77 protein-coding genes (1 of these 77 cut by a window edge) are annotated in these 55,329 nt (G+C 71.8%); 68 read left to right on the top strand and 9 right to left on the bottom strand.

Features of this window, described 5'->3' with window-relative positions:
• A protein-coding gene (locus tag BBK14_RS06410) for a DUF6461 domain-containing protein (RefSeq protein WP_241831200.1) crosses the window boundary here: on the top strand, positions 1-1,051 show its 3' portion. Its footprint begins 962 nt before the window's first position; only the last 1,051 of its 2,013 coding nucleotides appear in the window; its start codon lies off the left edge, out of view; it ends in the stop codon at positions 1,049-1,051.
• A gap of 15 nt (positions 1,052-1,066) precedes the next feature.
• On the opposite strand, the gene BBK14_RS06405 is transcribed toward BBK14_RS06410, so the two are convergent.
• Both BBK14_RS06405 and BBK14_RS06400 read right to left on the bottom strand, forming a co-directional pair.
• Entirely contained in the window at positions 1,067-3,496 is a 2,430-nt protein-coding gene (locus BBK14_RS06405; RefSeq protein WP_071060256.1) for an ABC transporter permease, read from the bottom strand.
• The gene (locus BBK14_RS06400; RefSeq protein ID WP_071060255.1) at positions 3,493-4,281 is read right to left on the bottom strand and encodes an ABC transporter ATP-binding protein; all 789 of its coding nucleotides are present in this window, start codon (positions 4,279-4,281) and stop codon (positions 3,493-3,495) included. Before BBK14_RS06400 ends, BBK14_RS06405 begins: the two co-directional genes overlap by 4 nt.
• A gap of 311 nt (positions 4,282-4,592) precedes the next feature.
• Here BBK14_RS06400 and BBK14_RS06395 point away from each other — a divergent pair, with 311 nt between their 5' ends.
• Entirely contained in the window at positions 4,593-5,453 is an 861-nt protein-coding gene (locus BBK14_RS06395; RefSeq protein ID WP_241831198.1) for a DUF7134 domain-containing protein, read from the top strand.
• Between the two features lie 165 nt (positions 5,454-5,618).
• On the top strand, positions 5,619-6,128 hold the full coding sequence (locus tag BBK14_RS06390; protein ID WP_071060254.1) for a hypothetical protein: 510 nt from the start codon (positions 5,619-5,621) through the stop codon (positions 6,126-6,128).
• Here the strand turns inward: BBK14_RS06390 and BBK14_RS06385 are convergent.
• Entirely contained in the window at positions 6,125-7,312 is a 1,188-nt protein-coding gene (locus tag BBK14_RS06385) for a tyrosine-type recombinase/integrase (RefSeq protein ID WP_131802181.1), read from the bottom strand. The genes BBK14_RS06390 and BBK14_RS06385 overlap by 4 nt on opposite strands.
• Positions 7,313-7,878: 566 nt before the next feature.
• Here BBK14_RS06385 and BBK14_RS41190 point away from each other — a divergent pair.
• From BBK14_RS41190 to BBK14_RS06070, 65 genes are all read left to right on the top strand, one after another.
• Positions 7,879-8,001 carry a hypothetical protein gene (locus BBK14_RS41190; protein ID WP_275078449.1) on the top strand — a complete coding sequence of 41 codons (123 nt, stop codon included), beginning with the start codon at positions 7,879-7,881 and terminating at the stop codon, positions 7,999-8,001.
• A 169-nt stretch (positions 8,002-8,170) separates the two neighbouring features.
• Complete coding sequence (locus BBK14_RS06375) at positions 8,171-8,467, top strand: helix-turn-helix transcriptional regulator (RefSeq protein WP_071060251.1); 297 nt, start codon at positions 8,171-8,173, stop codon at positions 8,465-8,467.
• Positions 8,468-8,544: 77 nt separating this feature from the next.
• Positions 8,545-8,733 carry a hypothetical protein gene (locus BBK14_RS06370; RefSeq protein WP_071060250.1) on the top strand — a complete coding sequence of 63 codons (189 nt, stop codon included), beginning with the start codon at positions 8,545-8,547 and terminating at the stop codon, positions 8,731-8,733.
• 1 nt (position 8,734) lies between these two features.
• Positions 8,735-9,046: a hypothetical protein gene (locus BBK14_RS06365; RefSeq protein WP_071060249.1), complete on the top strand. Its 312-nt coding sequence runs from the start codon at positions 8,735-8,737 to the stop codon at positions 9,044-9,046.
• Positions 9,043-9,375, top strand: coding sequence for a hypothetical protein (locus BBK14_RS06360; RefSeq protein WP_071060248.1), 333 nt, complete (start codon positions 9,043-9,045; stop codon positions 9,373-9,375). The genes BBK14_RS06365 and BBK14_RS06360 overlap by 4 nt, the downstream gene beginning before the upstream one ends.
• The gene (locus BBK14_RS06355) at positions 9,372-10,133 is read left to right on the top strand and encodes a hypothetical protein (RefSeq protein WP_083390754.1); all 762 of its coding nucleotides are present in this window, start codon (positions 9,372-9,374) and stop codon (positions 10,131-10,133) included. The genes BBK14_RS06360 and BBK14_RS06355 overlap by 4 nt, the downstream gene beginning before the upstream one ends.
• The gene (locus BBK14_RS06350; RefSeq protein WP_071060247.1) at positions 10,130-10,957 is read left to right on the top strand and encodes an ERF family protein; all 828 of its coding nucleotides are present in this window, start codon (positions 10,130-10,132) and stop codon (positions 10,955-10,957) included. The genes BBK14_RS06355 and BBK14_RS06350 overlap by 4 nt, the downstream gene beginning before the upstream one ends.
• Positions 10,954-11,232, top strand: coding sequence for a hypothetical protein (locus tag BBK14_RS06345; protein WP_071060246.1), 279 nt, complete (start codon positions 10,954-10,956; stop codon positions 11,230-11,232). Before BBK14_RS06350 ends, BBK14_RS06345 begins: the two co-directional genes overlap by 4 nt.
• A complete protein-coding gene (locus BBK14_RS06340; protein ID WP_071060245.1) occupies positions 11,232-11,624 on the top strand; it encodes a hypothetical protein in 393 nt (130 codons plus the stop codon). Before BBK14_RS06345 ends, BBK14_RS06340 begins: the two co-directional genes overlap by 1 nt.
• The gene (locus BBK14_RS06335) at positions 11,621-12,145 is read left to right on the top strand and encodes a hypothetical protein (RefSeq protein WP_071060244.1); all 525 of its coding nucleotides are present in this window, start codon (positions 11,621-11,623) and stop codon (positions 12,143-12,145) included. Before BBK14_RS06340 ends, BBK14_RS06335 begins: the two co-directional genes overlap by 4 nt.
• Entirely contained in the window at positions 12,142-12,480 is a 339-nt protein-coding gene (locus BBK14_RS06330) for a WhiB family transcriptional regulator (RefSeq protein ID WP_071060243.1), read from the top strand. The genes BBK14_RS06335 and BBK14_RS06330 overlap by 4 nt, the downstream gene beginning before the upstream one ends.
• Before the next feature lie 127 nt (positions 12,481-12,607).
• Complete coding sequence (locus tag BBK14_RS06325) at positions 12,608-12,937, top strand: hypothetical protein (protein WP_071060242.1); 330 nt, start codon at positions 12,608-12,610, stop codon at positions 12,935-12,937.
• A 168-nt stretch (positions 12,938-13,105) separates the two neighbouring features.
• Positions 13,106-13,711, top strand: a complete 606-nt coding sequence (locus tag BBK14_RS06320) for a hypothetical protein (protein ID WP_071060241.1) — start codon at positions 13,106-13,108, stop codon at positions 13,709-13,711.
• Positions 13,708-14,100 (top strand): hypothetical protein, encoded by a 393-nt coding sequence (locus BBK14_RS36700; RefSeq protein WP_071060240.1) that lies wholly within the window; start codon positions 13,708-13,710, stop codon positions 14,098-14,100. The genes BBK14_RS06320 and BBK14_RS36700 overlap by 4 nt, the downstream gene beginning before the upstream one ends.
• A complete protein-coding gene (locus BBK14_RS36695) occupies positions 14,088-14,861 on the top strand; it encodes a hypothetical protein (protein WP_131802180.1) in 774 nt (257 codons plus the stop codon). Before BBK14_RS36700 ends, BBK14_RS36695 begins: the two co-directional genes overlap by 13 nt.
• Positions 14,858-15,157: a hypothetical protein gene (locus BBK14_RS06305; RefSeq protein ID WP_071060238.1), complete on the top strand. Its 300-nt coding sequence runs from the start codon at positions 14,858-14,860 to the stop codon at positions 15,155-15,157. The genes BBK14_RS36695 and BBK14_RS06305 overlap by 4 nt, the downstream gene beginning before the upstream one ends.
• Positions 15,154-15,813: a DNA cytosine methyltransferase gene (locus tag BBK14_RS06300; RefSeq protein ID WP_071060237.1), complete on the top strand. Its 660-nt coding sequence runs from the start codon at positions 15,154-15,156 to the stop codon at positions 15,811-15,813. Before BBK14_RS06305 ends, BBK14_RS06300 begins: the two co-directional genes overlap by 4 nt.
• On the top strand, positions 15,810-16,043 hold the full coding sequence (locus tag BBK14_RS06295) for a hypothetical protein (protein WP_071060236.1): 234 nt from the start codon (positions 15,810-15,812) through the stop codon (positions 16,041-16,043). Before BBK14_RS06300 ends, BBK14_RS06295 begins: the two co-directional genes overlap by 4 nt.
• Before the next feature lie 406 nt (positions 16,044-16,449).
• The gene (locus BBK14_RS06290) at positions 16,450-17,481 is read left to right on the top strand and encodes a helix-turn-helix domain-containing protein (RefSeq protein ID WP_071060235.1); all 1,032 of its coding nucleotides are present in this window, start codon (positions 16,450-16,452) and stop codon (positions 17,479-17,481) included.
• Positions 17,478-18,212, top strand: a complete 735-nt coding sequence (locus tag BBK14_RS06285; protein WP_071060234.1) for an ATP-binding protein — start codon at positions 17,478-17,480, stop codon at positions 18,210-18,212. The genes BBK14_RS06290 and BBK14_RS06285 overlap by 4 nt, the downstream gene beginning before the upstream one ends.
• The gene (locus BBK14_RS06280) at positions 18,209-18,838 is read left to right on the top strand and encodes a hypothetical protein (protein ID WP_071060233.1); all 630 of its coding nucleotides are present in this window, start codon (positions 18,209-18,211) and stop codon (positions 18,836-18,838) included. Before BBK14_RS06285 ends, BBK14_RS06280 begins: the two co-directional genes overlap by 4 nt.
• On the top strand, positions 18,835-20,163 hold the full coding sequence (tas, locus tag BBK14_RS38755) for a TIGR-Tas system RNA-guided endonuclease (protein ID WP_198541186.1): 1,329 nt from the start codon (positions 18,835-18,837) through the stop codon (positions 20,161-20,163). The genes BBK14_RS06280 and tas overlap by 4 nt, the downstream gene beginning before the upstream one ends.
• On the top strand, positions 20,160-20,552 hold the full coding sequence (locus BBK14_RS06265) for a hypothetical protein (protein ID WP_071060230.1): 393 nt from the start codon (positions 20,160-20,162) through the stop codon (positions 20,550-20,552). The genes tas and BBK14_RS06265 overlap by 4 nt, the downstream gene beginning before the upstream one ends.
• A 52-nt stretch (positions 20,553-20,604) precedes the next feature.
• Positions 20,605-20,757: a hypothetical protein gene (locus tag BBK14_RS38110; RefSeq protein WP_157904218.1), complete on the top strand. Its 153-nt coding sequence runs from the start codon at positions 20,605-20,607 to the stop codon at positions 20,755-20,757.
• On the top strand, positions 20,750-21,034 hold the full coding sequence (locus BBK14_RS06260; RefSeq protein ID WP_071060229.1) for a hypothetical protein: 285 nt from the start codon (positions 20,750-20,752) through the stop codon (positions 21,032-21,034). Before BBK14_RS38110 ends, BBK14_RS06260 begins: the two co-directional genes overlap by 8 nt.
• Entirely contained in the window at positions 21,027-21,365 is a 339-nt protein-coding gene (locus BBK14_RS06255) for a hypothetical protein (RefSeq protein WP_071060228.1), read from the top strand. Before BBK14_RS06260 ends, BBK14_RS06255 begins: the two co-directional genes overlap by 8 nt.
• On the top strand, positions 21,358-22,170 hold the full coding sequence (locus BBK14_RS06250; RefSeq protein ID WP_071060227.1) for a deazapurine DNA modification protein DpdA family protein: 813 nt from the start codon (positions 21,358-21,360) through the stop codon (positions 22,168-22,170). The genes BBK14_RS06255 and BBK14_RS06250 overlap by 8 nt, the downstream gene beginning before the upstream one ends.
• Complete coding sequence (locus tag BBK14_RS06245) at positions 22,167-22,493, top strand: hypothetical protein (protein WP_071060226.1); 327 nt, start codon at positions 22,167-22,169, stop codon at positions 22,491-22,493. Before BBK14_RS06250 ends, BBK14_RS06245 begins: the two co-directional genes overlap by 4 nt.
• Positions 22,490-22,684 carry a hypothetical protein gene (locus BBK14_RS36690; RefSeq protein ID WP_071060225.1) on the top strand — a complete coding sequence of 65 codons (195 nt, stop codon included), beginning with the start codon at positions 22,490-22,492 and terminating at the stop codon, positions 22,682-22,684. The genes BBK14_RS06245 and BBK14_RS36690 overlap by 4 nt, the downstream gene beginning before the upstream one ends.
• On the top strand, positions 22,674-22,931 hold the full coding sequence (locus BBK14_RS36685; protein WP_071060224.1) for a hypothetical protein: 258 nt from the start codon (positions 22,674-22,676) through the stop codon (positions 22,929-22,931). The genes BBK14_RS36690 and BBK14_RS36685 overlap by 11 nt, the downstream gene beginning before the upstream one ends.
• On the top strand, positions 22,921-23,235 hold the full coding sequence (locus BBK14_RS06230) for a hypothetical protein (RefSeq protein ID WP_131802179.1): 315 nt from the start codon (positions 22,921-22,923) through the stop codon (positions 23,233-23,235). The genes BBK14_RS36685 and BBK14_RS06230 overlap by 11 nt, the downstream gene beginning before the upstream one ends.
• Positions 23,225-24,304: a coiled-coil domain-containing protein gene (locus tag BBK14_RS06225; protein WP_131802178.1), complete on the top strand. Its 1,080-nt coding sequence runs from the start codon at positions 23,225-23,227 to the stop codon at positions 24,302-24,304. The genes BBK14_RS06230 and BBK14_RS06225 overlap by 11 nt, the downstream gene beginning before the upstream one ends.
• 163 nt (positions 24,305-24,467) lie before the next feature.
• Entirely contained in the window at positions 24,468-24,656 is a 189-nt protein-coding gene (locus tag BBK14_RS06220) for a MerR family transcriptional regulator (RefSeq protein WP_131802177.1), read from the top strand.
• Between the two features lie 78 nt (positions 24,657-24,734).
• A complete protein-coding gene (locus BBK14_RS06215; RefSeq protein WP_071060220.1) occupies positions 24,735-25,538 on the top strand; it encodes a hypothetical protein in 804 nt (267 codons plus the stop codon).
• A gap of 777 nt (positions 25,539-26,315) precedes the next feature.
• Positions 26,316-26,756, top strand: coding sequence for a phage terminase small subunit (locus tag BBK14_RS06210; protein WP_131802176.1), 441 nt, complete (start codon positions 26,316-26,318; stop codon positions 26,754-26,756).
• A complete protein-coding gene (locus tag BBK14_RS06205; protein WP_071060218.1) occupies positions 26,746-28,428 on the top strand; it encodes a Terminase in 1,683 nt (560 codons plus the stop codon). The genes BBK14_RS06210 and BBK14_RS06205 overlap by 11 nt, the downstream gene beginning before the upstream one ends.
• Before the next feature lie 22 nt (positions 28,429-28,450).
• Entirely contained in the window at positions 28,451-29,776 is a 1,326-nt protein-coding gene (locus BBK14_RS06200) for a phage portal protein (RefSeq protein ID WP_241831197.1), read from the top strand.
• Positions 29,777-29,779: 3 nt separating this feature from the next.
• The gene (locus BBK14_RS06195; protein WP_071060217.1) at positions 29,780-30,529 is read left to right on the top strand and encodes a VG15 protein; all 750 of its coding nucleotides are present in this window, start codon (positions 29,780-29,782) and stop codon (positions 30,527-30,529) included.
• Positions 30,530-30,619: 90 nt separating this feature from the next.
• Entirely contained in the window at positions 30,620-31,165 is a 546-nt protein-coding gene (locus tag BBK14_RS06190) for a hypothetical protein (RefSeq protein ID WP_071060216.1), read from the top strand.
• Positions 31,166-31,210: 45 nt separating this feature from the next.
• Entirely contained in the window at positions 31,211-32,107 is an 897-nt protein-coding gene (locus BBK14_RS06185; RefSeq protein ID WP_071060215.1) for a phage capsid protein, read from the top strand.
• A gap of 3 nt (positions 32,108-32,110) precedes the next feature.
• Positions 32,111-32,545 carry a hypothetical protein gene (locus BBK14_RS06180; protein WP_071060214.1) on the top strand — a complete coding sequence of 145 codons (435 nt, stop codon included), beginning with the start codon at positions 32,111-32,113 and terminating at the stop codon, positions 32,543-32,545.
• Between the two features lie 8 nt (positions 32,546-32,553).
• On the top strand, positions 32,554-32,916 hold the full coding sequence (locus BBK14_RS06175; RefSeq protein ID WP_071060213.1) for a head-tail adaptor protein: 363 nt from the start codon (positions 32,554-32,556) through the stop codon (positions 32,914-32,916).
• A complete protein-coding gene (locus BBK14_RS06170; protein ID WP_071060212.1) occupies positions 32,913-33,584 on the top strand; it encodes a glycosyltransferase family A protein in 672 nt (223 codons plus the stop codon). The genes BBK14_RS06175 and BBK14_RS06170 overlap by 4 nt, the downstream gene beginning before the upstream one ends.
• Positions 33,575-34,186, top strand: coding sequence for a glycosyltransferase family 2 protein (locus tag BBK14_RS06165; RefSeq protein ID WP_071060211.1), 612 nt, complete (start codon positions 33,575-33,577; stop codon positions 34,184-34,186). Before BBK14_RS06170 ends, BBK14_RS06165 begins: the two co-directional genes overlap by 10 nt.
• Positions 34,187-34,203: 17 nt before the next feature.
• Entirely contained in the window at positions 34,204-34,881 is a 678-nt protein-coding gene (locus tag BBK14_RS06160; protein ID WP_241831196.1) for a hypothetical protein, read from the top strand.
• A complete protein-coding gene (locus BBK14_RS38750) occupies positions 34,882-35,034 on the top strand; it encodes a hypothetical protein (protein ID WP_198541185.1) in 153 nt (50 codons plus the stop codon).
• Entirely contained in the window at positions 35,031-35,816 is a 786-nt protein-coding gene (locus BBK14_RS06155; protein WP_071060209.1) for a glycosyltransferase family 2 protein, read from the top strand. Before BBK14_RS38750 ends, BBK14_RS06155 begins: the two co-directional genes overlap by 4 nt.
• Positions 35,817-35,818: 2 nt before the next feature.
• On the top strand, positions 35,819-36,031 hold the full coding sequence (locus BBK14_RS06150; RefSeq protein WP_131802175.1) for a hypothetical protein: 213 nt from the start codon (positions 35,819-35,821) through the stop codon (positions 36,029-36,031).
• Positions 36,016-36,711 carry a galactosyltransferase-related protein gene (locus BBK14_RS06145; protein ID WP_241831195.1) on the top strand — a complete coding sequence of 232 codons (696 nt, stop codon included), beginning with the start codon at positions 36,016-36,018 and terminating at the stop codon, positions 36,709-36,711. The genes BBK14_RS06150 and BBK14_RS06145 overlap by 16 nt, the downstream gene beginning before the upstream one ends.
• A complete protein-coding gene (locus BBK14_RS06140; protein WP_071060207.1) occupies positions 36,711-37,076 on the top strand; it encodes an HK97-gp10 family putative phage morphogenesis protein in 366 nt (121 codons plus the stop codon). The genes BBK14_RS06145 and BBK14_RS06140 overlap by 1 nt, the downstream gene beginning before the upstream one ends.
• Entirely contained in the window at positions 37,073-37,312 is a 240-nt protein-coding gene (locus BBK14_RS06135; RefSeq protein WP_071060206.1) for a hypothetical protein, read from the top strand. Before BBK14_RS06140 ends, BBK14_RS06135 begins: the two co-directional genes overlap by 4 nt.
• On the top strand, positions 37,305-37,571 hold the full coding sequence (locus BBK14_RS06130) for a hypothetical protein (protein ID WP_071060205.1): 267 nt from the start codon (positions 37,305-37,307) through the stop codon (positions 37,569-37,571). Before BBK14_RS06135 ends, BBK14_RS06130 begins: the two co-directional genes overlap by 8 nt.
• Positions 37,572-37,574: 3 nt before the next feature.
• A complete protein-coding gene (locus BBK14_RS06125) occupies positions 37,575-38,060 on the top strand; it encodes a hypothetical protein (RefSeq protein ID WP_071060204.1) in 486 nt (161 codons plus the stop codon).
• A 56-nt stretch (positions 38,061-38,116) separates the two neighbouring features.
• Complete coding sequence (locus tag BBK14_RS39650) at positions 38,117-41,092, top strand: hypothetical protein (RefSeq protein WP_071060203.1); 2,976 nt, start codon at positions 38,117-38,119, stop codon at positions 41,090-41,092.
• A complete protein-coding gene (locus tag BBK14_RS06115; protein ID WP_071060202.1) occupies positions 41,089-41,418 on the top strand; it encodes a DUF3168 domain-containing protein in 330 nt (109 codons plus the stop codon). Before BBK14_RS39650 ends, BBK14_RS06115 begins: the two co-directional genes overlap by 4 nt.
• A 3-nt stretch (positions 41,419-41,421) precedes the next feature.
• Positions 41,422-41,850, top strand: coding sequence for a phage tail tube protein (locus tag BBK14_RS06110; protein ID WP_071060201.1), 429 nt, complete (start codon positions 41,422-41,424; stop codon positions 41,848-41,850).
• Between the two features lie 7 nt (positions 41,851-41,857).
• A complete protein-coding gene (locus tag BBK14_RS06105) occupies positions 41,858-42,256 on the top strand; it encodes a hypothetical protein (RefSeq protein WP_071060200.1) in 399 nt (132 codons plus the stop codon).
• A gap of 17 nt (positions 42,257-42,273) precedes the next feature.
• Positions 42,274-42,684 carry a phage tail assembly protein T gene (locus tag BBK14_RS39645; RefSeq protein ID WP_083390751.1) on the top strand — a complete coding sequence of 137 codons (411 nt, stop codon included), beginning with the start codon at positions 42,274-42,276 and terminating at the stop codon, positions 42,682-42,684.
• The gene (locus BBK14_RS06100; protein ID WP_241831217.1) at positions 42,572-44,620 is read left to right on the top strand and encodes a phage tail tape measure protein; all 2,049 of its coding nucleotides are present in this window, start codon (positions 42,572-42,574) and stop codon (positions 44,618-44,620) included. The genes BBK14_RS39645 and BBK14_RS06100 overlap by 113 nt, the downstream gene beginning before the upstream one ends.
• A gap of 3 nt (positions 44,621-44,623) precedes the next feature.
• Entirely contained in the window at positions 44,624-48,025 is a 3,402-nt protein-coding gene (locus tag BBK14_RS06095) for an RHS repeat domain-containing protein (RefSeq protein ID WP_071060198.1), read from the top strand.
• A gap of 9 nt (positions 48,026-48,034) precedes the next feature.
• Complete coding sequence (locus tag BBK14_RS06090) at positions 48,035-48,472, top strand: hypothetical protein (protein ID WP_071060197.1); 438 nt, start codon at positions 48,035-48,037, stop codon at positions 48,470-48,472.
• A gap of 222 nt (positions 48,473-48,694) precedes the next feature.
• Positions 48,695-48,988, top strand: coding sequence for a hypothetical protein (locus BBK14_RS06085; RefSeq protein ID WP_071060196.1), 294 nt, complete (start codon positions 48,695-48,697; stop codon positions 48,986-48,988).
• On the top strand, positions 48,988-49,203 hold the full coding sequence (locus tag BBK14_RS06080) for a hypothetical protein (protein ID WP_071060195.1): 216 nt from the start codon (positions 48,988-48,990) through the stop codon (positions 49,201-49,203). Before BBK14_RS06085 ends, BBK14_RS06080 begins: the two co-directional genes overlap by 1 nt.
• Positions 49,200-50,054, top strand: coding sequence for a peptidoglycan recognition protein family protein (locus BBK14_RS06075; RefSeq protein WP_083390758.1), 855 nt, complete (start codon positions 49,200-49,202; stop codon positions 50,052-50,054). The genes BBK14_RS06080 and BBK14_RS06075 overlap by 4 nt, the downstream gene beginning before the upstream one ends.
• Before the next feature lie 112 nt (positions 50,055-50,166).
• The gene (locus BBK14_RS06070; protein WP_071060193.1) at positions 50,167-50,361 is read left to right on the top strand and encodes a hypothetical protein; all 195 of its coding nucleotides are present in this window, start codon (positions 50,167-50,169) and stop codon (positions 50,359-50,361) included.
• Positions 50,362-50,773: 412 nt separating this feature from the next.
• On the opposite strand, the gene BBK14_RS06060 is transcribed toward BBK14_RS06070, so the two are convergent.
• The 6 genes from BBK14_RS06060 to BBK14_RS06035 form a co-directional block, all read right to left on the bottom strand.
• Complete coding sequence (locus tag BBK14_RS06060; protein WP_071060191.1) at positions 50,774-51,025, bottom strand: hypothetical protein; 252 nt, start codon at positions 51,023-51,025, stop codon at positions 50,774-50,776.
• A gap of 128 nt (positions 51,026-51,153) precedes the next feature.
• Positions 51,154-52,107, bottom strand: coding sequence for a hypothetical protein (locus tag BBK14_RS06055; protein ID WP_071060190.1), 954 nt, complete (start codon positions 52,105-52,107; stop codon positions 51,154-51,156).
• A 192-nt stretch (positions 52,108-52,299) separates the two neighbouring features.
• A complete protein-coding gene (locus BBK14_RS06050) occupies positions 52,300-52,629 on the bottom strand; it encodes a hypothetical protein (protein ID WP_071060189.1) in 330 nt (109 codons plus the stop codon).
• Entirely contained in the window at positions 52,629-52,847 is a 219-nt protein-coding gene (locus tag BBK14_RS06045; protein ID WP_071060188.1) for a hypothetical protein, read from the bottom strand. The genes BBK14_RS06050 and BBK14_RS06045 overlap by 1 nt, the downstream gene beginning before the upstream one ends.
• 4 nt (positions 52,848-52,851) lie before the next feature.
• Positions 52,852-53,046 carry a hypothetical protein gene (locus BBK14_RS06040; RefSeq protein WP_071060187.1) on the bottom strand — a complete coding sequence of 65 codons (195 nt, stop codon included), beginning with the start codon at positions 53,044-53,046 and terminating at the stop codon, positions 52,852-52,854.
• Between the two features lie 157 nt (positions 53,047-53,203).
• Positions 53,204-55,210 carry a hypothetical protein gene (locus BBK14_RS06035; protein ID WP_071060186.1) on the bottom strand — a complete coding sequence of 669 codons (2,007 nt, stop codon included), beginning with the start codon at positions 55,208-55,210 and terminating at the stop codon, positions 53,204-53,206.
• Positions 55,211-55,329: the final 119 nt, after the last annotated feature.

The raw sequence follows: 55,329 nt of genomic DNA, 5'->3' as shown, positions 1-55,329 counted from the left end.
GCTGGTGGAGGGCGAGCTGCCGAATCCGCCGAGCTTCGCCCGCAACGGCCTGGTGGAGGCCGTCTCCGGCGGTGTCCTCGTCCGGACCGGCATGGGCACGGGCCGGGTACGGGTGTCGCTGCGGGTGCTGGCGACACCGCCGGCCCCGCCGGTCCCCGCCGACGCCGTCCGCTGGGACGAGATCGTCGACGTGAGCTGGACGGCCGCGAACGGCGCCGCCGCGGTGGCCGGCGCCGGAGCGAGCGCCGCCGGCGGCACCACGACAACGGGCGTCGGCGCCGGGGCCGGCTCGGCCGCCGACCTCGGCCACCTGACGACACCGCCCTGGCCCGGGGACTACCGGCTGCGGGTTTACGCCCACGGCCGGGACGGCGCCGGCGAGGACGAGACCTACGAGCTGGTGGTGTGGAGCGCCCCGGCCGCGCCCGAGACCGTCCACCGGCGCACCGACCAGCTGGGGCACCGGCTGCGCGGCGAGGAGCTTCCGCCGGTCGTGACGGTGCCGGAGACCCGCTACCGGTGGGTGCGCCGGCGCAGCGCCTTCCGCGAGGCCGCCACGTTCACCATCGTGGTCGGCGCCTCGCCCGAGGACGTCGTGCGCTGCTTCGACGCCGATCCCGGCGCGCCGTGCTCGCTGTCCCGGCTGCGCGCCGACCAGCGCACCGACCCGTACGTGCTGGTCCTGCCGCTCGACGGCGACGACCGCGCGGTGCTCGCCGTCGAGGACAACGGCTTCCAGGGCTCCCGGCACCCGGTGCTGTCCGCGGTCTCCCGGCACGGCCTGGCGGCGAGCATGTTCTGGAACATCAACGCGCTCACCCGGCTCTCGCTCGCCCGGGACGGCGAGGTGCTCGCCGCGTTCGAACCGGGGCCGGACGCCGTCCCCGACGCGGTCGTGCCACTCCTGCGGGACGTCGACCTGGCCGGCGCGACGGACCGGGTCGCCAAGGGCCTCGTCGTCGTCGAACGGTTCACCGGGCATCCGGTCCTCTCCGAGCACCTGGACCGGATCATCGAGAACGACGTGGCGTACCTGATCAACCAGCACTGACCGGGCGGATCCACGTCATTCGGCCCGCAGCGCGGTCGTGGCCCTGGTCCCGGCCGCCCAGCCGGCCGGGACCAGGGCGCCGAGCACCGCGATCAGCAGGCCGCCGAGGACCAGCAGGGCGGCGGCCACCGGGCCGTACACGTCGATGTACGCCCGTGGCATGCCGGTCCTGGCGGCCGTGCCCATCAGCGGGACGACGCGGTGGTGCAGCGCGACGCCGGCCGGCACCCCCATCGCCGCGGCGCAGACGCCGATGCCCCCGGCCGAGGTCAGCACCATCGCGAGGACCTGCCGCGGCGTCATGCCCACCGCCTTGACGACACCGAGGTCGTGGACACGCTCCCGGGTGTCCAGGACGACGGTGTTGAGCACGCCGAGGCCCGCGACGACCACCAGGAGCAGCGTGAGCGAGGCGATCAGCGCGTCCATGACCGCGATCACCTCGGAGCCCTCCTCGAGGTTCGCCCGCACCACCGCCGGGTGGGAGGCGAGCGCGTCCTGCAGGGTGTCGACGTAGCGCACCAGGTCGGTCCCCGGCCGGAGATCGATGTTGAAACTGTCGACGGCCAGGCCTAGATCGAGACCGCGCAGCGAGGTCTCGTCGGTGGCGAGGTCGACAGTGTCGTCATCGAGATCGAAGACCTCGCCGACGATCCGCAGGGCCACCGACACCCCGTGGTCGGTGACGGTCACGGTGTCGCCGATCCCCGCACCGGTCTCGTCCAGGAACCGCGTGTCGGCGACCGCCTCGCCCGGCCCCCGGAACCAGTCACCGGAGATCATCGGACGTGCGCCCCAGGATGAGTCGCCGGTGTGGGCGGTGACCGTCACCGGCCCGACGATCCCGAGCGCGTACACCTCGGCGTGCGCGCTGGTGAAGAAGCGGGCGGTACCCGGCTGCGCCGCGATCACCTTGGCCACGTCCGCGGCATCGCCCGCGTCCGCCACCTCACCCGCCGCGACCGGTGCCTGTGCCGGGCCCGGTGCCGCGGCTCCCGACTTCGGGCCATGCGCCACCCGGACGTGGGTGCTCACGACGACCTCTCCGGCCTCGTCCCGGCTGTTGTCCGCCGCGATGGAGTCGAGTGTCGTGGCCAGGCCGACCGCGAACGAGACCCCCAGCGCCCCGAAGCCCACCGCGACGGCGAGCACGCCCGAGCGGGCGGGACGGGCGAACGGATGGGCGAGCCCCAGGCTCAACGGCCGTGGCAGCGGCAGCCGGGCGGCGAGCCGGCCCGCCCACCGACCGCGGCCCGGTCGGGGCACGCGCCCGAGCCGCATCGCGTCGACGGGGCTGCGTCGCCCGGCGTGCAGGGCGGGCAGCAGCGCGGCGACGGCGACGAGCGCGAGCGCGCCCGCGCCGACGGCCGCGTCGACCCAGAGCGGCACGGACGGCGCGACGGCGCCGTAGGCGGCCGCCGACCCGTCGAAGACCACCATGGCGAGCAGGTTGCCGCACAGGATGCCGAGGCCGACACCGCCCGTGGCCGGGACGAGCACCTGGGCGACGTGTGCCCCGGCCGCCTGGGCCGGGGTGAGCCCCAGCGATCTCAGCACCCCGGTGCGCCAGATCGTCGCGCCGACGCCACCCGCGACGACGGTGCCGACGATCAGCACGGACATGGCCAGGCCGAGCACGCCGAACGCGGCCACGAACGGCGTGAACACCGCGGTCCGGACGAGCGCGCCCGCCCGGACGTCCAGGTAGGACCTGGTCCCGGTCACCGCGCCGGCGGGCATCCCCGCCGAGATCGCCGCCCGGCCGGAGTCGATCGCGTTCTCGGTGCCGGCGGCGGTGAGCCGGTAGAGCATCTGGAGGCCCGCCGGGACGTCCCGCGAGACGAACGCCGCCAGGGCGTCCGGCGCGACCCAGGCCCGGGCGCTGCCACCTGCCGAGTGAGCGAGACCCACCACGGTCAGCACGGGGGCTCCGGGCAGGTCGGGCAGCTGGAGGCGGGCGCCGAGCAGCGAGGGTGGCAGGGAGTCCGGGTCGAGAACGATCTCTCCTCGGTTGGTGGCCCATCGGCCCTCGATGACAGCGACCTGGTCGATCGAATCGGGGCCGCTGTCCGGCTGGTTCCGACCGACCACGGTCAGGGATGGCAGTCCGAGCCCGACGGGCAGTCCCGGCGGGCCGCCGACGATCCGGGGCCGCAGCTCGGCGACGGGGAACGGGCCGGCAGCCTGCGCCACCGGCGCCGCCGACCCGGTGGCGGCGAGCCGCGCGGCCGTCACCTTCGTCGCGTCGAACTGGACCGTGAGGTGCGCGCCGTGCTGGGCTGCGAACGCGCGGTCGAACGGTGCGCGTGACCCGGCGATCAGACCGAGCGCAAGCACCGAGGCCGTCACGGCGAGCAGCGTGGTCAGAGCCACCACCGACGCCTGCGCCCGGCGCCGGCCGACACCGGCGAGCACGACCCGTGCCAACGGCCCGGCGGGGTTCATCGGGACACCGGCGCCGGGCCACCGGTCACGGTCCCGCCGGTCCCGCCGACGGCGGACCCGTCGGTGCCGCAGGCTGCTGTCGTCTCAGCGTCCCGGGCGACGGACCCGTGGGTGTCCCGGGCGACGGTCCCGTCCGCCAGCTCGACGGTGCGGCTCGCGCACGAGGCGGCGAGCGCCGCATCGTGGGTGACCAGGAGAAGTGTCTGCCCGTCGGCATTGACCGCGGCCAGCAGGTCCCGAACCTGGGCGGCGGCGACGCTGTCCAGCGCACCGGTCGGCTCGTCCGCGAGGAGAAGCGCGGGCCGGTTCATCAGTGCGCGGGCGACGGCGACCCGCTGGCGCTCGCCGCCGGACAGCCGTCCCGGGTAGGCGCCGCCGTGCCTGGCCACACCGAGGTAGCCGAGCAGCTCGTCGGCCCGGGCGCGCGCCCGGGCCGACGGTGTGCCGGCGAGCTGGGCGGGCAGCAGCACATTGTCGAGGACCGTCAGGTCATCCAACAGGTTGAAAAACTGGAAGATCATTCCGATCCGCGCGCGACGGAACTTCGCCGCGGCGGTCTCGTTCAGCCGGTCGACCCGCACGCCGTCGACCGTGACACTGCCGGTACTCGGCCGGTCCAGCCCGGCCACCATGTTGAGCAGCGTCGACTTGCCACTGCCGGACGGCCCGACGATTGCCAGCGATTCGCCGGGTGCCACGGTGAGCGAGAGCCCGGCCAGCGCCGACGCGGCACCGTCGTATCTCTTGGTGATGTCGTGGATGGCGATGGCTGGGGGCGCGGGCATGGGTCCTCCACAGGTCTGAGTCGGTCGGCCACGACGCGGCCCGCGGCCGGTCACCCGTGCGGTGTCACCGCCCGACGTCCCGACCGGCGGCGCCAGCCCCCGGGGTGGGCTGTGCCGGCGAGTGATCCGGGCCGCGTCGGTCGGGACGCTAGGGGCCGGCGCGGGGCGGGCGCGTCGGCCGTCGCGCCGATGTCCGCTCCTCCGCCCGGCGCACCGGGCGCGACGTCATCCCTGCGAGGTAGGCCGGCGATGTACGGCCACTGCGCACCTCAGCGGATGTGGACGGACGCCGCTCTTGCCAGACTGGGCCGGTGATCTGGGCGGCGATCCGGCGGCATCGGGAACGGGCCGGCCCGGCCAGCCTCACCGTCTGGGCGTGGGTGGCCGACGCGATCCTCGCCCTGGTGCTGGCCCTGGGCGTGGTGACCGCCATCAACGGTGACCGCCTCCTCGCGGTGCCCGCACCGGGGACCTCGCAGTCGGCACGCGTCGAACGGCAGAGTCGGCCGGTCCTCCCGCTCACACGGGTGACCCCCGTACCACCAGTGAAACCGGTACCACCAGTGGAACCGGTACCGCCGGCAGCACCGGTACCGCCGGTGGCCCCGGAACCGCGGGAGGTGCCGTCACGCGCGGGCCCGGGTCAGGTGTTCCCATCGCAGTTCGTCGCCGTCCAGACGCCGGTCGCCGACTGGCAGCTGGCGCTGGCCGTCCTCGCCGCGCTACCGCTGGCCGCGCGGCGGCGGTTCCCGCTGGCGACCTACGGGTGCGTCATCGCCGCCGCGTCGTTACTCCAGCTGGACGTGCACATCGATGACCTGACGACGTTCACCTTCACGGCCTGCCTGATAGCCGGGTACAGCGCGGCGATGTACAGCCCGCACCGGGCGTGGGCGGCGGCGGGCATCGCCAGCGGTGCCGTTCTGCTCACGCTCGGCCACCACACGACGATCCCCAGGATCAGCTCTGACTACTTTCCCTTCCTGGTCCTGATCCCGCTCGGCCTCGCGGCGAACGCCGCCCACACCCGCACTCAGCGCGCGCGGGTGCAGGAGGCGGAACGGGCCGCGGCGAGCCGGCAGGCCACCGATCAGGAGCGGGCCCGCATCGCACGCGAGCTGCACGACGTCGTCACCCACAATGTGAGCGTGGTTGCTGGGGTAGCTCTCTGACCTGCTTATTGAGTTCGGTCGAGTTCCAGATCAACGTAACGATGAACTCAGATGAAGTCAATGGGTATGGGATCAACTCGCCTCAGGGCGCCACACGGGCGCCATAGATGATCTCTCCTCGGGCGGCGAGTACGGTCCGGGCGTCATTCGACAAGGGGGGAATCCGTGACGGACCCGCAGCAGCCGTATCAGCAGTACCCACAACAGCCCTACCCGCCGCAGCAGCCATACGGCGGGCACCCGCCGTACCAGCAGCCGCCGAAGAAGCGTAAGAAGTGGCCCTTCGTCCTGCTGGGCCTGGGCGTCCTGATGGTCGTCATGCTCGGCGGATGCATCGCGCTCATCGGCAGCGCCGCCGAAGAGGTGGCGAACGGCCGGCCGCTGGAGCACCCCGAGGACGCCGCCATCGCGACATGCGAGCGTGACGCCGTCCTCGGACTGCCGAAGGCCACGGTGACCGTCACCAACCGGTCGTCCGAGGCCAGCACGTACACCATCCGCGTCTCGTTCCAGAGCCAGGACGGCACCGTCCAGCACGGCGAGGGCTACGCCGCCATCGGCCGATTGGAGCCGGCGCAGCAGACCACCCAGGACGCTCTCGGCGGCACCCAGATCCCCGCCGAGCAGACGGTTGCCTGTGTGCTGTCGTCCGTCCAAAGGACTGCGGCGCTCTAAGCAGTCTTGCGTATGCGTAGCAGGCCGGGGGCGGCCATGGCCCGCTGCCACCGGACCTCCAGCCCTTTCGCGATCTCGTCGAGCATGGCGGGCGTCGGCTCCTCGTAGATGCCCTCCATGCCCGGCGTGGCGTGACCCATCCGGTAGTCGAGGGCGATGCGCTGAGCCTTGTCCTCGGAGCCCCACGTCCGTGYCGTCTTGCGCAGCCAGTGCGGGGAGAACCCCGCCGGGACGTCGATCTTCGCCGCCCGCGCCGCCACTGCCGCTCTCATCACCGTCTCGTAGACGGAGTGGTAGTCCGCCCGCTTGCCGTAGCGCCCGACGAACAGCGGACCCTCCCGGCGTGTACCGGCGTAGTCGCGGAGCATCGCGTTGTGGCTGGCGCACAGGTTGATCGTCCGCGCGCCCGCCGCCGTCTTCGACGCCTTCGTCTTCTTCGTGCCCTTCTTTCGCTGACGGGGCTTCGACTCGTCGACCTCGACCGGCCGGCCAGCGATCGTGATGCCCGTCCGCCACGACCAGTCCGAGACGTCGCGCGCCAGGAGTTCGCCGATCCGCGCGCCGGTGAACGCCAGCGACCAGACGAGCGTCGAGTGGATGCCGCAGCGCGAGGCGACCGCGGCCACCTGCTCTGGCGTGAGCGCGCGGCGCCCGGTGGGGTCCATCTCCTCGAACCGGATACGAACCATTGGACTCGCAGTGAGCGGGACCGACGGCTCGTCGATGGCGTCGTTGAGCGCCAGGCGGACAATCCCGTAGATCATGCGCACGTAGCGCGGCGCGTACTCCTCTTCCAGCGCCCACACCCACTCCTGGATGCGGGACCGGGTCATCTCACCATCGATGAGCGGCACATCGCCGAGATCCGGGGTGACATGGGCTTTGATGCAGGTGGTCTGGTTGTACCGGGTCTTCGGCGTCAGCCGACGCTTCGGATGCCAGTCGGCGATCCACTCCCCGAACGTGATCGCCTTCGGGGCCTCGGCAGCCTGTGGCTTCTCGTGCTTGTACCGGTCGTACGGGTGGATGTTGGCTTCAAGATCGGCGATGGCCTTCGCCCAGCAGGTCTCAGCGGCGGCGGCGGTCCGCCTAGTGAAGTAGTACCGCTGGCCGCGCCACTTGACCTCGACCTTGTAGCCGGTGGTCACACCGTCCTTGTTGCGGAGCGCCCTCGGTTTGTTCACGGACGGCCCGCCTGCCGCAGGGCGCCACGGATGGCGATCCGCTCCTCGTCCCTGGTCGCGAACTTTGACCGATCAACGAACGCGACCCTGCACTCATCGGGCCACTGGAACACCAGCACGCGCCCCTCCCCCGGTAGCTCTGTGTAGATATATGCGGGTTCCCGATCCATCGCTCCCCCAGCCGGCTACACCCATGTAGCAGATCGGGTAGAGAAGCACAGATAAGGCAGCAACGGGGCCGGGGGGGGGGCGGTTTACGGGGCGTTGTCCTCGTCGTCCTCGCGATGGAGGCGCCTATGCGCACGTTCCGCCGCATCTCGGACAGATTGGCGCTCCTGCTCGGTCATGGCGGGCCAGCCGCTGGCAACCATGCCTCCTACCTCGAAGGCCACCCGAGGGTCACTCTCCGGCGCAGGCGTCGAGTCCGGGGATGCGGGGCGCGGGTTGCCGCCAGCGAGTACGCCTGGGAGTGAGGTCGGATCCCAGCCGATCACCCTGAAGGCCCGCCGCAGCGTCCGCTCGGACACGCTCGAATCTCCAGCCAAGATCTTTTGGTAGGTCACCCCATGTTTGGCGACCTCCACCTGAGACTTGCCGAGCGCCTCGCGCTGCTCATCGATGAGGCGTCCCAGGCGGCGACGACTCCCCGCCTCGTCCTCGCTCTGATGTCCCGTGGGCATAGCTCGTGATGATGGCAGATCGCTCCGGATGAACTCACCTGAACTCAAGCGAAGGTTCACCTTAGTTACCGAGGGCCCACGACAGGCCAACGCCCGGTCAGGACAACGGTCGCACATCGATGCATGCAGTGCCACCGAAACCGTTGACATCTGAATTCATCTGAGTTCATCCTGACGCATGGCGAATGCAGAGATCGGCTCCGAGCCGCTCCTACTGACGCTGCCGAGGGCGGCGAAGGTCATGGGTGTCGCGAAGTCGACACTGGAGCGCCTGCTCGACGACGGCGACATGGAGTACATCCAGCTCGCCCGGTTCAAGACCCGCTACGTCGAGGTCGCCGAGATCCACCGATGGATCGCCGAGCACCGGATCAACGCGCAGACGGCGCCGAGCCAGAAGGCCCCGCCGCGAACGCCCGCGCTCCCCCGTGACTCGCGTCAGCACCAGGTGCGGCCGAAGTCGTCGGCCGCGTGACCCCCGAAATGCAAGACGCCCGGCTGTCTCACCAGCCGGGCGTCCCAGATCGGCCCGCACCCACGCAGGAGGACCTGTTGACCACCACCGTAACCCACCCGGCCTCGCCGGTCGACGACCCGGAGCCGGCCACCATGCCGCTCCCGCGTCGCATCCCCGGCCGCACCTACCCCGGCCGTCCGCCGATCGAGCGCCGCCCGCAGGACCTGCCGCCGTCCACCACCGCGCTGATCGCCCTGCTCGCCGCCGCCACGGGGGTGTGCTGACGTGACGATCTGGTTCGGAGAGCCGCTCGTCGACGCCGAGCGCATGGACCCCACCAACCTGGAGATGAGCCGGGCCCGGTCGGAGCTGCTGGGCTACACGACCTTGTCCGGCGTCAAGGCGGCGGTGCAGGCCGCACTGGTCCGGTGCGTGGAAGCACAGGCCCGGGAGCTGGCCCACTGCGACGGGCCGGTGGTCCGGTCGGCGCTGGCGCAGCAGGTTCGGCTGGCGCGGGCGATGGTCGCCCAGGGCGCGCACCGCGAGTGGGAGCTGTTCGAGGCCGCGTCTCGCGGGGTTGCGGGGGCGGCGCTGTGACCGCCCCCGCGCGGCCCCGCACCGTCCGCCAGGCGGCGCCGGCCAACCCGCACCGGGCGAAAGCGCTGGACTACCTGCGTTCCAGCCGGGTCACGGTCCTCGCGCTGTCCCGCCGGAACCTGAACCTGCCGCCCGACAGCGTGATCGCGGACATCGCCCCGGCTGAGGACGCGCACGGCCTGTCGGTCCGGGTGCGGGTGACGTTGGACGAGTACCGGTGGGAGTGCGGTGAGCACCCGATCCGGAACGGCTGGGAGGGCTGCTCGCATCGTCTCGCGGTCCAGATGGTGACGGGCTGGGCGGAGCTCGGCGGCAGGTGGGAAGCGTGAACTTCGCCCCGCCGATCACCCGCCGGAACCACGGCCGCGGGCACAGCTACCGCGACGCGAACGGGATCAAGGTCCCCGGCGTCACCACCATCATCAACAAAGGCATCCCGAAGCAGCTCACCAACTGGGCCGCCGAGACCGTCGCCGCGCACGCGATCGACCACTGGGACGAGCTCGCCGACCTGCCCATCTCGGCCCGCTTCAAGCGACTCAAGGGCGCCCACAACGCCGAGCGGGACGCGGCGGCTGTGCGCGGCACGAAGGTCCACGCACTCGCCGTCCGCCTGGAGGCCGGCGAGGCGGTGTCCGTGCCCGAGGAACTGGAGGGGTACGTCGCCAGCTACGTCGACTTCCTCGACGAGTGGGCCCCGACTTCCGTCATCGCCGAGACGCCGGTCATCTCTTACAAGCACGGCTACGCCGGCACCCTCGACCTGATCGCCGACGTCCCCGGTATCGGCCGGATGCTGCTGGACATCAAGACGTCCCGCTCGGGCGTCTACGGCGAGACCGCTCTCCAGCTCGCCGCCTACCGGTACGCCGACGTCTACCTCGACGGCGGCAAGGAGATCGACCTGCCGCCCGTGACAGAGACGGCGGTCGTCTGGGTCCGCGCCGACGGATACGACCTCGTTCCCGTCGAGGCCGGCCCCGACCAGTTCCGCACCTTCCTCTACGCCGYCCAGATCGCCGCCTTCTGCGAGGGCGCCCGCGACCTGATCGGCGAACCTCTCACGACTCCGGCGGTGGCGGCATGAGCGACGAGACCACGATCCCCGCGACGTACGACGAGGCCCTCGCCGTGATCCAGGCGAACCTGCCCGACATCGCGAAGACCCGCACCGCCGAGGTGGCAACGAAGAGCGGCGGCAAGTACACCTACGACTACGCCGACCTGCCCGCGGTCAGCCGGATCATCCTGCCGATGCTCGGCAAGGTCGGCCTGTCCTGGTCGACGAAGACGACGCTCGTCGACGGCCGGTTCATGCTGGTCTACCGGCTCAAGCACGTCTCCGGCGAAGAGGACGGCGGCATGTGGCCGCTGCCGATGCCGGGGCAGGTGAGCCCGCAGGACGTCGGCGGGGCGATCACCTACGCGCGGCGGTACGCGCTGTGCTGCATGACCGGCGTCGCGCCGGAAGGTGAGGACGACGACGCGGCGGCGGCATCCCAGGGCGCGCGCCGCGGGCAGCGGGCCGCGAAGGGGCGGGCGAAGCCGGACGAGTCGCAGCAGACCATGCAGCGCGCCCGCCCGCAGTCCGGGCCACCGCTGCCGGGCGAGCCTGGCTATGAGCGGCCACCGGTGACCGACGCCGACCGCGCCCAGTGGCGGGCGGAGTGGCAGGCCCGGTTTGACGTGGTGGCGGATGTGGCCGCGCTGGAGTCGCTCGGCCGCGCGGTGAACAGTGCGGTCCGCGGCGGCTTGGCCGACGAGAGCGTCCGTGACGAGCTGCGCGGTCTCCTGCGTCAGCGGGCGGTGAGCTTCGCGGCTCCGGAGGCTGGGGAGCCTGCGCCGCCGGACGGCGTCGGTGTCAGCCCCGAGGAGATCGCCGCGTTCGAGGCGCAGGCGGGTGCCCGGTGAAGACGTCGCATCGCGGCCGGCGGCCGATCCCGGTGCGCCGGCTCGCGGTCAGCGTCGCCGCGGCGATCGCGGTCGGCGGCGGGTCGTACACCGCCTTCTACGACCCGGCGCCGGCCACGGTGCCGGTCGACTCGATCAGCCCGCTGCCGATCCCGCGGTTCACGCCGCCGGTGGATCCGGTGTCGGTGTGCTGGCTGGGTAGCCCGGCCGTCGCGGACTACTGCGTCGACCAGGACCCGCGCGCGGTGGTCGACGGCTCGGCGGTGACCCGCTGATGGCCGTCGACCGCGCCGGACTCCGCGAGCTCCTCGCCGCCGCCGAACCGATCGAACGCGCCGACGTTGTCGAGGAGACCGGCAGCGTCACCGTCATCCGCGTCGGCGGGGTGTGGGCGCTCGCGCACTGCGGCGCGCCGGAGCTACCGCAGGCGTGGACGGACGCCCGGCTGATCGCCGCCGCCGTCAACGCGCTGCCCGAGCTGCTCGACGCCTTGGACACGGCCGAGCGGGAGCGGGACCAGGCGCTCGCCGCGCTCGCCCGCATCGAGCGGGGCGAAGCCGCCACCCCGGCCGAGCGGGCTGCCTCGACGTGGTGGGGGACCAACGACTACGAGCACGGACAGGCCATCGCCGCCGCCGCGCGGCACACCATCGGGGGAACGCAGTGACCGAGCCGATCACCGATCCGATCGACGTGGCCGAGGTCGCGCACCTCGTCGACGACGCCGCGCAGCACCAGCCAGACCGCGACGGCGTCGAGTGCAGGCACTGCGGCGCGGTCTGGCCCTGCACCAAGGGCGGGCTACACCTGGCGCTGGAGCAGGCCCGCGCCGAGCGGGACCGGCTGATCGCCACCCGCGCGGACGCGGTCCGCCTGCTCCCCGTGCTGCGCGCCCAGGTCGACGCCGGCGCGGCGGCACATCCCGAGCTGGGTCCGTTCACGGACGAGGACGTGACGGCCATGGTGATCGTGGCGGCGTCGGATGTGCGGCATCTGCTGGACCGGGAGAAGGAGCGCACCGCCCGGCTCCGGGCCGCGCTGGAGCGGACCCGCGATCAGAAGCGCGCGACCCCGGAGGAGAACCTCGCGTGGTCCGAGGAGCCGGAGCTGTCCTGCTGCGACGAGTGTGACGCGGTGGAGATCGCGGTAGGCGCGCTGGCCGCGACTGACCCGGCGGCCGGCCAGTGACCGCGCCCGACCTGAGTTGGCGGCGGCGCGGCGCCTGCGCCGGCGACCCGGACGCCATGGACGCCATGTTCCCCGAGGGCGTCGGCGTCTACGTGACCAACGCCTACCGGACCGCCGCGGCCCGCTGGTGCCACGGCTGCCCGGTGCGCCTGGAGTGCCTGCGCTACGGGGTGGCGGCCGAGCGGACGGAGGCCGGCCGGCACGGGGTTTGGGGCGGGCTGAGCCCGGTGGAGCGGGCGAACCCGGAGCTGGTCGCTACCCGGCTGGCGCTGCTGGAGAGCCAGCGGGCCCGGCGACGGGTGGTGATGGCTGTGGGTGGCGAGGGCGGCACCTGAGCCGATGAGACCGCCCGGCGCCGGCAGCCCTACCCCCGGGGAGGCCAGCGCCGGGCCGGGCGGGGCGTCCCACCCCGAGACGCCCCGCCCACCAGACCACCCACCACAGCAGCGAGAGGCAGCACTGATGCTGATCACCTTCTACGGCGCGTCCGACGACCTCGTCGAGGTCTCCGGATGCCCCGGCGCCGACGAGTTCAACCACTACGGGAACCAGCCGTGGAGGGGTGACCTCATCGCCCCCGACGGCGTGGCGATGCGCGTGCACCTCGCCTTCGACGGCTGCTGGCACGTCGGAGTCGGCCAGACCGACGAGGGGCTGCCGTTGCCGCAGTGGCCGCTGAGCTTCACGTCCGGGCCGGACGAGAGCCGTCAGTACGCGCCGTCGTACAGCGCAGTCCTGGTCGTGGACGCACCAGACGGCACCCGGATGGAGAACGTCGGAACCCTCCGCTAGCCGCCCGAGCCGGGTGGGTGCTGGCCGGATGGCCGTCTGCCATCGGACCCACGGTGGCACCCGCTGTGCGGCATAGCCGGTCGACGGCCAGCCCCCACCCACCCCCGCCCCGGGCCGCGTGACCACGACACCGCGGCCCGGGGCGCCACCCGTAGAGAGGAGACGCCGGTGCAGCAGCTCGACCTGCTCGCCGCGCTCGACGACCCCGCACCGCCGTCCGCCATCTGGACGCCGGCGCCGCCCGGACGGAACGCCCGCACCGAGGCCGAAGCCGCGCAGACCCTGCTCGACCACCTGCTCGTCGCCGTCCCGCTGCACATGGCGGAGATGGCCGGCTGGTCGCAGGAGCGGCGCCGCCGGGTGGGCCTGCCGGCAGGCTGGTCCGCGCTGGTCGGCATGGCCGACTCGATGATGTTCCTGCCGCAGACCGCCGGTCGGTCCGAGGCCGCGTACGGGCTGTACGCCCGCGGCCTGGCCGTCCTCGCCTACGAGGCGGGCGGTAGCGGCCTGTTCGGCGCCCACTGGTGCGCCGCGCCGCATCCCGGCTGCCCGGTCGGCTCGCCCACGCTGGTCGTCCCGCTCGCCGCGCTGGCCGCCCGCTGCCGTGCCGCGATGGCCCGCCCGGAGTGGCAGGGCCCGCTGGTCGACCTGGAGGCGCTCCTCGCCGACGACGGCAGGCCCGTCCACCGCAGGGCGACCCGGACCGTACCGCGGACCCGCCGTCCCGTCCGGGCTCCGCGTGTGGTGGACGTGCCGACCGGCGGCGTCCTGTGACCGCCACCCGCCCGGCCGACGTTGCCGGCGGCCTCGAGGTGCGCAAGACCCACCGCGGCACCTGGCAGATCCTGCTCGGCGACGGCACGCCGGTCCTCGGCGACCTGTGCACGCTGCCCCGGCAGCGCAACGCCCGCGCCGTCCGCGCGCTGCTTCTCGGCGCGCTGCCGGACTGGTCGGGTGTGACCGACGCCGGGCGAGACCCGGGCGCGGTGACCGCCGAGCAGTGGGCGGCGGCGTCCCAGGTTGCCGGCATGGTCCGCCGGGTGTGCGACCGCCGGTCCCGCGGGGTGCGGCTGTGCTGCGGCTGCCGCTCGTGCGTGTGCGGCACCGACCGCCGGCCGGACGGCCCGCACTACACGGCGGCCGAGTTGGAGTGGACACAGTGACCGCCGCCGGCATGCATGTCGCCCACGGCTACACGATGGCCGACGTCGCCCGTCACGCCCGCATCGGCATGACCATGGCCGCCAGCCGCGCCGGCAACGCCGACGACCGGTATCAGGCGGCCTGGGATGCGGTCGTCATGACCCTCGCAGAGGCCGACGAGCCGCCGTCCCGCCGGGACCTGTCCGTGGCCGCTTCAAACGCCGTCGAGGCGCAGTGGCACGACTACCGGCACCACCACGGCATCAACAGTCGCGGCGCCGCCGCGCCGCGGCACGCTGTCTACTGGCTCGACCTTGGCGGCCCGACGCCGTCGCCCGAGCATCGGATTGTCGAGCGGGAGGCCCTGGCCCGGATCTGGCCGGAGCTGAACGACCGGGACCGGGCGGCGCTCACCGCGCTGGCGACCATGGGCACCTACGCCGCGGCGGCGGCAGCGATGGGCCTGGATTACAGGACGTTCACGGAGCGGGTCCGTCGGGCACGCACTCGCTACCTCGCGCTGTGGCATGAGGGCGAAACCCCGTCCCGGCTGTGGCGGGTCGACCGGCGTGAGCGCACCACCGACCGGTGGGCCAGCAAGAACCGATCTGACCTGCTGCGCCGCGGCGCGGCGATCAGCCGCCGGGAGGGGCGCCCGCACGGCACCTGGACCCGGTACTGCTCGGGATGTAGGTGCGCGGGGTGCAAGGCGGAGGCACGGCGGGTGAACGCCGCGGCATATGCCCGCCGTCGCGCCGCCGCGGCAGGTGATGCTGCATGACCGCCGCGCCCTGGCCGTCGGTGTCCCGCTGTGCCTGCGGCCGGCTCGACATCGAACACGACCTGCTCCCTGCCACGACGCGGCTGCCCGAGCGGCGGGTCGGCACCGACAACGGCCAGTGCGCCGGCTTCGAGCCGGCCAGCGTGCTGCGCGCATGCCTCGAGGCGGTGGCCGCGATCCCGGCCCGGCCGGTGGTGCCCGGGGACATGGACGCGGTGGAGGGGATGGCGTACGCGCAGGGCTGGATGGATGCCCGTGCTGCCGCGGTGCGCGCCGCTCGAGGTGAGACGCCGTGACCCGCCCGCGCCTGCTCGACCTCTTCTGCAAGGCGGGTGGGGCTGGATACGGCTACCACCTGGCCGGCTTCGACGTCACAGGCGTCGACATCGCACCTCAGCCCCGATACCCGTTCGGCTTCATCCAGGGCGACGCTCTCGAGTACCTCGCCGCTCATGGCCACGAGTACGACGTCGTCCACGCCAGCCCGCCCTGCCAGGCGCACAGCGCGCTCGGCGCGCTCAGCCCGCACAAGACCTACCCGGACCTCATCGCGCCGACCCGGGACCTGCTGATGGCCTGGGACGGGATCTACGTCATCGAGAACGTCATGCCCGCCCCGCTCGACAAGGCCGGTTCGGTCGTCCTATGCGGCGGCATGTTCGGTCTGCGGACCTACCGACACCGGCGCTTCGAACCGTCGTACGGCCTGATCCTCGCCGCGCCGACCCACCCGCCGCACGTCATCCGCACCGCGACGAGCCGGCGGCGGGAGCGGTGGGCGCAGGGCTGGCACATCTCCATCACCGGTGACGTCGGTACCTACGTCGGCCCGGAGGCGATGGGCATCGACTGGATGAGCGGCGACGAGCTGTCCGAGGCGATTCCGCCGGCGTATACGCGGTTCCTGGGTGAGCAGTTGCTGGCCGAGCTGGGCCTGGGGCGTGCGGCGTGACCGCGGTTGCGCCCGGGTCGACACCCGCCGAACGGCAGACGCTCGCGGACGCCACCTGGGCCCGCGAACAGATCCACGCCGGCCGGCCCGAACTCGTCTGGGGGCTGGTCTCCGCGCTCGCCCGGGACGAGACCGGACGGCGCCGACTGTGCGGGCTGGTGGCCGTGCTCGCCGCAGCCGTACCGGCGACCGATATCCGGGTGCTCGTCGGCTGGGTCGGAGGTGCGTGACGGAAAGCCTGTGGAAAGCGCTGGGGATAACTCCGGAAAGCCTGCGGGGAGGGCGTTCCGGGGCTTTCCCATGCCTGGCGAAGAATGCCATCTGCCCTGGTCAGGGTGGCGATTTTCACATGCCGGTGTGCGGGCCGGGAGAGCACACGGAAGGACGTGCGGTGCACGCCGGGAATGACCCCGTTCGGGGTAGAGTGTGGGAAGACCTCGGGGTATCCGATCGGGTGGCTGAGACCCACCCGATCGGCACCCGCCCGAGGGCGATGCGCCTTCCCTGTTGGAAGCAGGTCGGGCGCTGCACCACCCCTTTGTTGCGACACAGAAAGAGCGGTGCAGTAGTGATTCTGCCATGCCGACGCGTCCGTGGGCGCGCCGACGTCGACTCCGTCACCATCGGTGGCGTCGAGTGAGCATCGAAGCGATCACCTGGGTGCTGAACGACGCGCCCGGCGTCCCCGCAACCCTCGTCTCCACCCTCCTTGGCCTGGCCAACCACGCCGGCCCCGACGGGCGGAACGCCTACCCGAAGCTCGCCACGCTCGCCCGGTACACCCGGAAGTCGGAGCGGTCCGTGATGTGGGACCTCGAGCACCTGGTCGAACTCGGACTGATCGTCGAGGGCGAAGAGAAGGTCGTCGAGCACATCCCCGGCGGCCACCGGCCCGGCGTCTACCACCTCGCGATGGGGCGGCGCAGGGACCCGAAGAAGCCGGAGAAGGCGACTCCGCGGCCGGCCCGTCCGAAGCCGAAGAAGAAGACCTCACCTGTCGTGGACGACACCTCATCTACCCCTGTCGTGGGCGACAGGTCAGCGGATTCCTCACCTGTCGCCGACGACAGGTCGTCACCTGAACTGGACGACAGGTCGTCACCTGTCGTGGACGACAAATCTGACCTGTCGTCCACGACATCTGCCCTTATAAGGAATGAACCGTCCTTGAACCGTCCTGTTGAACCGTCCTTTGAACCRTCTATGGCGTGCGAGCACGCCGAGACACACACGGCGGACGACGACGGTCAGACCTCGCTGCTGCCCGACGAGCCCCCCGCGGCACCGCCGGCCCCGGCCCCGAAGCCGAAGCGACCCCGGCCGACTGCAGCCGAGCGGACCGCCCGCGCCACCCGGATGCCCGAGGACTACGCGCTCACCGACAAGCACCGCGCCTACGCGATCAAGAAGGGCGTCCCGGCCGGCGCCATCGAAGACATGTTCGAACACTTCAAGGCGCACCACATCGGCCGCGGTACCCGCTGGGAGAGCTGGGAGAAGGCCTGGATCACCTGGGTCCTGAACTCCCGCCGGTTCAGCAGCGGAAGCACCACGCGCCGCTCCGGGCCCGACCCGAACGCAGGCATCTACCGCCGCGACCCGAACGACACCACCACCGAGTTCACCGCAACCGTCCTCTCGATCGACGAATGGATGAAGGGCGCATGACCACCACCGACCCTGGCCTGTTCGGCGACCTCGCCCGCCGCATGCTCGCCAACCCGCCCCGGTTCGTGCCTGCGACCCAGGCCGAGCGGCTCACCTGCGGCCTGTCGAACTGCCCCTGCCCCCACGACCCCAACGCCGCGCCCGGCTGCGACGCCGGCTGGACCCACGGCGACGACGGTGTCCGCCGCTGCCCCGCATGCCAGACCCACGCCCGAGCGTTCCGCTACCGCCGCCAGCGCCCCACCGCGTTCGCCGACGCCCGCATGGACGACGTCGACCCCACCCACCGGCGGATCATGCTCGACTGGCTCACCGGCCCCGCCCGCACATTGATCATCGCCGGGCGGGTCGGAGTCGGGAAGTCTCACGCCGCCTACGCGCTCACGAACCACGCCGCCGAGCACGGCGCAGACATCGCCGCCTGGACCGTCCCCGATCTGCTGGTCGACATCGCGCCAGAGGGCGACCCGTCCGCGCTGCGCACCGCCCGTACCGCCGGCCTGTTGCTGCTCGACGACCTCGGGGTCGAGAAGCCGTCCGAGTGGCGCGTCGAGCAGATCACCGGCCTCGCCGACGCCCGGATCCGCTCCGGTCTCCGGCAGATCATCACCACGAACGTCCCGTACGCCGACCTGGCTGCCCGGTACGGCGAGCGGGTCATGTCCCGACTCACCGGCGGCGCCGTCGCCGTCAAGCTCGACGGCCCGGACCGGCGGCGGGTGACCTGGTGACCCGCTTCGGCCGCGGGGACGACTTCGACCCGCTCGACGCAGCCCTGCCGCCCACCAGCCCGGGAGACCGCGTGACCGACTTCGACCTTCGCCTGATAATCCGCGGCACCGCGACAATGACCAGCGAAACCGACCCGCAGCACCTCGCCGCCACCGTCCTGACCGCCCTCGACCCCGAGCACTACGCCGCAGCTCTGGCCGCCTGCCTGCCGTCGTTCGTGACGCAGGTCCTCGGCCAGATGCGGATGGACGCCCGCCGGCCAATCCCCACGGTCCGACCCGCCCCGATCCGACCGGCCAGTGAGGCCAGCACCGCCCCCGCGCGGCCAGTCCGGTCGTCGAAGGTCGCAGCGATCCGCGGCGAGATGTGGCGCCGCCGGCTCCGCGAAAACATCTGGGTGGGCGCCGAGGAGCGCGGCCGGAAGTTCCTCGCCGACTGCACCGTGGGCGACCTCGACGCGGCGATCGGCCTGCGGCGGACGCTGGCCGCGCGGAACCTCGCGACCGCCGACGAGTACGCCGACCTCCGCGCGGCGCTCGAGGCGGACCCGAAGGCGAAGGTCGTTGCCGACCTGCCGGCACGGGTACTGGCGTCCGTGCTGGACCGTGAGGCGGCGGCGGCGTGAGTACCCTCGACCTACGCCAGGGCCATGCGGGCAGCGACGCCCAGCCTTCGCCCGCCCTGGCGGCAGACTTCCCCGACGGCCATGTGTTCTACGACCCCCATGGGAACGTCGCCGTCGGGGACCCCAACCTCCCGCAGGCCACATGTAGGTCGGAGCCCATCCACCGCGCGCCTGCGGGAACCAGACTCGGCCCGGACCATCCGCAGGTCGACGACCAACAGTCCAACGTCCGGGCCGCCCAACTCCCCGCCGACCAGGCCAGAGACGATGCCCATACGGTCACCGTCGGCGGGGCACAGACCGCTCCTCGGGCCATACAGGTCCCGATGCCCATCGATGGCCCGCCCGAGGAGCACCAGACCGACCGGGGCCATGCTTGGCCCGACGCCCAAAGGAACACCGCCCCGGTCGCCAGCACCCCCGCCAGCCAAGTCACGAGCGACGCCCATATCCGCTTCGCTGGCGGGGGCCCGCTCTTGCTCGACCCACTCCTGGCACTCGCCGCAGACATGGTCGATGACCTTGAGCGCACCCGCATCGCAGCCGAAAACCGGCTCCGCCAACTCACCCGCGACGAGGTCGACTCCGACGGCGTGATGCGCGGGTTCGCTCTCGGCGACCGTGAGGCCGCCCCATACGCGGCCATGGTCGAGCAACTCGCCAAAGTCGAGCACGCCGCCGTGCTGGAACTCCAGCGGCGCATGCGGAAACACCCGCTCGGCCCGTGGGTCAAGGCGCAGATCGGCATCGGCGAGAAGCAGGCCGCCCGGCTCATCGCTGCGATCGGGGATCCATACTGGAACGACCTGCGCGAGCGCCCCCGGACGGTGTCCGAGCTGTGGGCGTTCAGCGGGTACCACGTACTCCCCGCCGGCCAGACACGCGTCGATGCCCATAGTTCGCGCGCCGGCGGGGCCCAGCTCGGCAGCGACACCGGCCATTTCACCTTCGGTACCCAGCCCGTAGACGCCGGTGTCGCTGCCGTCCGCCGTCGCGGCCAGCGTGCCAACTGGTCCGCCACCGCGAAAATGCGCACCTGGGTCATCGCCAGCAAATGCGTGATGTTCACCGGCGCACCCGACAAGAACGGCAACCCCACCCCGCACAGCCCCTACCGCGACGTGTACGACGCCGGCCGGGGGAAGTACGCCGAGGCCCTGCACCCCGCGCCTTGCATCCGCTGCGGCCCCGCCGGCAAGCCCGCTGCCGCAGGCTCGCCGCTCTCCGACGGCCACAAGCACGCACGCGCACTCCGCCTCGTCGCGAAGGCGATCCTGCGCGACCTGTGGGCCGCCGCCCGCGACCTCCACGAGGCCGAGCAGTGATCCCCGCCGACGACGAGACTCCCGCCGGCCCGTACGACCGGCCCCGCCCGTTCGTGACCTCCGCCGCCGTCTGGGACCCCGCCAACATCCCCGACGGCAGCTCGACGCAGGTCAACCTCGAGACCGGCGAACTGATCCACATCCCGCCGTCCGAAACCCGCCGCCGCCGGCTCGAAGCCCGACAGCGCCAGCACGAGGCCCGCCTCGAGGCCGAGCGCGCCGAGGCGGCCGCCGCAGCCCGCCGCGGTGCCGCGCTCGCCCGCGCCGCGCTCCCGCCCCGGCCGACCCCGGTCGGGTTGATCCGCGACACCGGACCGCTGACGATCAAGCCCTCGGCGCCGGTCGGATTTATGAAACCCCTCGACGGAAGCGCAGGTCAGACCGCATGACCGCGATGGCCGGAAAATATTATTACCTTGATCGATTCGGGAGCTGTGGCGCATGACCGCCCGCCGCCGCACCACCGTCGACGCCGGTGACGGCATCACCGCCCACGCCTGCGGAACCGGCCCGCTCAACGACCGTGACCGCCAGGCCCTCGCCACCATCGCCCGCGCCGACCCGGCCGCCAGCGAGGAGCAGGCCAGTGCCTGACCGCTACCCCGCAGGGGAGCCCGGCGGCTGCTACGTCTGCAACGGCTCCGGCGTGCTATCCGGCCTCGGCCGCGAGGACGTGCCGTGCACCTGCCAGCCGGCCGCGCCGACCCTCGCGGACCTGCCGGGCGCCGCCCCCGAACGGTCCTGGACCGGCGGACTCACCGTCGACCAGTACATGTCCTGGCAGCGAGACGACGACTACGACGGGCCCGAACCGTCCTGGCTCGAACCCGCGCTGGCCGAGGATGCCGAGGAGGCCGAGCGCCGTGCCTGAGCTGCCGATCGAGATCACCGACGACGACGTCGAGCGCTACCTCGCCGCCGTCGACACCACAGAGATCACCAGCCGCGGCGACCTGGTACGCGCCGGACTCGCCGCCGCGCTACCCGAGATCCTCCATCGCCGGGCCCGGCAAGCCAGAACTCACACAGCCCGCATCGGCCCATGGCGCTTCGAGATCGAGCCGACATCCGGCGCGCCGGGCGGCACCCGACGGGGCGGACAGGCAACCGCCTGGCCGTGGTGGCAGATCACCATCCCCCGCGTCCGCACGCTCCGGGTTGGCCGGTCTCGGCCGCTCAAGAGGAGGTCGAGCCGTGCCTGACACCGCCACCCGCACCGCGCCGACGTTCTGGCTCGGCTCCCACGAACCCAGCTGGCTGGAGCGCACCACCGTGCCCCTGTTCGTCTCCCACCGCCGACTCCTGCGCCGACGCACCCTGCCCCGCGCGATCGGCCCGTGGGCCCTCGACTCCGGCGCCTTCTCCGAGATCGCCGCCAACGGCCAGTTCGAGACCAGCCCGCAGCAGTACGCCACCGCGGTCCGCCGCTACGCCGACGAGATCGGCGGCATGACCTGGGCCGCCCCGCAGGACTGGATGTGCGAACCGATCATGCTGGCGAAGACGGGCCTCACCGTCGCCGAGCACCAGCGCCGCACCGTCGCGTCCTACCTCGACCTGCAGGAGCGGGCCCCGGATCTGCCGTGGGTGCCCGTCCTCCAGGGCTACGACCTCGCCGACTACCTGCGGTGCGTCGACCTCTACGCCGCCGTCGGAGTGCAGTTGCAGGACCTCCCGCTCGTCGGCCTCGGCTCAGTTTGCCGCCGGCAGGCCACCAGCGAGATCGCAGTTTTGACAGCAACGCTCGCCGGCCAGGGCCTGAAACTGCACGGATTCGGCGTCAAAACCGCCGGCCTCGACCTCTACGGCCAGCACCTCGCGTCCGCAGACTCGATGGCCTGGTCGTACGCCGCCCGTCGCAGCGACCCGCTACCCGACTGCACTGGGCACCGGAACTGCGCGAACTGCGTGCGCTACGCACTCGCGTGGCGCGGCACCGTTCTCGACCGGCTGCGGCGGGCGCTGTCCCGCCCCGTCCAGTACGACCTGTGGGGAGCTGCCGCATGACCACCCCGACCCTCACCCGCCCGCGGACCGCCGAGGACCGGGCAGACGACTGCCTCGACGAGGTCACCCGCCTACGCGCCGCCCACACCCACGCCTGCCAGGACGCCGCCGCCTACGCGGCCGAGCGCGACGACCTACGCCGCCGCCTCGACGCCGCACAGTCCCTCGCCCGCCGCTGGGAGGACCTCGCCCGGCTGCACGCCGCCCGCCCGACCCTGTGGGCCCGCACCCGCCGCGCCCTCGACCGGGTCGGCACCGCGGCCGGGATCGCACTCGGCGCCCTGGCCGTCGTGGTCGGGATCGCCGCGAGGAGCGGGACGTGATCCGCAACGTCAGCGAATACCGGATCACCTGCGACCGCAGCGGCGAAGACGGCATCACCTGCCACCGCTGGTCGGCCCCGACAGCCGACCAGGCCGAGCAGGCCGTCCGCGAGAACGGATGGACCTCGGGCGACGGCTACCACGAATGCCCCCGCCACCAGCCCACCCCGGAGGCCACCCGTGCCGGCTGACACCCGGCGCAGCCTCCGCCTGGCAGCCCCACCCGGCTGGCGGCTGGAGCCCTGTGGCGAGCAGATCTACCGCCTCTGGAGGGACGACGCCGACCGCCCCGCCGCCGCCATCGTCGGCGGCTACAACACCTGGACCGCCCGACCCATCGGCACCGGCACCCGGGCCCGCTACGCCTGGGAGACACCGACCCTGCGTGAGGCCCTCGCCGCCGTCATCGCCCACCTGGAGGCGTCCCGTGCCACCTGACCCGCGCCCGGCCCGCGCCCCCCGCATGGTCGAGGTCACCGCGGAGGTACCCGCCGGCCTCGACGAAGCCGCCACCATCGCCATGTTCGACGCCCTCGACGACCTCGGTATCGGCGGCATCGGCAGCAGCTGCCCCGCCGCCGAGTTCGAAGCACGCCTCGACCAGGACGAGCGGCTCCGCGACTTCGCCCGCTGGGTCGTCAGCACAGACGACCTCCCCGGCGTCGAGCGCGTCGGGATCACCCGGCACCAGATCGCACAGCGGGCCCGGCAGGCCCTCGGACAGGAGAGCCATGACGACTGACCCGCACGGACAGTCCGTGCTCACCGCGCAGACCATCGCCGAGCTGCGCGCCCGGGTCGCCGAGCTGGAGGAGCAGCTCGGCGGCCGGGCAGCGGACCAGGCATGGCTCACCCGCACGCAGGAGGCCGCCCGGGAGCTACTCGCCCGGCGTGCCGACGCCGCCGATACGCAGCTGGCCGCCGCCCTCGACCGCCTCGACCGGACCCGCGGCGAACTGACCGCCACCCAGCGCGACCAGGCCACAGCCACCGCCCGGATCACAGACCTACGGGCCGCGGCCACAGCCGCACACCAGCGCGCCGACGCCGCCGAGAAGCGGGTCGCCGAGCTGGAGGCGCAGGTCCGCGAGCTGATCGCAACCGGCGCCGAACTCAAGCCTTTCGACCAGGAGATCCAGGAGTGCGTCGACCGGGCGGATGCCCGCGCGCACGCCGCCGAGAAGCGTGTCGCTGAACTCGAAGGCGAGAACGTCGCCGTCGACGAAGGACGCCCGGAAGCTCTCGACGCCCTGCTCTCCGCTGTCGCCGCGAACCTCCCTGAGGAGACGCCGGAGGAACGGGCCGACTGGGCTGTGCGCGCCTACCGGCGGGCGCACCGGGTTGCCGTGCGGGCTACCGGGCGGGTGGACGAGCTGAAGGCCCGCGCCGACGCCGCCGAGACGCAGGTAGCCGCCGTGCGGGCGCTCCTCGACGGCCAGCCCTGCCACTGCCAAGCACCCGCCCAGTTCGGCCACAAGGCCGAGTGCCTCCGTATCCGCATCCATGTCCACGTCATCCGTCGCGCCCTCGACGCCGCTGGCACGCCGGCCAGGACACCCGCAATGTTGCTTGATCACGACCACGTGGCAAGCGGCGTTGCGAGAACGGCCGCCGACACGGTGATCAGCGCGCTACGCGACATCCTCGCCCGGCTCCGCAAGGCCGCCGACGCCACCGAACCCGGCATGGCCTCCGGGATCCTCACCGCTGTCGAATGGGTAACCGAGGCGCTGGCGCAGGCGGACGTGTACCTCGACACCGCCGGCACGCCGGCCGAGACGACCAGCCCGAACGAACCACCCGTCACCTGACCCGCACGGGCCATGCCGCAAGACCCAACCGAGCCACTGTCACTTGACGGCCGGCAACACCCCAACAACACCCGGCAACCCGCCTCGACACACCCCCCGACCAGCGCGGAAGCTCCCCTACCACGCAGGAAACAGCAGCCGACACCGGGGGGTAACGATGGCCATGATCCGACTCGACCAGGCAGCACGCCGCGCAGACGTCCACGTACAGACCATCCTCGAATGGATTGCCGCCGGCAGCCTCCCCGCCACCTGGCAGGCAGCCACCAGCACACGACCCGCCACCGGATGGCACATGGACCCCGCCGACGTCGACATGGCCGCACTCAAAGCCCGACGACGCGCCGCCTGACGGAAGGACCGCGGAGCCCCCGCGCGCGGCGGGGGCACGCGGCCCGCAACCCTCAACCCGAGCTTTAAGGTTGGCCGTGTGCAGACCGAGCAGAGCGCTGACTACGTCTACGGCCTCACCCGCGAACTCACCGACTGGTGGCCCCGCCTCGTCGAAATGATCGACGCCCGCACCCCGCCACCCGCCGCCGTCCGCACCTTCGGCCCCCGCGCCCTCTCCGACACCCACGACTGCGGAACCCCCTGGGCCCACGCAGCCGACTCCACCCCCGAGAAGCCCAGGGTCTACTGCCCGGCCTGCACCGCCGGCGGCACCCTGCCCGGATACCTCCGCGCCCCATCGACCGCCGCCGGCTCCGGCGGCTCACCCGCACCCCTCCGCGTCTCCGCCCTCGACGCCGTCCACACCATCCGCTCCGGACTCCTCGACCTCGAGATCGCCGTCCGCGACGCCCTCGGCGACGAAGGCTGGGCAGCCCCCGCCATCTACCGGGACCCCAACGCCAGCGTCTTCCAAACCACCCGCTACCTCGGCCGCCAAGCCCCCCGCATCGTCGCCCTCGACACCCTCACCTGGACCGTCGACGAACTCCGCCGCCTCACCGGCCTACTCCGCGCCCAAGTCGGCACCGCCCGCCAGGTCCGCGCCATCGCAGGCCCCTGCCCCATCTGCAGCACCTGGTCGCTCCGCGCCCTCCTCGGCCGAGAGCAGATCATCTGCACCAACCCCGACTGCCGCTGCCAGCAACACGACTGCAGCTGCACACACGGACACCCCCACACCTGGCGATTCCACCCCGACCCCACCCTCGACGAATGGGCCCGCCTCAGCGTCATCCTCGACGTCGAGCTCTACGGCTACCTCGCCACCGACGCAGCCTGATGCACAGCATCAACATCACCACCGCCGAAGCCGTCACCCTCCTCGCCGGGGCCCGCCCGCCGGTCACCGCCCGGCACATCCAAGAATGGGCCCGCCCACGCGGCCACAGGCCACCACGGCTCCGCCCTGCAGGTACCCGAGGACGCCACCGCACCTACACCTGGGCCGACCTGCTACGGCTCGAACGCGAGACACGCCAACACCGCGGCCACCAGCACAGACACGACGATCAGCATCAGGTACATTCCAACCGTGCGCGGTAGCCATGCCGCAAACAGGCAGCCCCCCACCCCCACCCCGTGGACGTGAGGGCTCCCCTGCGCAAGGACGACTCATCAGCCCAGCCCACGCGAGGTGATGAGCATGGCCGCATGGCGCACCGTCCCACTACCACCAGGCTGGGCCAGGACAAGACGACGCATCCTCGCCCGCGACCCCATATGCACCTGGCCAGGTGGATGCGCCGCAGCCAGCACAGACGTCGACCACGTGGGCAGGCCCGACGACCACCGCGACGAGGTGCTCCGCGGGCTGTGCCGCGACCACCACCGAGCCCGCACAGCCCAACAGGGAGTGCGAGCACGCTCCGTGATACGCGCACAGCGACAACGACCCGTCGACCGTCACCCTGGGTTGCTGTAGGGGTGGGGGATGACCCCCCGGCAGCCGGCCTGTTCAGCGGTCTGCATAGCGTCTCGCGCTGCGTACGGGTCTGGGATCCGGACGGGTGCAGAGAGTGACGGCCGGCGATAGCGCTGGGTGACAGGGGAGGTGACCGTGGCTGGTAACGGTCCGCCACCGTCGCCGCGCAAGCGCCGCCGCAACGCCGACACCCACGCCGGCGCCGCTGTCACCGTCCCAGCCGAGCCCGCCGAGTCCGGGCCGCCGCTGCCCTACGAGGAGACGTACCGGACGCAGACCCGCGTCTGGTATCGCACCTGGCGTGAGAGTCCGCAGGCCGCGGCGTTCGAGGCGACGGACTGGCAGCGCCTGCACATGCTGGCGCCGCTGGTCGACGCCTACTGGGGCGAGCCACGCAAGGATCTGTTCGCCGAGATCCGGCTGAACGAGTCGCTGCTGGGCGCCACCCATGTCGACCGGCTGCGGGCCCGGATCACGATCGAGCGGCCGGGCGCGGCGCAGGCGCAGGCACCTGCCACTGGCGCTGGCGTCTCGGACCTGACGGCGCGCCGGCGCAGGCTCGCCGATGGCGCGTGAACTTGTCCGTGCCCCTGGTCATGCCCGGCGTCGCTCACTGGGTGTGGTGCTGGCCTGGATCGAGGCGTGGTGCGTGCACGGCCCCGGCGATGTCCAGGGCCGTGCGCTGGCCGGGACCTCGGACGCCCTGCCGCTCGACGACGAGTTCGCTGGGCTGATCCTCGACTGCTACGTGCACGACCAGGCCGGCCGCCGGCTGTACGACACGGCGGTTGTCTCCCGGGCGAAGGGCCGGGCCAAGAGTGAGCTCGCCGGGTTCGTTGCCCTGGCGGAGGCGTTCGGTCCTGCGCGGTTCGCTGGCTGGGCGACTGGCGGTGAGGTCTACCAGTGGCGCGGCTGGACGTACGAGTACGAGCCGGGCGAGCCGATGGGTCTGCCGGTGGTGCACCCGGTGGTGCGCTGCCTGGCGACTGAGGAGAGCCAGTCCGGTAACACGTACGACAATGTCCATTTCAACCTGGAGCACGGCCCGCTCGGCGAGGACCTGCCGGGGCATGCGGTCGGTCTGTCCAGGATCTTCCTGCCGGACGGCGGGGAGATCGTGCCCAGCACGGCGAGCTCGGCGGCGAAGGACGGTGGCAAGGAAAGCTTCGCTGTCTTCGACGAGCCGCACCTGTATGTGCTGCCTGAGCTGCGGCGGATGTACAAGACCGTCGACCGGAACCTGCGCAAGCGCCGTGCCGCCTCACCGTGGGCGCTGCTGACCAGCACGACATACCAGCCGGGGGAGAACTCGACGCTGGAGTCGCTCCACGACCGTGCCCGGCTGATCGCTGAGGGCCGGACCCGTGAGAGCCGGCTGCTGTTCGACCATCGCGAGGCGCCACCGAACGTCGACCTGACGAGCATGGACGCGTTGGTCGCCGCGCTTACCGAGGTCTACGGTCCGTTCGCCGCGGCGCTCGACCTGCGCGGGATCGTCGAGAACGAGTTCTGGAACACCGCGAAGGATGTCCAGGACGCCCGCCGCTACTTCCTGAACCAGCCGACCGCGGCCGTGGATGCCTGGATGACCCGGCAGGAGTGGGCGGCGTGCGCATCGCCTGACCTCGTCGTCGCCGACTCCGACCCGATCGTGATGTTCTTCGACGGGTCGAAGTCGGACGACGCCTCCGGCCTGGTCGGGTGCCGGATGGCCGACGGGCACCTGTTCGTCCTCGGCTGCTGGGAGAAACCCGAGGGGCCCGCCGGCGAGGACTGGCGTGTCGATCGCGCCGATGTCGACCGGGTCGTGCGGCAGGCGTTCGCTACCCGGGACGTGGTCGCGTTCTTCGGTGACCTCGCCGAGTTCGAGACCTACGTCGACAGCTGGGGTAACGACTTCGGCCGGCAGCTGCTGGTGGAGGCGACGGCCGGTCGGCACCGGCATCCGGTCGCGTGGGACATGCGTGGCCGTACCGCGGAGTTCACCGCGGCGGCCGAGCGGATGCGTACCGATGTCCTCGACGGTGAGCTGACCCACGACGGTGACAGCCGCCTCGCCCGCCATGTGCTGAACGCCCGCCGTAGTCCGAACCGGTACGGCGTGTCGATCTGCAAGGAGGGCCGAGAGTCCCCCCGAAAGATCGACCTGGCGGTGTGCGCTGCCGGGGCGCGGATGGTGCGCCGCCTGGTGCTCGCCGACCCGAAGTGGGCGAAGCGCCGCAAGAAGACCGGACGCGCCGCGTTCTGACACCGATTCGAGGGAGGCCGCTTTGCTGACTCCCGAAGAGGCGGCGGCGCAGGCGACGCGGCTACTGGAGATGCGCGACAGCGAGCGGCCCCGGCTGGACCGAATCCATGACTATCTGTGTGACGATCCCGCCCGTCGACTGCCAGGGCTGCCCGAGCAGGCGCCCGCCGAGCTGCACCGGTTGGCCAGGATCAGCCGCGTCAACATGTTGAAGTTCGTGGTCTCCGGCCGGGTGCAGGCGATGTATGTGGACGGCTACCGGGAGCCGCGGGCCGCGGACAACGTCGCCGCCTGGGATGTGTGGCAGCGCAACCGCTGCGATGCCCGTCAGATCGGTGTGCACCGCGCGGCGCTGGCCTATGGGGCGGCGTACGTGACGGTCCTGCCTGGCACGCCGGTGCCCGTCCTGCGCGGCGTGTCCCCGCGGCGGATGACCGCGGCGTATGGCGACGACGATGACTGGCCCAAGGTCGCGTTGGAACGGACGCATTCCGGCTGGCGGCTGTACGACGCCGAGGCGGTGTACCTGCTCGAGGCCGGGAAGGGCAGCGACGGCCTGGCCGCGGTCGGTTCGGATGAACACGGCGCGGGCGTGTGTCCTGTGGTGCGGATGCGGGAGACCGAGGATCTGGACGACGAGGTTGTGGGGGTCGTCGAGCCGCTGATCCCGCTGCAGGACCAGATCAACATCACGACGTTCGGTCTGCTCGTCGCCCAGCATTACGGGGCGTTCCGCCAGCGGTACATCATCGGTTGGATGGCCGAGGACGAAGAGGCCAAACTCAAGGCGAGCGCCAGCAAGCTGTGGACGTTCGAGGACAGCCCGCAGGAGATCAGCGTCGGCGAGTTTGGCCAGACCGATCTCTCCGGCTACATCGCGTCCCGCGAGGCGTCGCTGCGCCACCTCGCCACGATCTCGCAGACCCCGGCGCATGAGCTCCTCGGCGAGCTGGTCAACCTCTCCGCGGACGCGCTCGTCGCGGCTGAGGCCAGCCACCGCCGTGCCGTCACCGAGAACCAGACGGTCATGGGCGAGGGCTGGGAGCAGGCACTGGCGTTGGCCGGCACGCTGATGGGCGACGAGCCCGACGCCGCGGCCGAGGTGCGCTGGCGTGACACCGAGTCGCGCAGCATGGCGCAGGTCGCTGACGCGCTCGGGAAGATGGCGCAGATGCTGGGTGTGCCGCCGGCCGAGCTGTGGGAGATGCTGCCCGGCGTCTCCCAGCAGCAGGTGGAACGGTGGCGGGCGGCGGCAGCCGAGGGCGATGCGTTCGCGCGGCTCACCTCGACATTGCAGCGGCAGGCCGCCCCCGCAGCCCCGGCCCCGGCCGCACCAGCTGAGGTCTGACCGGTGGCGCTGACAGCGGAAGGCAACCAGCTCACCGCCGACTACCGGCATCAGCAGCTCGCACTACGGGCCTCGACGTTGCTGGACCTCGGCACGCTGTGGGGGCTGTTCGACGTCAGCACGCCCGGCAGCTACGACGCGTTCGTGACCGCGGCGACGAGTCTGATACGGGAGCGGCACGGCGACAGCTCGGCGCTGGCCGGCGCCTACCTGCGCACGTTCCGGCAGGCCGAAGGGATTCGAGGCAGCATCCCGGCGTTCCGCGCGGCCGAACGGCCGGTGCCCGGACAGATCGCCATCGCGCTGCGCGCCACCGGCCTGGCCGGCACGGTCCGGGCGCTGCGGGCCGGGCAGACGATGCGCCAGGCGCTGGCGACGGGTCTCGTGGAGGCGTCCGGCGCCACCTCGCGGCTCGTCCTCGACGGCGGCCGGCGCACCGTCGAGGCGTACGTCGAAGCGGACCCGCTCGCGAAGGGCTGGGTGCGGGTCGGCAGCGCCTCGCCGTGCGCGTTCTGCGCGATGTTGATCTCACGCGGGCCGGTGTACCGGTCGGAGCGCTCAGCCCGATTCGAGGCGCACGACCACTGCGGCTGCACCGCGGCCCCGTACTACGGCGGCGCCGAGTCGGCGCAGACCCGCAAGTACCAGGCCCTGTGGCGCGAGACGGCCGCCGGTAAGGACGACCAGCTGAACCGGTTCCGCCGCGCCCTCGCCGAGCAGGCCGGCCACGCCGCCGCCGCGGCCACCGAGTAGACGTCTCCGCCCCGCGATGGGACGGAGAGCAAACCGGGCGCGATGCCCGTCCCTGCCGCGATGGCGGGGTGACGCACAAGGGAGGCCGTGATGGCCGACGAGACCGACACCGACACCCAGGCGGCGGAGGGCGACGCGACGTCGACCGAAACCGACAGCGGTGGCGGTAGTGACGGCGCCCAGCGGGCGCTGGCCGCCGAACGTAAGGCCCGGCGCGACGCAGAGAGGGCGCTGCAGGCCGCTACGACCAAGCTGCAGGCCGCCGAGGACAAGGACAAGACCGAGACGCAGCGACTGCAGGACGCGGCCACCGTCGCCGAGAAGCGTGCGGCGGACGCCGAGCAGCAACTGCTGCGCATCCAGGTCGGCGCCGACAAGGGGCTGACGGTCGCCCAGGCGAGGCGGCTGGTCGGCTCGACTCGCGAGGAGCTCGAGGCCGACGCGGCGGACCTGCTCGAGTCGTTCGGCGGAAAGAAAGGCGACGACGCGCCGGCCGGGGAGACCGGCAAGCCCGAGGCGGGCGCGGGCTCGCGGCGGCCGAAGGAAGCACTACGCCCTGGCGCGGCACCGGCCGGCACCGGCGACAAGCCGGACCCGGCCGCGATCGCCAAAAAGATCCTGTCCAACCCGTTCTAACCCCGCACGGCGACGCCGTCGCGGGCTCATATCTGGAGGTAACCCGTGGCGGTTCTGACCGCGCAGGGAATCAGCGAGGTCGCGCTCGAACTGCTGACGCGCACCCTCGTGCTCCCCCGCACCGTGACCATGATCCCCGGCGCCGAGTTCGCCGGCAGCAACGGCGACACGATCACTGTCCGTGTGCCGCAGCCGGGCACGTCCCGGACGCAGGTCACACCGGGCGCGACGATCACCTATGACGACGTGAACGAGGTCCCGGTGACCGTCACGCTGAACCACGAGTATCACGCGAAGCGGATCACCGACGAGGAGTCGTCGCTCGATCTGGAGGACTTCGCCCGGCAGATCACCCGCGTGCAGGTCGCCGCCGTCGCGACCGGCGCGGAGAACTGGCTGGCGATCCAGATGAACGAGATGGACGCGGACGTCGCCGACATCGACGCCGACTCGGCGGCGAGTGTCCGCTCGTCCGTGCTCGAGGCCCGCAAGCTGCTCGGGCAGGCGAACTGCCCGGCTGGCGACCGGTACGCGGCGTGCGACCCGGAGTTCGCCGCGGCTGTGCTGTCGCTGGACGAGTTCAACCGGGTCGACGCATCCGGGTCTGATGACGCGCTGCGGGAGGCGGTCATCGGCCGCTGGCGCGGGTTCACCTGGATTGAGACGAACGCGCTGGAGTCGGGCACCGCGGTGCTCTACCACCGGTCGGGTTTCGTGTTCGCGAACCGGGTGCCGGTGATGCCGAGGGGTGCCACCTCGTCCGGAGCGGTGACCGGTCCGAGCGGGATCGGCCTGCGGCAGATCTTCCAGTACGCGCCGGACATCCTGTCTGACGCTTCCGTGGTGTCCACGTTCTGCGGGGCGAGCACCATCTACGACGACGACGCTGGCACCAGCCACCCGCGGTCGGTGAAGCTCGCGCTGACCACCGCCGGGTCCTGACCTGTGGCCGCGCTGGTCAGCTATGCCGAGCTGACGGCCCGGCCGGGATTCGATGGCCTCGACGAGGCGGAGGCGGAGGCGCTACTCGATGACGCCTCCGCCCTCGTCCGTCTCGAAGCCCGGGGCCTGCTGGACGACGTTGTCTCACCGGACACGCCGGGCGCCGTCCGGGTGGTGGTCATCCAGATGGCGCGCCGTGGCTGGTCGAACCCGGCCGGCTACCAGCAGGAGTCCCTGGGGGATCACTCGTACACAGCTGGCGTGTCCGGTTCGAGCGGGGTGGCCACGCTCTACCTGACCGCCCGCGAGAAAAAGATCATCCGTCGGGCGGTCGGGGTGCTCGGTGTCGGTACCGCGCAGCTCGAGGGCTACCTGCCCGAGACCGACGACCGCGGCGGGCTACTCGACTACGAGACCGAGTTCCTCGGCTCGCTGTGAGGTGACCCGTGGTCTCGATAGCGCATCACCTCAACCGCATCCTGTCCGTCTACCGGCCTTCCACGACGGATGACGGCTACGGCGGCCAGGACGTCAGCCTCGACCTGGTAGCCGGCGACCTGCCGGCGAAGGTCGATCAGCCGGGCGCGGCCGAGCAGGAGATAGCCGCCCAGTGGGGCGCCACGATCACACATGTCGGGTATGTGCTGCCCGGCGCAGACGTGCTCCGAGGAGACGAGCTCCGTGGCGACGACGGGTACGGCGTGATCGAGGTGTTCCGCGTTCAGTACGCCATACGGCCGAGCCAGCCCCGGTACCTGAAACTCGGGCTGTTCCGGCGCCAAGCCGAGCCCGCCAACGAGGTCTCATGAGCGCTGCGACGGGCGCCGACCTGACGATCCTGGTGCCAATGCTCGGCCGGCCGCACCGTGTCGCACCGCTACTCGCCTCGATCCACCAGGCGACGCCCGGCGCTGAGGTGCTGTTCGTGCTGACACCGACCGACACCGCCGTGCTCGCCGCGGTGCGCGCGGCCGGCACCCGGCACATCACCGTGCCGTACCAGCGGGGCGACTACGCCCGGAAGATCAACGCGGGTTACCGGGAGAGCGACCGGCCGCTGCTGTTCCTCGGCGCGGACGACCTGCACTTCCATCCCGGCTGGCACCAGGCTGCGACCGCCGAGCTGCGCGACTGGGCGGTCGGTGTCGTCGGCACGAACGATCTGGGCTCCGAGCGGGTCATGAAGGGCGAGCACGCCACGCATTCGCTGGTGACGCGCACCTACGCCGACGAGCACGGGACCATCGACCAGCCTGGCGCGATCCTGCACGAGGGCTACTGGCACGAGTGGGTCGACGACGAGCTCGTCGGCACCGCGATGCACCGAGGCGCCTGGGCATTCGCCGCCGACGCGCACGTCGAGCACCTGCACCCCTCATACGGCAAGGCACCGCGAGACAGCCAGTACCTCGCCCAGCGCCGCCGGATGCGCCACAGCCGGCCCCTCTACGAGACGAGGCGGGCGCTGTGGACGTGACCGTCGCCGTCGGCACGTTCGGCGCGCAGTCCTGGGCGGACCTCGCCAGGCAGCGCGCGATCCCCTCGGCGCAGGCGCTCGGCGTCCCGGTCGTCCACCACCACGCGGACACCCTGCACGACGCCCGCAACGGCGCCCTGGCGCAGGTCGACACCGAGTGGGTCATCCACCTGGATGCCGACGACGAACTCGAGGCAGGCTACGTCGAGGCCATGGCCACCGGCACCGCCGACGTCCGGGCCCCGGCTGTCCGCTACGTCCGGGGCGCCCGGGCGCTGAACTCACCCACCATGCCGAACGTCTCCGGCCACAGCCATGCCTGCGAGGCGGCCTGCCTGGAGTGGGGCAACTGGCTCGTCGTCGGGGCGCTCGTCCGGACCGAGCTGGTACGTCAGGCCGGCGGCTGGCGGGACTTCCCATGGTCGGAGGACTGGGACCTGTGGGTCCGCTGCTGGCAGGCCGGCGGCACCTTCGAGTCCATCCCAGCCGCGATCTACCGGGCCCATGTCCGGCCGAAAAGCCGCAACCGGGCGGTCCGCGGCGCGGCCCGCCTCGAGGCACACCGCGCCATCGCCCGAGCGAACGGACTGCCCATACCGTGAGAATCGCCGTGCTCGTAATGACCGACGGCCGCGACGACACCCTCGACCGAACGATCCAGTCGGCGAGCTGGAGTCTCGGTGGCGCGATCGTCGACTGGCTGATCCACGACGACACCGGGGACGCCTCGCACCGCCGGGCGCTCGAGGACCGGTACCCGCGGTTCTCGGTGATCCCGTCGCCGCTGCGACGGGCCGGGTTCGGCGGCGCGATCCGGCAGGCGTGGGAGTTCATCTACACCTGGTCCAAGGCCGACTACATCCTCCACCTCGAGGACGACTTCACGTTCCGCCAGGCGGTCGACCTCGCCGCCATGGCGCAGGTCCTCGCCGAGCGGCCGCATCTCTCCCAGCTGGCTCTACGCCGCCAGCCGTGGAACGACGCCGAGCGCGCGGCCGGCGGGATCGTCGAGCAGCACCCCGACGACTACGTCCAGGTGACCGACGAACACGGCCACGCCTGGTTGGAACACCGCCGGTTCTTCACCACGAACCCGTGCCTGTACCGGCGTGAGCTCTGCTCGGCCGGGTGGCCAGCTGGCGCGCAGAGTGAGGGTCGGTTCGGCCTCGGCCTGCTGCGTTCCGGTCTGCCATGGGGGGTGTCTGGGCCGGACGTTCGCATGGGTTTCTGGGGCGCACGGGACAGCGGCGAGGCGGTCGAGCACATCGGCGTCCAGCGGGCAGGAATGGGGTACTGAGTGGGTGATCACGAAGACTCGCAGAAGCTTTCGATCTCCGAGTCGGCAGTCGCGATGCATGAGATCTTCTTGTCTCTCCAGGCGGCCGGATTCACCGAACAGCAGGCGCTTTACCTGGTCGGCCAGATGTTCCGACCCGGGGCCTCGCCGTGACCGTGGTCGGGATCGCGATGGTGCGCGACGAGGCGGACATCATCGCCGGCACGATCCGCCACATGGACAGCGAGGTCGACCACCTGCTCGTCGCCGACAACGGCAGCACCGACGGCACCCGCGAGATCCTCGCCGACCTCGCCCGCAACCTGCCGCTCACCGTCGTCGACGACCCGGACCCGGCCTACTACCAGTCGGCGAAGATGTCCGCGCTCGCCCGGCAGGGCGCCGACGAGCTCGGTGCCCGGTGGATCGTGCCGTTCGACGCCGACGAGCTCTGGTACTCCCCGGCCGGCCGGATCGCCGACGTTCTCACCGCCAGCCGCCGGCCCTACGCCGTCGCCGATCTGTACAACCACCTGGCGACCGCGCTCGACGAGCCCGGCGACGATCCGTTCCGGACGATGGTCTGGCGGCAGGCCGAGCCGGCTCCCCTCCACAAGGTGGCGTTTCGCTGGCAGCCGGGGGCGGTCATTCACCAGGGCAACCACGGAGTGACCCTGCCCGCTGACGGGCCGACGCTCGAGGGCGCTCTGAAGGTCCGGCACTTCCCTGCCCGATCGCCCGAGCAGTTCGCCCGCAAGGGCCGCAACGGCGCCGCCGCCTACGCGGCCACCGACCTGCCCGAGCACGAGGGTGCGCACTGGCGGGCATGGGGCCGGCTGCACGCCCAGGGCGGCGACGAGCTGCTGCATGACGTGTTCCGCCAGCACTGGTGGTACCTCTCCCCGCTCGACGCCGGCATCATCCACGACCCGGCGCCCTACCGGCGGTGGGAGTAGTGGTGTCAGACCCGAGCCAGGTCCCCTTCGACAATCGGCCGCAGTACGTCGTTGTTGGCCGCTACAGCGACGGCAGCGGCCATTCGGAGCAGGTCTACGGGCCGTATTCCGAGGACGTTGCCGAACGTGTCGCGGCCGAGCTCGACGGCGGCGCGTGGCAGCGCCTGATGTGGGAGAAGGTCCCGCTGGTGCTCACCCCGTGGGAGCGGTGCTGACCGTCGCGGTCGTCGTCCCCTACCGTTCCGACGGCGGCGGGCCGCGTGACCGGAACTGGGGGGCGCTCGCCGCCCGCTGGCGCGCCAACTTCCCCGGCTGGGAGCTATGCGCAGGCGTCCACGCCGATGGCCCGTGGTGCAAGGCCGAGGCCGCCGCGGTCGCGCTCGAGGGCTGCACGGCGGACGTGCTGGTTGTCGCCGACGCCGATGTGTGGTGTGAGCCGGCGCAGGCCCTCCTCGACGCCGTGACGCTCGTCCGAACAGGCCGCCGTCAATGGGTCGTCCCGCATCGCAATGTGGCACGCCTGTCCGAGGCTGGGACCGCCCGGTGGCTGGCTGGCGAGCGTGACGGCCTGGACCTCGACCAGGCGCCCTACCGGGGCGTCGCCGGCGGCGGCCTGCTGGTGGTCGCCCGGTCGTCGTGGGAGCTGCTGGGCGGCTTCGACCCGCGGTTCCGTGGCTGGGGTGGCGAGGACCGGGCGCTGGGCATGGCGGCCGACGTCCTGCTCGGCCGGCATCACCGGCTCCGCGGCACCCTCTGGCATCTGTGGCATCCGCCGCAGCCCCGGCTCACCCGCGCGGTTGGTAGCCGGGAGGGGCAGCGGTTGCTCGCGGAGTACCGGCACGCCGGCCGGGACCGGGCGCGGATGGCCGAGCTTGTCGAGCGCCGGGAGGTGTGATGGCCCGCCGTACCGTCGTTCGCCTTGAGGGCACGTCCGAGCTGTACCGGGACCTTGCTCGTATCGGCGGGCAGGTCGGCGACGCTGTCCGCCGCGCGGTCAAAGCCTCCGCCGAGGCGGTCGCGGCCGACGCCCGGCCAGATGTGCCGGTGCGTACCGGGGAGCTGCTCTCCGACCTCGACGTCCAGGTGGACTCCGGTGGCACGTCGGCCAGCGTCGGCTACGTCGACACCTATTACGGCGCGTTCGTCGAGTTCGGCACCAGCGACACCCCGGCGCAGCCAGCGCTCGGCCCGGCAGCCGAGCGCGAGCGGCTGCGGTTCCCGAACCGGGTACAGACCGAGATCCAACGGGAGATCAGTTGAGTAACCCCTACCGTGACCGGCTCCTCGGCGTCGGCGTCCTGCGCCGTGGTCGCACCCGTGACCAGGTGCGCGAGGGCCGCGCCCACCCGGAGACCGGCGTGCCCTACAAGGCGACCACGGATCAGCTCGGGACCACGACCACCGAGCACGCCACCCGAGACAACCGGGTCGACGTCCTCATTCGTGCGCCGCACGTCGAACTGTGCGCTCAACAAAAGGAGATACGGCATGTCTGACAAGGAGCTGGTCGGCCTGTTGGCCGATCTGCCCCCGGACGAGCTGGGCCGGCTACAGGCGATCGCGGCCGAGCGGCGCCTGGCCGCTCCGGTCGGAGAGCTCGCGGACGCGCTGCGCGCAGCGCCGGACGACCCGCAGCTACACGCCCAGCACGCGGCGGCGGCGCAGAACCTGCGCACCGCACGGGCCGCCGCGCGCGCCGGACGACCCGGCGTCGCGGTGGGCGGCGACGCGATCCGCACCGACAAGGGGAACTGACCCATGGCTGTCACCGCATCCGGCCTGTTCGTCGCCACGTTCATCGACGTACTCGACGCCACCCAGCTGGCCATCGACCTGTCGCTGGCCACGCACAAGCTGGCCCTGTTCTCGAACTCGATCACCCCGGACTTCGACGCGAGCGCCGCGAACGCCGCCTACGGTGCCGGCCAGTACGCCTCCAACGAGGTGTCAGGCACGGGCTGGGCGGCAGGTGGTGTCGCCCTGTCTGCGGCGGCGGCCGGCGCCACCTCGACGTCGCCGACCCTGACCGGGGCGACGGGGACGATGACCTATGACATGGGCGACGTCGCCGTGTCCGGTACGACGTTGACCAGCGCCAGGTGTGCGCTGCTCTACGCGGACGCGCTGGCGGGTAACAACGCCATTGTCCTCGTCAACTTCGGGGCCGACTACTCGACGAGTAACGGCATCTTCGGGATCACCTGGGCGGCCGGGGGTGTTTTCTCGGTCGACTGGACCCCGTAAGTCCTCGGAATGCCGTGACGACCAGCTAGGCGACCCCGCCGGGAGGTGCATTCCAGGTGGCGAAGTCGGACACCCTCGTCGACCGGTTCCAGACTGCGATCGGCGGCAACTGGGGTACGACCGGTCCCGAGGTCGCGTGGGTCGCGGATGCGGGCGGCGGCCATGTCGAGGTGAGCGTCGACTCGGCTGCGGCCCGCAGCATCTACACGGCCGTCGCCTGGGATCTGACGGGTAGCACGCTTTACGCCAGGGTGGGTTTCCCCGGGTTCGGGAACGGGTCGAAGCAGAACGCTTTCGAGATCTCCGACAGCCAGACGGCGACGGCAAACAGGGCGCGGTTTTTTCAGAACGGCGCGTCCACCCTGTCGTGCGTTCTGGTAACCGGCGGATTGGTGGTCGGTACCCAAACCGATCTGACATATTCGGCCACGGATCACCTTTATCTGCGTTTCCGTGAGGCGTCGGGGACGCTGTTTTGGGATACCAGCCCGGACGGCCAGACGTGGACCAACCGGCATTCTCAGGCGATCCCCGCGTGGGGGACCAACCTCACCGCGGTCTATCACCGGGTGCGTGCGTTCCGAAGCGGCGCCGAGGACCCGTCGGTCGTCACCTTCGACCAGGTCAACACGTTCACCGCGAGCACGGTCACGGTCGCTGGTGTTGCCTCGGTTCCGGCGCCTTCGGTGGGGGCTGGTGCGTCCCCGGCGCCCGCCGCAGTCGCATCGGCCGCATCCGTGCCGGGCCCTGCGCTCTCCACCGGGTCGACGGTCAGCCCGGCTACCGTCGCAGCGGTCGGGGCAGTGCCGACGCTGCCGGTCGGCGCGACAGTCACACCGTCAACGGTCGCTGCGACAGCATCCGTCGCCGCCCCCGCGGTCAACGCCGGCTCGACGGTCTCGCCGGCCGCGGTCGCTGGTGTCGCCGCGATCCCGGGGCCGTCGGTCACGCCCGGGTGGAACGGGCTGGCCTACGTCTCCTCCGGCACGCTGTCGAGGGCCACGGCCGCAGCCACCAGCCCGGGGCTGCCGGCCAACCTCCGCCAGGATGACCTGCTGGTCCTCGTCGACGGTGTGGTGTCGTGGGATGGCACCGGAGGCCCGGCGACACCGGGCACGCCCGCCGGCTGGACGCAGATCACCAGCTACCGGAACACGGGCACATCAGGTCTGGCCCGGATCACGCTGTACTACCGGATCTACCAGCCGGGCGACAGTGCGCCGAGCGTCACCTACACCGCGAACTCCGGTGGCGACTCGGACAACCACGCCAGCCAGATCCACGCCTACCGCGGCAACGCGACCAGCGACATCCAGGACGCGTTGGGCTCCGGCTCGTCGACCTCGCAGAGCTCCACCGCCGTCGGGACTATCACCGGCCTGGCCACGAGCACCGGCGGCAGCATGGTCCTCGTTGCCGCCGTCCGCGATGACACGCTCACCAACTCGACCGTCCTCACGGGTGACGGGCTGACGTGGGCCAAGCGGGACGACTACTCGAACGGGACCGCTGACGGCCTGTCGATGCTCGTCCAGCACGCGACGACGACCACCGCGCTGACCGTCACCAGCAAGACGATCACAGTAGATGGCGTCGCCGCGGCGGGCGCCGCGGTCATGTGGGCTGTCAAAGCCCTGCAGGCCGCGACGCCTGCGACCGTTGGTGCGGGTGCCTCAATACCTGCGGTCACGGTCAACGCCGGGTCCACGCCCACGCCGAGCGCTGTCGCCGCGGTGGCCGCGGTTCCTGCCTCTCAGCCCGGCGGCGGTGCAGGTGCCTCGCCGGCCACGGTCGCTGCGGCGGCCGCGATCCCAGGCCCGTCGGTCTCCACGGGGTCAAGGATCGCCGCGGCGGCGGTCGCCGCGGTCGCCGCGGTACCTGCCATGCAGGTCGCCGTCGGGCCGCTCGTCGCCGCTGTGACCGTTGCTGCTTCCGTCCCGGCTCCCGTGCTCTCTACGGGGTCCACGGCCAGCCCGGCCAGCACAGCGGCCATCGCCTCGGTTCCCGCCCTGCAGGCGCAGGGCGGCATCACTGCCGCGCCTGCCGCGGTGCCGGGTTCGGCTGCGGTGCCCGCGCTATCGGTCTCCGCCGGATCAACGGCCACCGCCACCACCGTGACTGCGGTCGCGGACGTGCCACCGACAACGCTCGGTGCCGCGCCAACGGCTGTCATCGCGAGCGCGCAGGTTCCCGCGCCATCGGTCGGCACCGGGTCCACGCTGGCCGCTACGGCGGTCGCTGCGGCGGCCGCGATCCCAGGCCCGTCGACGTCAGCCGGACAGACCGCATCCCCGGCGACGGCGGCCGCGACCAGCTCGACACCAGCCCCGTCGATGTCGACAGGCTCGGCGTCCACCCCGACCTCCCTAGCGGCCACGGCGACGATCCCGGCGGTGACAGTCATCGGTGACGGCCAGGCCGCTCCAGCCGTCCTGGCCGCTGCTGTGGCCGTACCCACCCCGTCCGTGAGGGCCGATGCGTCGTTCACCCCCGCCGTTCTGGCGGCGACCAGCTCGATCCCGACGGCGGCACTGACCACCGGGTCGACGCCGACCCCGGCTGCGCTCGCCGCGGCCGCGACCATATCCAGCCCGACCGTGACGGTCGTCGCCCTGACCACACCGGCCGCGGTGACGGCATTCGCAGCCCTGCCTGCCCCGGCGATCGCGGCCGATGTGACCGCCACCCCGGGCCTGATCGTCGCCGTGGTCGTCATCCCAGGACCAGCGGCCGCGGCGGGCAGCCAGCCCACACCGGGCGTCGTCGCCCTGGCTGTCGTCATCCCCGCGGCCGCGGCGACCGCCGGGATGACGGCGGGCCCGGCCGTGGTCGCCATCGTGGCTGCGGTTCCCGCGCCGACGCTGTTCGTCGGATCCACCTTGCAGCCGCAGCTGGTCGTCGCCCTGGCCGCGATACCGGCCCCGGTGATGCCACGTCGCGTGCCGATCGCGCGGCCGCCCGCCGCGGCGATCCAGGCGGCGGTCTACGACCTGCTCACCGGCGACGCGATCCTCATGGGAGGCGGCTCGTGATCACAGGGGTGTACGACTACGTCCCCGAGGACGCCCGCCGCCCCTACGTGACGATCGGTGAGGCCGTCTCGACCCCGGACAACCATCACGGCGGGTTCGGTTCGGAAACGGTCATCACCCTGCATGCGTGGACCACTGCCCGCGGCATGGCTGCCGGTCAGGTGATCGCCGATCGCATCGTCGCTCTCCTCGACCACCAGGTCCTCGACGTCGAGGGGCACGTGCACATCGTCACGCGCCTGGAGATGACCGAGGCGCTGCGAGACCCAGACCCGACTGTCCGGCACCACGTCATGCGGTTCCGGGTCCTCACCGAACAGGAGTAGCTCATGGCCGGTATGGATGCCTTCGGCACCGAACTGCGGCGCGGCAACGACGCGGGCAGCGTGTTCACCGCCATCGCGAACGTCACCAGCGTCTCGGGGCCCGGCCTGTCGCGGGAAACGATCGACGTCACCGCGCACGACTCGCCCGAGCAGTGGATGGAGTTCCTCGGCGGGCTCAAGGACGGCGGCGAGGTCAGCCTGGACATCAACTACAACCCGGGCGAGCCGACGCACGCGTTTCTGCAGGACGACTTCGATGACACCGCGCCGCGCGCCTACCGGCTGGTGTTCCCCGACGACGACCAGACGACCTGGTCCATCAACGGCATCCTCACGGGCTACGAGCCCGAGGCGCCGTATGACGACAAGCTCGCCGCGAGCCTGACCATCAAGGTCTCTGGCAAGCCCACCCTCGCACCCCTCGGGAGCTAGAAAACCCATGGCCTTTCTTACCCGTGACGCGATCCTCGGCGCCGACGACGCCGCGCACGTCGACGTCGAGTGCCCCGAGTGGGGCGGCACCGTCCGGCTCCGTTCGATTACCGGCGCCCAGCGGGACCAGTTCGAGCAGTCCTGCCTGCTACAGAAGGGCAAGGAGCGGCGCGTCAACATGCGCGGCGCCCGCGCCCGGCTGATCGCGCTGTGCGCGGTCGACGAGCACGGCGGCAAGCTGTTCGGCGACGACGACGTCGCCGCACTCGGCCGGCGCAACGCCAAGCCGCTCGACCGGCTGTACGACGCCGCCACCAAGCTCTGCGGGTTGTCCGAGGACGACATGGACGAGTTGACCTCGGATTTCGAGGACGCCGCCCAGAACGAGCCTTCTACCACCGGCTAGCGCTCGCTCTGGGCGGCATGACCGTCGGCGAGCTCCTCGCCCGCATCGACAGCGCCGAGATCAGCGCGTGGATGGCCTACGAGCAGGTGACCGGCCCGCTCGGTCCGGCCCGCGGCGACTACCAGGCGGCCGTCGTGTCCGCCACCGTCGCTAACGCCATGGCAGGCAAGAAGTCCCGGCGGCGCAAGCTCGCCGACTTCCTCATCGACTGGGACTCCCGCCGACCGCAGAGCTGGGAAGAGCAGCTCGCCGCCGTGCGGCAGATCAACCGGGCCATGGGTGGCCGCGACCTGACAGGGGGCACCCATGGCGACGCTGACGTCTCTGCTGGTCAGGATCGTCGGAGACAACGACGACCTCGAACAGACCCTCGACGAGACCCCCCGGATGGTCGACAAGGTCGGGTCACGGATATCGGCGGCGGCTAGCACTGTCGGCCTGGCCGCCGGCGCCGCGCTCGGCGCCGGGATCGTCGAGTCGTTCAACGTCGAGGCGGCCTCGGACAAGCTCGCCGCCCAGCTCGGCGTGGACAGCACCGAGGCCGCCCGGATCGCCGAGGTCTCCGGCGACATCTGGGCTGACGGGTGGGGGTCGTCCGCCGAGGAGGTCAACGCCGCGATCAAGGGCGTCTACCAGAACATCGGCGAGGGCAACGACGAGTGGCTGCGGGACACCGCGCAGACCGCTACCGCCGTAGCGGGGGTGTTCGAGCAGGACGTCGGCGCGGTCACGGCCTCGGTGGGTCAGATGCTGAACACCGGGCTGGTCCAGAACGCAGACGAAGCGTTCGACGTGATCACCGCTGGTTTCCAGGCGGGCGCGGACAAGGCCGGCGACTTCCTGGACACGATCAACGAGTACGCGCCGCAGTGGCAGAAGTTCGGCCTCGACGCGCAGACCGCTACCGGCCTGCTTTCGCAGGGTCTGCGCGCCGGAGCCCGCGACAGCGATCTTGTCGCCGACGCGATCAAAGAATTCAGTATCCGGGCCATCGACGGCAGCGAGACCACCAAAGCCGGTTTCGACGCGATCGGTCTTTCGGCTACCGACATGGCCGCGAAAATCGCCGCTGGTGGGCCGGAAAGCGCCGCAGCACTCGATCTGACCCTCGACCGGCTACGTGCCATCGAGGACCCGGTCGAACGCAACGCCGCCGCGGTCGCGCTTTTCGGCACGCAGGCCGAGGACCTCGGTGGGGCGCTGTTCGCGCTGGACCCGAGTTCGGCGGTCGACGCGCTGGGTCAGGTGGGCGGTGCCGCCGACCGGATGGCGGAGACCGTCGCGGACAACCCAGCCGCGGCTCTCGAAACCTTCAAGCGGACCGCGCAGCAGAAGCTGACCGAGATCGGCGGTGCGTTCGTCAACTTCGGGATGCAGAACCAGCAGTTCGTGCAGCCGCTCATCATCGCCCTGGGTGCCCTCGCGGCAGCGATCCTGCTGGTCAAGGGCGGGATGATGGCCTGGACAGCCGCGACGACCGCCTGGACCGCCATCCAGAAGATCGCGACGGCGGCGCAGTGGCTGTGGAACGCCGCGATGTCAGCGAACCCCATCGGGCTGGTCGTCCTGGCGGTCGCCGGGCTCGTCGCCGGGATCGTCCTGCTCTACAAGAACAGCGAGACCGCCCGCAACATCATCAATGCCGCTTTCAATGGGATCTGGACGGCGATCCAGTTCGTGTACAACTGGGTGCGGGACAACTGGCCGCTGCTGCTGACGATTCTTACCGGGCCGATCGGTCTCGCGGTCTCGCAGATCATCACGCATTGGGATTCGATCCGGAACGGGATCTCGGCGGTGTTCGGCTGGATTCGGGATAACTGGCAGCTTGTGCTGAGCATCCTGACCGGGCCGATCGGAGCGGCGGTGATTCAGATCGTCACACACTGGGACAAGATCAAGAGTGCGGGTGTGGCTGTCCTGAACTGGTTCAAGGAGCTTCCCGGCAACTTGACTTCCGCCCTGTCCTCTATCGGCCAGATCATCCTCTCGCCGTTCAAGGCCGCGTTCAACGGCGTCGCGAGGGCCTGGAACAACAGTGTGGGCAAGGTCGGTTTCAGCGTGCCCGGCTGGGTGCCCGGCCTCGGCGGGAAAAGCTGGAGCATCCCTGACATTCCGCTGCTGGAGACCGGCGGTGTGGTCACCCGTACCGGCCTGGCGCTCATCCACCGCAACGAAACCGTGCTGCCCGCCGGCACCGCGCCACTGCCTCGAGGGGCCGGCGGCGCGGGCGCCGCGGGCGGTGGCGCCGCGGTCCTCGAGCTGCGGTCGTCCGGGTCGCGGGTGGACGACATGCTGCTGGAGATCCTGCGCAGCGCGGTCAGTAGCCGCGGCGGCAACGTCCAGACCGTGATCGGTAGCTGAGCGATGGCCCGCGTCGAGCTGCAGCTGGGCGACTCCTACGTCAAGGCCGGCGCGGTCGGGGCCAGGTCGTCGACGACCTCGGGTGGTGCTCTCTGGGCCGACGACGCGTCCGCGTTCGACATCACCGGCGACATCGATATCCGTATCGACATCACGCCGACGGACTGGACTCCTCCGACAATCCCGATGCTGCTGGCAGCGAAGTGGCTCAACACCGGCAACCAGCGGTCGTGGGCGCTGAGTCTCGCCACATCCGGTGCGCTGCAGCTCGTCAGCAGCACCGACGGGACGTTCTCCGCTCCCGTCTACAGCACGTCCGCCGCGGCGGTCGGCGCCACCAACAACACCCGTAAGGCGGTCCGGGTCACCCTCGACGTCAACAACGGTGCCGGTGGACGCACCGCGACGTTCTACACGGCCTCGACGATCGAGGGCCCGTGGACCCAGCTGGGGTCGGCGGTCACCGACACCGGTACCACCAGCATCTACTCGGGTACCGCGGACCTGACGCTGGGCACCTGCCATGACGGCGCCGTGATCTTCACCGACTCGGCGCCGTTCACCGGGAAGATCCACGGGTTCGAGCTGTATTCGGGGATCGGGGGCACGCGCGTCGCCGCGCTCGACCTGACCGACCTCGCCCCAGGCATCGAAACGGTCGTCGACCAGGAGAGTGTCACCTGGTCGATCGACGGGAGCACGGTCGTGATGCGCGACTGGGTCGACGTCACCGACGAGCCGGTGTACGAACGGGCCCCCGTCGAGATCTCACGAGGTCGGCAGAGCGAGTCCGGCGGCGCCGAGCCATCCCGGCTCACATTCGAGCTGAACAACCGGTCGGGTGACTTCTCGCCCCGCAACCCGACCGGCCCGTACTACGGGCTGGTCGGACGGAACACCCCCGTGCGTGTGAGTCTCGCCGGCGACAGCGCCGCCCTGTACCTGCACCGGCCCGTCGACGACTACACGTTCACCCGCGACTCGTCCGGTCTGTCCGTCACCGGTGACCTCGACCTGCGGGTCGACGTCTGGCTGCCGGCGTGGCAGGGCCTATACGCGCTGTTCTGCGCCAAGCACCTGCCGGGTCAGCAGAGTTGGTTCTTCGCGCTCAACCCCTCCGGCACCCTCGACCTGACGTGGTCGGCGGATGGCACCAACGATCTGACCGCGACGTCCACGCAGGCCGTGCCGCTACCCCACCACACCCGTAAGGCGGTCCGGGTCACCCTCGACGTCAACAACGGTGCCGGTGGACGCACCGCGACGTTCTACACCGCCGACACGTTGGACGGCTCCTGGACCCAGCTCGGCGACGCGGTCACCGACACCGGTACCACCAGCATCTACGACAGCACAGCCGAGGTACGGATCGCCGGGTACAGCTCGGACTACACCGGCACCGCGCACGCAGTCGTCTACGGCGCCGAGGTCCGTAACGGCATCGGTGGCAGTCTCGTCGCATCGCCGGACTGGACCGTGGCGACCACCGGCGCAGTGAGCATCACCGACGGCCAAGGCAACGTCTGGGACCTGGCTGGCACCACCGAGATCACGACGGCGGACCGCCGCTTCGCCGGCGAGGTGGCCGACTGGCCGACCACCTGGGACATCTCCGGCCAGGACGTGTACGTCCCGGTCGAGGCGGGCGGGGTCCTGCGCCGCCTCGGCCAGGGCGCCAGCCCGCTCCAGTCCACGCTGCGCCGCGGGCTGACCTCCCTGTCCGCGGCGGTCGCGTACTGGCCATGCGAGGACGGCGAGGACGCGACGTCGATCGCCTCAGGCCTGCCCGGCGCGGCAGCGATGGCGATCGCCGGTGAGCCGGACTTCGCCGCGTTCTCCGGGTTCCGCTGCTCGGCGCCGCTCCCGACCCTGAAACTGTCCAGCTGGACGGGCACCGTCCCGCCGTACACCGGCACCGGCGCATTCCAGTGCTGGTTCCTGCTGGCCGTCCCGGCGGGCGGGGTGGCCTCCACCGCGCCCGTGATCCGGCTATGGGCGGGCAACGCGACCGCGGTGATCTGGCAGCTGACCGTCAACAGCGCCGGCGATCTGCGGCTGTACGCGTACAGCTCGACGCTGGGCACGCTCGTCGACTCCGATCCCATCCAGTTCGCCGTCAACGGCCGGCTGCTGCGCGTCTCGATCGGCTTGCAGCAGAACGGCGCCAACGTCGACTGGCTCATGCACACCCTCGAGGTAGGTGCGGAGGTCGGAAACTTCTGGGTGGGCACGCTGAACTCGGCCACGCTGGGGACATGTTTCCGTGTCGACGTGTCCCATGAGCGGCTCCTGGACGACGTCGCCATAGGCCATGTCAGCGTGCACAACGAGATCATCGACCTGTTCGACCTATCCGACGAACTGAACGCCTACAGCGGCGAGACGGCCGGCGCCCGGATCACGCGACTGTGTGAAGAGGAGAGCGTCGCCGTCGCCGTCGTCGGCAGTGTCACCGACACCACCGAGCTCGGCTACCAACTCCCGAAAAACCTGGTCGACCTACTGACCGAGGCGGCGGACGCGGACGGAGGGCTACTCCACGAGCCGCGCGGCTGGGCCGGGATCGCCTACCGGACGCGGGCGTCGATGTACTCCCAGGACGCGATCTCCGGCCCGACACTCGAGCTGGACTACTCCGCGTCCCACCTGTCCGAGTTCCATCCGGTCGACGACGACCGGCGCACTCGCAACGACATCTCGATCACGAGGGTCGGAGGGGCGTCGAACCGGCAGGCGCTCGAGGCGGGCCGGCTGTCCGTCCAGGCCCCACCCGTCGGCGTCGGCCGGTACGACGACGCCCAGTCGCTGAGCCTGGAGACCGACGCGCAGACGGCCGGTCAGGCCGGCTGGCGGCTGCACCTCGGCACCGTGGACGAAGCGCGCTACCCGCGGATCGCCGTCGAGCTCGCCCGGCAGGTGTTCGCCACCGACGCGGACCTGACCGCCGACGCCCTGGCGCTCGACGTCGGCGACCTCCTGGCGGTGACCAACCCGCCGGCCGGGCAGCCGCCCGACGACGTCGCCCAGCTCGTCCAGGGCTACACCGAGACGATCCGCGCCACCTCTCGCCGGCTGACCTGGTACTGCGCCCCCGCATCCCCCTGGGATGTGGGCCTGTACGAGGAGGCCGGATCCCGGTACTCCTCGCACGGCTCGTGGCTGGTGTCAGCGGTGACAACGACGGCAACGTCGCTGTCGGTGCGCACCCCGTCGGGTCCGCTGTGGGRCACCACCGACCTGCCCTACGACGTGATGGTCGCGGGCGAGCGGATGACCGTCACCGGCGTGTCCGGCTCGTCGAGCCCGCAGACGTTCACGGTCACCCGCTCCGTCAACGGGGTGGTCAAGACGCACCGGGCCGGCGCCGAGGTCGGGCTGTTCCGGCCGGTCTACTACGGACTTTGAGGAGAGACAGTGGTCCTGGCAGGTGACCTGATCCGCGCCGAGGACGCCTTCACCGACTGGGAGTCGTTCACCGCGTCGTTCACGAACTTCACGCTCGGCAACGGGACGCGGGCCGGGGAGTGGCGGCGAGTCGGGAACGAGACTGCCGAGCTGATCGCCCAGTTCACGTTCGGCTCCACCAGCTCGATCTCGGCCGGGCTCGGCCTCACCCTGCCCGGCGGCCTGTCTGGAGACGGCAGCGCCCACCGCCAGACCGTCTCCGCGTTCGCCTGGGACAACAGCGCCAGCGCCGGGTACGTCGGGCGCGCCGTGCTCCAGTCCGGCGGCGGCACCCAGCTCGACCGTATCTACGGGCCGTCCGGCACCCAGTGGAACGCCACCACGCCGTTCACCTGGGCCGTCAACGACTTCCTGTTGATCGAGGGACCCGTGAAGGTCACGACGTGACCGAACCCGAGCAGCCCGTGGCGATAGCACCGGAGCGGCAGCCTGTCGGCGCCGCCGCGACATCCACGCCGTCGCGGGACTACATCCCACGGCGCCGGCGGCCAGGCCGGCGAGGTGGCCGGGGCACGCGAGATGGCCGGGTCGCCACGCGACCGGTCGAGGTGTCGCTACCGCAGCCGATCGAGGTCGAGGGGGACAGGTGGGCGTGACGGTGGCTGCATCGTGAGCGCGCTGCTGGCGTCGATTGGCGCCACCGTCGGCGCGGCGGCCGTCCTCGCCCTGGCCGCCGCCCTCGTCCGTGTCCTCCACAAGTTGGGCGCGATCGAGGACGTCGTCTGCGGGACGCCGGCGGATCCGATCCGCGGCCTGCGGGAGGTGCCGTCGGTCGCGGAACGGCTGCGGGTGTTGGAGGACAGGGTCACGGCCCGCGACGAGGTGGCGGATCGGCTGGTGCGCCTGGAGGCGTGGCGGGATGAGCATGTGCGGGTCTGCTCGCTGGGTGGGGGGCAGATGTGATGGCCGCGCCGTGGTGGCGGGAGGCGGATGACTGGTCGGCCGGGCGGCGGCAGACATGGTCCGAGGCAGGTGAGCCGGCGCCGCGGTGGATGCGCGCGCAGGGCCGGCGCCCAGCCGAGTCGGCGGCGGCGCGGCTGCGGTTCTGGGCGGGGCTGGTGCTGGGCCTGGCCGTGTCGGGCGGGCTGCTGTGGTGGTCGCTGCGAACGGGAGGCTGACCGTGACCTACCCGACCCGGTACCCGGGTGCTGTCTGGCGGCCCCTCGACCGGCACTTCACCGCCGGCGGGATCGTCGTCCCGACCCGGGGTCTGATCCCGCACGTCGCGGAAGGCAACGGTTCGCTGTTCGGCTGGTTCTCCAACTCGGCGAGCCAGGTGTCCGCGCACCTGTGGGTGTCCAAGGCCGGCGTCGTCGAGCAGTACGTGTCCCTGACCGATCGGGCGTGGGCGCAGGCGGCCGGGAACCGGTTCTGGGTCAGCGTCGAGTGCGAAGGCTACGTCGCCGAGGACTACACGCCCGCGCAGGTCCAGCGTCTCGCCGAGATCTACCGGTGGGGCATGGACGTGTTCGCCTGGCCGGCGCAGATCACCGATGACCCGAACGGCTACGGCCTCGGCACGCATCGGATGGGCGGGTCGGCGTGGGGTGGCCACTCGTGCCCGGGGGACCTGCGCGCGGGCCGGCGCCGCGACATCCTCGCCGCCGCTCTCGGCCAGCCGGCCACCCCACCACCCAGCGAACTGGAGGACGACATGGACGAGCCGACGCTACGGAAGGTCCTCAACGAGGGCACCGCGCAGGGTCAGGAGTCGTGGGCTGGTACGAGCCGGGAGACGCTCCGCGCGACCCAGGCGACGTTCAACCAGGCGAAGACGGCAGCCGACGGCATCGGCGCGCTGGGTCGGCAGTTGCAGCAGATCCTCGCCCAGCAGCCGGTCGGCGAGCCGCTGACGGTCGATCGGATGCTCGCCGCGATCGACGCTGCGACGGATCCGGTGGCGCTGGTGGCGTTCGTGGAGGCGTCGGGCGCACGGCTGCGGCAGCTCTACGCCGGGCGCACCTCGTGAGCCGTCGCCGTCTGGCTGGCCGGTTCCGTGCCTGGCTTGCCGATAGCCGCCGGTCTTGGTGGGAGGCCACGTCTCCCCGTGTTTACCCGTCCACCCGTCCGAAGGAGACCCTGTGAAGTTCGAGCCCGTACTTATCCTCGACGCTGTGAAGTACGTCCTGCTGGCGCTGGCCGGCACGGGGGTGCTGGTGCTGGACGATGCGACCCAGCAGTGGGTCATCGGTCTGGCCGGTGCGGTGCTGGCGGTGTGGACGACGTGGGAGACGCGGAAGCGGGTGACGCCGGTGGCGAAGCTCGACGCCCGGTAGCCTGCGGGGGCGTTCCCCCCTGACGCGCGAGCGCCGGTCACCCCACCCGGGGTGGCCGGCGTTTCGTCGTGTCTGGGCCTGAGAGTGCGCGTTAGCCTGCGGGCAGGTGCTCCTCCCGGTGCATCTGCAACGAAGCCCCGTCCCACCCCCCGGGCGGGGCTTCGTCATGTCCGGGGTCAGACAGGCGGGGTCCGGTCGTACCCGGAGTCCTCGGGTGGCTCCGACCCGGGCCCGTGGCCCGGCGCCCACACCTTTCGCAGTGGCTTGCCGTGCGGACAGGTCCCATGCTCCGGGATCGGCTCCACGCTGCCCGTCGCATGCAGCTGGGCGCCGCGGCGCCGCCGGCATTTGTTGCACGCGACCAGCGCTAGCATCGGCACAACCGGCTCACGCGCGGCCTCGGGGACGTCCACTACTTCTTCCGCACCTTGCCGGTGCCACCGCAGGCGCCGCACTTCTTCTCCTGCGTGCCCGTGAACTGGCCGTCCTCGTCACTCTCGACCTTGTCGACGACGACGACCTTCGCACCGTTGCAGGTCGGGCAGTCCGCGAACTCGACCGATTTCACGTTGGTCTTCGCGACCTCGTCCTTCCCGCCGCGTTTGACACCGTCGCGGCCGGTGCTCGCCCCGCCGCCGGTGCTGCCCCGCTTATTCCACGCCATGCTGTCTCCCCGTGGTCGCGTCGTCGCGGATGTTCAGTAGGTCGGTGATCGCCCGGACCGTTGCCGATCCGGGCGATACGATCATGTTCGGCCCTGTCCCCCCGCGCCGGGAGACAGGGCCGCTCACGTCAGACCGACGCGGCTGCCCGTAGCGGCATCCACTCGGGTGCGGAGCCGGGATCCGCCGCCGTCGCGCCGCGGGCCATCTCCTCGATGCCCGACGACAGCCACGCCGCCCCGCCGCGGGCTGCGGCCTGCCCGACCGCGTCGGCGGCGTACTCGCGGGCGGCGTCCCATTCGCCTCCGGCGGCATGCCCACGGGCCCGGTACAGGGTGATGACCACACCCAGCCCTGGCTGCCCGTCAGCTTCCTGCTCGGCGGTGGCGAGCCATTCGGATGCCTGCCCGAACGCTCCGGCGCGGATGAGGGCCAGGGCGCCGAAGGCGTGGAGGTGGGCGGGGGTCCAGTACGGCCATTCGGAGACGGCGGGGAGCTGCTCTTGGAGCGTCTCGGCGCGGGCGAGGGTCGCGGCGATGGACTTCGGGTCGCCGCGGCGTCGTGCCGCGGACTGCGCGGCGAGGGTGGTGGCGACGACCGACACGGCGCTGGACCCGGCGTTGACCGCGGCGGTGTGCAGGTTGCGGATGGGCTGGATGTTGTCGGGGTCGCGGTCGGCGGCGATGGTGGCGGCGATGAGACTGGCGTGCGCCTGGTAGAGGGGATGGCGAGCATGTCGGGCGACGTCGTAGGCGTGCCGGGCGGTGTCGGCGGCGGCGTGGGGTTCCCCGGCGCCAAGCTCCGCTTCGGCGATCATGACGAGGGCGAGGGCTTGGAGTTCGGCCCATTCGCGGGTGGGTCGGCCGGCGACGGCGAGCCGGTTCTGGATGGCGTAGAGCCGGGCTCGGGAGGTCTGGGGGCCGTGGTGTTCCCACTGGGTGGCGACGGCGTCGAGCTCGCGCTGGGTGCGGTCGCGTTCCTCGCTGGTGGTGCCGATCTGGTCGGCGGTCACGAGTCCGACCGCCCCTGCGGCGATGACGAAGGTGCCGGCGGCGAGTAGGCCCCGGCGGCTGGCGTGTGGCATGTGTGCCTCCCGGGGGCGCGCCCCCTCGGTCGGTCGTTGTGATGCTCAGGGTGCGCGCGCGCCCGCGCTGTGTCCATGGTTTCTCCCCGTCTAGTGGGTGCGGTTGGTGTGATCTGTGCTGCGCAGAGTAGTAGCGATGGGCACTTTCGGTGAGCAAAAGTTGCGGGGGTGTAACGGCCGGGGCCGCCGTGGTCAGCCGCCCAGCCCCTTCAGCGCGCGGCGCGCCCGAACCCCGTCCGCCACGGCCGCATCGAATGCGCCGCAGTCGCCGGACTCGGCGGCCCGGGTGAGGCGGGCGCCCGCCGCCGTGACCTCGGCCCGCAGCGCCGCCGTCCGGCGGTCGCGCACCGTCCGGACACAGTCCCGGTGGACCCGCATCCGCGGCTCCCCGGGGGTCAGTGAGATCTGGACCATCGGGGCCGCCGTCGTGTACGGCCGTCCGCAGTCCTCGCAGCTCGTCCGAGACGACGGCGACTCGTAGGCGCCGGAGGTCGCGCGGCGCAGCGCGTCACGTAGGCCCATCAGCGGGCCTTGTAGTAGCCGGAGGCCGGGTCGGTGGTGTGCGAGCGGTGGACACGGTGGGTGCCGCGCATGCCCGCGTAGCCGTCCCAGCAGACGGACACCGCGGGGTCGGCCGGTGTGTACGGGTGGCCGCAGGCGCCGCAGTGGGTGCGGTCGGCCGCCGGGGTGGGGCCGGTGTCGCCGGCGATCCGGTCGCCGAGTCGTCTGATCAGTCCCATCGCCTCAGACCCCCGTCGAGCCGGGGCAGGCCTCGGCCGGGTTCCCGACCTTGGGGTGCCAGGTGAGGTGCAGCCCGTCGGGCATCGTCACCGCCTGCTGGCCGCAGTGGTCGCAGGCCCTGAGCTTGTCGCCGGCACCCGGCGTCAGGGGCGCGGGCCCCGTGGGCTGGGGGTTGGCGGCGGGCTTACGGAATCTCATCTCGTTCTCCTCTGTTTCCCGTTTCCTGGCGGGGTTGGGGGGGTGGTTCGGACCCGCTATGGCGGACCCGCTAGACCCGCTATCCGCAGGTCAGACCCGCTATTCGGGTCGGTGGACCTGCTGCCGACCCGCTATCCGGTAGCGGGTCGGCAGCGGCTTACGAGCGGGCTGGTAGCGGGTCCCAGGTCCCATCGATCGAGGCCTGGATGTCGGCTCGCCGGTAGCCACGCGGGTTGCCGGGGCCGCCGAGCTGCGCGGTGGACAGGCCGTGGACGGCGAGCCGTCGAGCGAGTGCCATCTGTGCCCGCTGCATGGCCGCCCGGGTCTCGTCTGGACCGGCGTCGGCGGCGGGCAGTAGGTCGGCGATGTCGGCGTAGTCGTCGGGGTCGACCTCGACGAGGTGGGCGACAGCGGCGGCGGACGGCAGCCCGTCGACCTGGTGCACGTCGAGGGCGCCGAGCAGGTCGGACAGGAGTTTCGGGACGTCGCGTTCAATGAGGTCGGTGATGTCCTCGCCGGAGTCCCACGCGCGGGCGGAGTACTCGTCCGGCTCGGGTAGGCCGGCTTCCATCCGTTTGATGGCCCGGCGGTGGATCTCGGCGACGGTGAGCCGGTAGAAGCGGCTGGTACGCGGCTCGTCGTGCCCGGCGGCGTTGAGGTACACCTTCCCGGCGTCGTTGGCTCGCCGGCCGGACGCGCCCTTGAGTAGGTCGGGCCGCCAGCCCTCGGAGCGCCGGCCGGGCCAGAGCATGTCGACGTCGCCGGCCGCGCAGGGCAGCAGCCCCTGTACCTCGGTCATGGCCTTGACGGTGGTGTTCCCGAGGTCGCCCTTCCCGGCGCGTTGCGCGGCGAGCATGGCCTGGGTGGCGGTTTTCCGGCCGATCCGCTCGAGGGTGGTGACAAGGTCCGCGAGGCGGGCGGGTTTCCCGTCGATGCGGGCGTCAGCGAGCACGGGGTATTCGTCGATGACGAGCACATACGCCGGCCCGTCGACAGCGGGGTCCCAGTTCTCATCGCCTGGGGGCGGGCCTCCTGGCCGTGGTTCGGCGCGTTCGCCGAGCCTGTCTGCGCGGGCCTTGGATAGGCGGATGAACCGCTCGAGCAGGTCGCGGGCGGCGTCGGCGTCGGTGGCAACCTGGCGGATGCAGCCACCCCACGCGCGGAATACGGGGCCGCCGGTGAGGTCGATGCCGTAGACGATCACGTCCCGGCAGGACGTGAGCCAGTCCAGCAGCGTCCACAGCGCCGAACTCTTCCCGGACCCTGTGCCGCCGACGAACAGGGCGTGAACGCGCAGCAGCTCGAGGATGAGCGGGTCGCCGTCCATGACCCGGCCAAGGTCTGCGGGTTCAGTGATGCTGCCCGACAGCGGCGGGCGGGGTGGGGGGCCGCCAACCTGGCCGAGTAGGTCTGTGTGCACGATCCGCAGCGCAGTGACGGCGGCGTTGTCCGGGTCGGGGATCGGGGTGATGGACCCGCGGCGGGCGCGTAGCCGCCGCTCGAGGGCGCGCAGGGTCTTGTCGGTCAGTTCGTCTTCGGTGAGGACGGGTACGGTCCAGCCCCAGCGGTGTTGGACGGGAGGGGCGGCGGGTTCCGCGGTCACGCGGGACGCCTCGAGGCCGCGGACGACGTGGCGGGCCAGGACGCCGGTGGGGATCCCGGGTCGCAGCCCGGCGCCGGACGTGGCGAGGGCCGGTGTCCGCTCTGCTGTCCGGTCGCGTCCGGCGGTCCCTGCGATGGCGGATGCGGCGAGCACGGACAGCAGCGGGACCTCCGCCCCGACGACGAGGTACCCGACGAGCTCGCCAATGCTGGCGACGAACAGGACGCCACCGGAGATGGCTGCGCGGAACTGCCGGTTGTCGCTGATCTCGTCGCGTCCGGCTGGCTTCAGGCCCGGACGTCGGATGTGATCGTCGCGGATGTCGTGGGCTGCGACCCATCGCCACCAGCGGCTGATCCCACGCCAGGCGCCCCGTCCGATGGGGGGGAGGATCCGCGCCAGCTCCCAGGGGTGAAGGGCTCGGCGGATGCACATCCGGGCCGCTTCGGATGTGACGTACCGCGTGCTAGCGAGGGCCTGCCGGGGGTCACGGAACACCAGTGGCGCCACGGGTTCGGCGGCGGACTCGGTGAGCCGCTGACGCCACCGTTCCGGATACATCCGGGATGCGCTGGGGGTGGCATCCGGTTGGGTGGCGTTCGGGTCTTCGCCGCGGGCCCACGGACCTGTGACCAGGAGTCCGCGGGGGGATGTGTCATCCGCCGCCTGCTCTGCGATGC

This window comes from Parafrankia soli (assembly GCF_001854695.1).
GTDB lineage: Bacteria > Actinomycetota > Actinomycetes > Frankiales > Frankiaceae > Parafrankia > Parafrankia soli.
This window is presented reverse-complemented; position numbering and strand designations above follow the sequence as displayed.

Coding starts and splice junctions, on each gene's coding strand:
- BBK14_RS06400 (WP_071060255.1), bottom strand. CDS start 4,281: ATGCCCGCGCCCCCAGCCATCGCCATCCACGACATCACCAAGAGATAC.
- BBK14_RS06350 (WP_071060247.1), top strand. CDS start 10,130: ATGAGCGACGAGACCACGATCCCCGCGACGTACGACGAGGCCCTCGCC.
- BBK14_RS06205 (WP_071060218.1), top strand. CDS start 26,746: ATGGCGCGTGAACTTGTCCGTGCCCCTGGTCATGCCCGGCGTCGCTCA.
- BBK14_RS06170 (WP_071060212.1), top strand. CDS start 32,913: ATGAGCGCTGCGACGGGCGCCGACCTGACGATCCTGGTGCCAATGCTC.
- BBK14_RS06245 (WP_071060226.1), top strand. CDS start 22,167: ATGACCACCCCGACCCTCACCCGCCCGCGGACCGCCGAGGACCGGGCA.
- BBK14_RS06045 (WP_071060188.1), bottom strand. CDS start 52,847: ATGGGACTGATCAGACGACTCGGCGACCGGATCGCCGGCGACACCGGC.
- BBK14_RS38110 (WP_157904218.1), top strand. CDS start 20,605: ATGACCGCCCGCCGCCGCACCACCGTCGACGCCGGTGACGGCATCACC.
- BBK14_RS06190 (WP_071060216.1), top strand. CDS start 30,620: ATGGCCGACGAGACCGACACCGACACCCAGGCGGCGGAGGGCGACGCG.
- BBK14_RS06325 (WP_071060242.1), top strand. CDS start 12,608: ATGCTGATCACCTTCTACGGCGCGTCCGACGACCTCGTCGAGGTCTCC.
- BBK14_RS39645 (WP_083390751.1), top strand. CDS start 42,274: ATGACCGTCGGCGAGCTCCTCGCCCGCATCGACAGCGCCGAGATCAGC.
- BBK14_RS06160 (WP_241831196.1), top strand. CDS start 34,204: ATGACCGACGGCCGCGACGACACCCTCGACCGAACGATCCAGTCGGCG.
- BBK14_RS06105 (WP_071060200.1), top strand. CDS start 41,858: ATGGCCTTTCTTACCCGTGACGCGATCCTCGGCGCCGACGACGCCGCG.
- BBK14_RS06340 (WP_071060245.1), top strand. CDS start 11,232: ATGGCCGTCGACCGCGCCGGACTCCGCGAGCTCCTCGCCGCCGCCGAA.
- BBK14_RS06050 (WP_071060189.1), bottom strand. CDS start 52,629: ATGGGCCTACGTGACGCGCTGCGCCGCGCGACCTCCGGCGCCTACGAG.
- BBK14_RS06055 (WP_071060190.1), bottom strand. CDS start 52,107: ATGCCACACGCCAGCCGCCGGGGCCTACTCGCCGCCGGCACCTTCGTC.
- BBK14_RS06220 (WP_131802177.1), top strand. CDS start 24,468: ATGATCCGACTCGACCAGGCAGCACGCCGCGCAGACGTCCACGTACAG.
- BBK14_RS06305 (WP_071060238.1), top strand. CDS start 14,858: ATGACCGCCGCGCCCTGGCCGTCGGTGTCCCGCTGTGCCTGCGGCCGG.
- BBK14_RS41190 (WP_275078449.1), top strand. CDS start 7,879: ATGTTTGGCGACCTCCACCTGAGACTTGCCGAGCGCCTCGCGCTGCTC.
- BBK14_RS06375 (WP_071060251.1), top strand. CDS start 8,171: ATGGCGAATGCAGAGATCGGCTCCGAGCCGCTCCTACTGACGCTGCCG.
- BBK14_RS06225 (WP_131802178.1), top strand. CDS start 23,225: ATGACGACTGACCCGCACGGACAGTCCGTGCTCACCGCGCAGACCATC.
- BBK14_RS06035 (WP_071060186.1), bottom strand. CDS start 55,210: ATGTATCCGGAACGGTGGCGTCAGCGGCTCACCGAGTCCGCCGCCGAA.
- BBK14_RS06140 (WP_071060207.1), top strand. CDS start 36,711: ATGGCCCGCCGTACCGTCGTTCGCCTTGAGGGCACGTCCGAGCTGTAC.
- BBK14_RS06130 (WP_071060205.1), top strand. CDS start 37,305: ATGTCTGACAAGGAGCTGGTCGGCCTGTTGGCCGATCTGCCCCCGGAC.
- BBK14_RS06110 (WP_071060201.1), top strand. CDS start 41,422: ATGGCCGGTATGGATGCCTTCGGCACCGAACTGCGGCGCGGCAACGAC.
- BBK14_RS06405 (WP_071060256.1), bottom strand. CDS start 3,496: ATGAACCCCGCCGGGCCGTTGGCACGGGTCGTGCTCGCCGGTGTCGGC.
- BBK14_RS06285 (WP_071060234.1), top strand. CDS start 17,478: ATGACCACCACCGACCCTGGCCTGTTCGGCGACCTCGCCCGCCGCATG.
- BBK14_RS06040 (WP_071060187.1), bottom strand. CDS start 53,046: ATGAGATTCCGTAAGCCCGCCGCCAACCCCCAGCCCACGGGGCCCGCG.
- BBK14_RS06060 (WP_071060191.1), bottom strand. CDS start 51,025: ATGGCGTGGAATAAGCGGGGCAGCACCGGCGGCGGGGCGAGCACCGGC.
- BBK14_RS06080 (WP_071060195.1), top strand. CDS start 48,988: ATGGCCGCGCCGTGGTGGCGGGAGGCGGATGACTGGTCGGCCGGGCGG.
- BBK14_RS06125 (WP_071060204.1), top strand. CDS start 37,575: ATGGCTGTCACCGCATCCGGCCTGTTCGTCGCCACGTTCATCGACGTA.